At 65.6% G+C, this 57,671-nt stretch carries 47 protein-coding genes and 1 riboswitch (2 of these 48 only partly in view); of the genes, 23 read left to right on the forward strand and 24 right to left on the reverse strand.

Annotated features, from left to right (window positions below; genetic code table 11):
• On the reverse strand, positions 1-29 hold the beginning of the coding sequence (locus ACZ1JV_RS00050) for a YbaY family lipoprotein (protein WP_465149067.1). It extends 430 nt beyond the left edge of the window; only the first 29 of its 459 coding nucleotides appear in the window; its start codon is at positions 27-29; its stop codon lies off the left edge, out of view.
• A 328-nt stretch (positions 30-357) separates the two neighbouring features.
• Between ACZ1JV_RS00050 and ACZ1JV_RS00055 the strand changes: the two genes are divergently transcribed.
• From ACZ1JV_RS00055 to ACZ1JV_RS00070, 4 genes are all read left to right on the forward strand, one after another.
• A complete protein-coding gene (locus ACZ1JV_RS00055) occupies positions 358-3,291 on the forward strand; it encodes a TonB-dependent receptor plug domain-containing protein (protein WP_465149068.1) in 2,934 nt (977 codons plus the stop codon).
• Between the two features lie 80 nt (positions 3,292-3,371).
• Positions 3,372-4,274: a glycoside hydrolase gene (locus tag ACZ1JV_RS00060; RefSeq protein ID WP_465149069.1), complete on the forward strand. Its 903-nt coding sequence runs from the start codon at positions 3,372-3,374 to the stop codon at positions 4,272-4,274.
• A gap of 421 nt (positions 4,275-4,695) precedes the next feature.
• Positions 4,696-5,937, forward strand: a complete 1,242-nt coding sequence (locus tag ACZ1JV_RS00065) for a cell wall hydrolase (RefSeq protein ID WP_465149070.1) — start codon at positions 4,696-4,698, stop codon at positions 5,935-5,937.
• A gap of 122 nt (positions 5,938-6,059) precedes the next feature.
• Positions 6,060-7,892 carry a DUF885 domain-containing protein gene (locus tag ACZ1JV_RS00070; protein WP_465149071.1) on the forward strand — a complete coding sequence of 611 codons (1,833 nt, stop codon included), beginning with the start codon at positions 6,060-6,062 and terminating at the stop codon, positions 7,890-7,892.
• A 52-nt stretch (positions 7,893-7,944) separates the two neighbouring features.
• On the opposite strand, the gene ACZ1JV_RS00075 is transcribed toward ACZ1JV_RS00070, so the two are convergent.
• Genes ACZ1JV_RS00075 through ACZ1JV_RS00085 form a run of 3 tightly spaced genes read right to left on the reverse strand, consistent with a single transcriptional unit; the run spans position 7,945 to position 11,898 of the window.
• Positions 7,945-9,249 (reverse strand): N-succinylarginine dihydrolase, encoded by a 1,305-nt coding sequence (locus ACZ1JV_RS00075; RefSeq protein ID WP_465149072.1) that lies wholly within the window; start codon positions 9,247-9,249, stop codon positions 7,945-7,947.
• Complete coding sequence (astD, locus tag ACZ1JV_RS00080; RefSeq protein ID WP_465149742.1) at positions 9,246-10,676, reverse strand: succinylglutamate-semialdehyde dehydrogenase; 1,431 nt, start codon at positions 10,674-10,676, stop codon at positions 9,246-9,248. The genes ACZ1JV_RS00075 and astD overlap by 4 nt, the downstream gene beginning before the upstream one ends.
• Positions 10,677-10,689: 13 nt before the next feature.
• Positions 10,690-11,898 (reverse strand): acetylornithine transaminase, encoded by a 1,209-nt coding sequence (locus ACZ1JV_RS00085; RefSeq protein WP_465149073.1) that lies wholly within the window; start codon positions 11,896-11,898, stop codon positions 10,690-10,692.
• 90 nt (positions 11,899-11,988) lie between these two features.
• Between ACZ1JV_RS00085 and ACZ1JV_RS00090 the strand changes: the two genes are divergently transcribed.
• A complete protein-coding gene (locus ACZ1JV_RS00090) occupies positions 11,989-12,891 on the forward strand; it encodes a LysR substrate-binding domain-containing protein (RefSeq protein ID WP_465149074.1) in 903 nt (300 codons plus the stop codon).
• Between the two features lie 4 nt (positions 12,892-12,895).
• Here ACZ1JV_RS00090 and ACZ1JV_RS00095 read toward each other — a convergent pair whose 3' ends face one another.
• Positions 12,896-13,756: a TIGR03620 family F420-dependent LLM class oxidoreductase gene (locus ACZ1JV_RS00095; RefSeq protein ID WP_465149075.1), complete on the reverse strand. Its 861-nt coding sequence runs from the start codon at positions 13,754-13,756 to the stop codon at positions 12,896-12,898.
• Between the two features lie 97 nt (positions 13,757-13,853).
• The gene (locus tag ACZ1JV_RS00100) at positions 13,854-14,549 is read right to left on the reverse strand and encodes a methyltransferase domain-containing protein (RefSeq protein ID WP_465149076.1); all 696 of its coding nucleotides are present in this window, start codon (positions 14,547-14,549) and stop codon (positions 13,854-13,856) included.
• A gap of 346 nt (positions 14,550-14,895) precedes the next feature.
• On the opposite strand from ACZ1JV_RS00100, the gene ACZ1JV_RS00105 reads away from it, so the two are divergent.
• From ACZ1JV_RS00105 to ACZ1JV_RS00125, 5 genes are all read left to right on the forward strand, one after another.
• Positions 14,896-15,126 carry an acyl carrier protein gene (locus ACZ1JV_RS00105; RefSeq protein WP_465149077.1) on the forward strand — a complete coding sequence of 77 codons (231 nt, stop codon included), beginning with the start codon at positions 14,896-14,898 and terminating at the stop codon, positions 15,124-15,126.
• Positions 15,123-16,355: a beta-ketoacyl-[acyl-carrier-protein] synthase family protein gene (locus ACZ1JV_RS00110; RefSeq protein WP_465149078.1), complete on the forward strand. Its 1,233-nt coding sequence runs from the start codon at positions 15,123-15,125 to the stop codon at positions 16,353-16,355. Before ACZ1JV_RS00105 ends, ACZ1JV_RS00110 begins: the two co-directional genes overlap by 4 nt.
• Positions 16,352-17,467: a type III polyketide synthase gene (locus ACZ1JV_RS00115; RefSeq protein ID WP_465149079.1), complete on the forward strand. Its 1,116-nt coding sequence runs from the start codon at positions 16,352-16,354 to the stop codon at positions 17,465-17,467. Before ACZ1JV_RS00110 ends, ACZ1JV_RS00115 begins: the two co-directional genes overlap by 4 nt.
• 1 nt (position 17,468) lies before the next feature.
• Positions 17,469-18,644 carry an NAD(P)/FAD-dependent oxidoreductase gene (locus ACZ1JV_RS00120; RefSeq protein ID WP_465149080.1) on the forward strand — a complete coding sequence of 392 codons (1,176 nt, stop codon included), beginning with the start codon at positions 17,469-17,471 and terminating at the stop codon, positions 18,642-18,644.
• A gap of 118 nt (positions 18,645-18,762) precedes the next feature.
• The gene (locus tag ACZ1JV_RS00125; protein WP_465149743.1) at positions 18,763-20,031 is read left to right on the forward strand and encodes a metal-dependent hydrolase family protein; all 1,269 of its coding nucleotides are present in this window, start codon (positions 18,763-18,765) and stop codon (positions 20,029-20,031) included.
• A 22-nt stretch (positions 20,032-20,053) separates the two neighbouring features.
• Here ACZ1JV_RS00125 and ACZ1JV_RS00130 read toward each other — a convergent pair whose 3' ends face one another.
• The gene (locus ACZ1JV_RS00130; protein WP_465139041.1) at positions 20,054-21,046 is read right to left on the reverse strand and encodes a LacI family DNA-binding transcriptional regulator; all 993 of its coding nucleotides are present in this window, start codon (positions 21,044-21,046) and stop codon (positions 20,054-20,056) included.
• Between the two features lie 419 nt (positions 21,047-21,465).
• Here ACZ1JV_RS00130 and ACZ1JV_RS00135 point away from each other — a divergent pair, with 419 nt between their 5' ends.
• The gene (locus ACZ1JV_RS00135) at positions 21,466-22,767 is read left to right on the forward strand and encodes a sugar MFS transporter (protein ID WP_465149081.1); all 1,302 of its coding nucleotides are present in this window, start codon (positions 21,466-21,468) and stop codon (positions 22,765-22,767) included.
• A gap of 74 nt (positions 22,768-22,841) precedes the next feature.
• Here ACZ1JV_RS00135 and ACZ1JV_RS00140 read toward each other — a convergent pair whose 3' ends face one another.
• Entirely contained in the window at positions 22,842-24,989 is a 2,148-nt protein-coding gene (locus ACZ1JV_RS00140) for a PKD domain-containing protein (RefSeq protein WP_465149082.1), read from the reverse strand.
• Between the two features lie 177 nt (positions 24,990-25,166).
• Between ACZ1JV_RS00140 and ACZ1JV_RS00145 the strand changes: the two genes are divergently transcribed.
• The gene (locus ACZ1JV_RS00145; protein WP_465149083.1) at positions 25,167-25,550 is read left to right on the forward strand and encodes a reverse transcriptase-like protein; all 384 of its coding nucleotides are present in this window, start codon (positions 25,167-25,169) and stop codon (positions 25,548-25,550) included.
• Between the two features lie 78 nt (positions 25,551-25,628).
• On the opposite strand, the gene ACZ1JV_RS00150 is transcribed toward ACZ1JV_RS00145, so the two are convergent.
• Positions 25,629-27,680, reverse strand: a complete 2,052-nt coding sequence (locus ACZ1JV_RS00150; protein WP_465149084.1) for a molybdopterin-containing oxidoreductase family protein — start codon at positions 27,678-27,680, stop codon at positions 25,629-25,631.
• 168 nt (positions 27,681-27,848) lie between these two features.
• On the opposite strand from ACZ1JV_RS00150, the gene ACZ1JV_RS00155 reads away from it, so the two are divergent.
• Positions 27,849-28,379, forward strand: coding sequence for a TetR/AcrR family transcriptional regulator (locus ACZ1JV_RS00155; protein WP_465149085.1), 531 nt, complete (start codon positions 27,849-27,851; stop codon positions 28,377-28,379).
• A gap of 84 nt (positions 28,380-28,463) precedes the next feature.
• On the opposite strand, the gene ACZ1JV_RS00160 is transcribed toward ACZ1JV_RS00155, so the two are convergent.
• The 13 genes from ACZ1JV_RS00160 to ACZ1JV_RS00220 form a co-directional block, all read right to left on the reverse strand.
• A complete protein-coding gene (locus ACZ1JV_RS00160; RefSeq protein WP_465139035.1) occupies positions 28,464-28,802 on the reverse strand; it encodes a UrcA family protein in 339 nt (112 codons plus the stop codon).
• 119 nt (positions 28,803-28,921) lie between these two features.
• Positions 28,922-29,266: a hypothetical protein gene (locus ACZ1JV_RS00165; protein WP_465149086.1), complete on the reverse strand. Its 345-nt coding sequence runs from the start codon at positions 29,264-29,266 to the stop codon at positions 28,922-28,924.
• A 303-nt stretch (positions 29,267-29,569) separates the two neighbouring features.
• On the reverse strand, positions 29,570-30,508 hold the full coding sequence (locus tag ACZ1JV_RS00170; RefSeq protein WP_465149087.1) for a LysR family transcriptional regulator: 939 nt from the start codon (positions 30,506-30,508) through the stop codon (positions 29,570-29,572).
• A gap of 244 nt (positions 30,509-30,752) precedes the next feature.
• Positions 30,753-31,679 (reverse strand): Vgb family protein, encoded by a 927-nt coding sequence (locus tag ACZ1JV_RS00175; RefSeq protein WP_465149088.1) that lies wholly within the window; start codon positions 31,677-31,679, stop codon positions 30,753-30,755.
• 41 nt (positions 31,680-31,720) lie between these two features.
• On the reverse strand, positions 31,721-33,514 hold the full coding sequence (atzF, locus tag ACZ1JV_RS00180; RefSeq protein ID WP_465149089.1) for an allophanate hydrolase: 1,794 nt from the start codon (positions 33,512-33,514) through the stop codon (positions 31,721-31,723).
• The gene (gene uca, locus ACZ1JV_RS00185) at positions 33,511-37,107 is read right to left on the reverse strand and encodes an urea carboxylase (RefSeq protein ID WP_465149090.1); all 3,597 of its coding nucleotides are present in this window, start codon (positions 37,105-37,107) and stop codon (positions 33,511-33,513) included. Before uca ends, atzF begins: the two co-directional genes overlap by 4 nt.
• On the reverse strand, positions 37,104-37,736 hold the full coding sequence (locus ACZ1JV_RS00190) for an urea amidolyase associated protein UAAP2 (RefSeq protein ID WP_395336054.1): 633 nt from the start codon (positions 37,734-37,736) through the stop codon (positions 37,104-37,106). Before ACZ1JV_RS00190 ends, uca begins: the two co-directional genes overlap by 4 nt.
• Positions 37,737-37,753: 17 nt before the next feature.
• Positions 37,754-38,578, reverse strand: a complete 825-nt coding sequence (locus ACZ1JV_RS00195) for an urea amidolyase associated protein UAAP1 (protein WP_465149091.1) — start codon at positions 38,576-38,578, stop codon at positions 37,754-37,756.
• The gene (locus ACZ1JV_RS00200) at positions 38,578-39,054 is read right to left on the reverse strand and encodes a CopG family ribbon-helix-helix protein (RefSeq protein ID WP_465139028.1); all 477 of its coding nucleotides are present in this window, start codon (positions 39,052-39,054) and stop codon (positions 38,578-38,580) included. Before ACZ1JV_RS00200 ends, ACZ1JV_RS00195 begins: the two co-directional genes overlap by 1 nt.
• Before the next feature lie 12 nt (positions 39,055-39,066).
• On the reverse strand, positions 39,067-39,849 hold the full coding sequence (locus ACZ1JV_RS00205; protein ID WP_465139027.1) for an ATP-binding cassette domain-containing protein: 783 nt from the start codon (positions 39,847-39,849) through the stop codon (positions 39,067-39,069).
• Positions 39,846-40,661, reverse strand: coding sequence for an ABC transporter permease (locus ACZ1JV_RS00210; protein ID WP_465139026.1), 816 nt, complete (start codon positions 40,659-40,661; stop codon positions 39,846-39,848). The genes ACZ1JV_RS00205 and ACZ1JV_RS00210 overlap by 4 nt, the downstream gene beginning before the upstream one ends.
• 39 nt (positions 40,662-40,700) lie before the next feature.
• Positions 40,701-41,747 (reverse strand): putative urea ABC transporter substrate-binding protein, encoded by a 1,047-nt coding sequence (locus tag ACZ1JV_RS00215; protein ID WP_465140293.1) that lies wholly within the window; start codon positions 41,745-41,747, stop codon positions 40,701-40,703.
• A 150-nt stretch (positions 41,748-41,897) separates the two neighbouring features.
• Positions 41,898-42,380, reverse strand: a complete 483-nt coding sequence (locus ACZ1JV_RS00220) for a CopG family ribbon-helix-helix protein (RefSeq protein WP_465140292.1) — start codon at positions 42,378-42,380, stop codon at positions 41,898-41,900.
• A 437-nt stretch (positions 42,381-42,817) separates the two neighbouring features.
• On the opposite strand from ACZ1JV_RS00220, the gene ACZ1JV_RS00225 reads away from it, so the two are divergent.
• Together ACZ1JV_RS00225 and ACZ1JV_RS00230 are read left to right on the forward strand one after the other, a co-directional pair.
• Positions 42,818-43,831: a sterol desaturase family protein gene (locus ACZ1JV_RS00225; protein ID WP_465149092.1), complete on the forward strand. Its 1,014-nt coding sequence runs from the start codon at positions 42,818-42,820 to the stop codon at positions 43,829-43,831.
• Between the two features lie 265 nt (positions 43,832-44,096).
• Entirely contained in the window at positions 44,097-46,478 is a 2,382-nt protein-coding gene (locus tag ACZ1JV_RS00230; protein WP_465149093.1) for a TonB-dependent receptor, read from the forward strand.
• Between the two features lie 95 nt (positions 46,479-46,573).
• Here the strand turns inward: ACZ1JV_RS00230 and ACZ1JV_RS00235 are convergent, their stop codons facing one another.
• Positions 46,574-48,169, reverse strand: coding sequence for a sulfotransferase family protein (locus ACZ1JV_RS00235; protein WP_465149094.1), 1,596 nt, complete (start codon positions 48,167-48,169; stop codon positions 46,574-46,576).
• Between the two features lie 305 nt (positions 48,170-48,474).
• Positions 48,475-48,750, reverse strand: coding sequence for a hypothetical protein (locus ACZ1JV_RS00240; RefSeq protein ID WP_465139022.1), 276 nt, complete (start codon positions 48,748-48,750; stop codon positions 48,475-48,477).
• Positions 48,751-49,256: 506 nt separating this feature from the next.
• On the opposite strand from ACZ1JV_RS00240, the gene ACZ1JV_RS00245 reads away from it, so the two are divergent.
• The 8 genes from ACZ1JV_RS00245 to ACZ1JV_RS00280 all read left to right on the forward strand — a co-directional run.
• Positions 49,257-50,435, forward strand: a complete 1,179-nt coding sequence (locus ACZ1JV_RS00245; RefSeq protein WP_465149095.1) for an acyltransferase family protein — start codon at positions 49,257-49,259, stop codon at positions 50,433-50,435.
• Between the two features lie 132 nt (positions 50,436-50,567).
• A complete protein-coding gene (locus tag ACZ1JV_RS00250; protein WP_465149096.1) occupies positions 50,568-50,693 on the forward strand; it encodes a hypothetical protein in 126 nt (41 codons plus the stop codon).
• 7 nt (positions 50,694-50,700) lie between these two features.
• A complete protein-coding gene (locus tag ACZ1JV_RS00255; protein ID WP_465149097.1) occupies positions 50,701-52,293 on the forward strand; it encodes a sensor histidine kinase in 1,593 nt (530 codons plus the stop codon).
• Entirely contained in the window at positions 52,293-52,943 is a 651-nt protein-coding gene (locus ACZ1JV_RS00260) for a response regulator (RefSeq protein WP_465149098.1), read from the forward strand. The genes ACZ1JV_RS00255 and ACZ1JV_RS00260 overlap by 1 nt, the downstream gene beginning before the upstream one ends.
• Before the next feature lie 347 nt (positions 52,944-53,290).
• Positions 53,291-53,701, forward strand: coding sequence for a hypothetical protein (locus tag ACZ1JV_RS00265; protein ID WP_465149099.1), 411 nt, complete (start codon positions 53,291-53,293; stop codon positions 53,699-53,701).
• 65 nt (positions 53,702-53,766) lie between these two features.
• A complete protein-coding gene (locus ACZ1JV_RS00270) occupies positions 53,767-54,963 on the forward strand; it encodes a hypothetical protein (protein ID WP_465149100.1) in 1,197 nt (398 codons plus the stop codon).
• A complete protein-coding gene (locus ACZ1JV_RS00275; protein ID WP_465149101.1) occupies positions 54,960-56,030 on the forward strand; it encodes a nucleotidyltransferase domain-containing protein in 1,071 nt (356 codons plus the stop codon). The genes ACZ1JV_RS00270 and ACZ1JV_RS00275 overlap by 4 nt, the downstream gene beginning before the upstream one ends.
• Positions 56,031-56,110: 80 nt before the next feature.
• Positions 56,111-56,220: riboswitch (TPP riboswitch) on the forward strand.
• A 31-nt stretch (positions 56,221-56,251) separates the two neighbouring features.
• Positions 56,252-57,671: the 5' portion of a TonB-dependent receptor gene (locus ACZ1JV_RS00280; RefSeq protein WP_465149102.1), read on the forward strand. 869 nt of this gene lie beyond the right edge of the window; the window shows 1,420 of its 2,289 coding nt (coding positions 1-1,420); its start codon is at positions 56,252-56,254; its stop codon lies off the right edge, out of view.

The following is a 57,671-nucleotide window of genomic DNA, read 5'->3' on the forward strand; positions in this document are numbered from 1 at the left end:
AGGGGAAGCAGGAAATGGATGCGCGTCATTATCTTCTCCTTTCAAGCCCCTTGCGCGAAACTATGAGCCCGGAGGCAGTCGCTGGCAACCGGCGGTAATCGCGCCGGCGTGGTCGAAAGCACCGGCTGCGGCACCCCACGCCGGACCGGGAAGCGCCAGCGGAAGCGGGCTTTCCGCAAAGCAAAAGTTCCTACGCCCCCGCCAAGGCGATCCCACGCCTGCGCAACAAGATTGCAATCCTTTGCACAACATCGACACGATCGCTGCAAGCGCGAAACATGCTTGACACATTGTGATTTAAGATATCGTATACCGTGTACTACGCGGAGAGGCGCGTGGAACAGGGAGCATTATAACATGGCTTTTCAGAGGTCCTCCGCAGCGCGGCTGCGGACTCTGCTGATGCTGGGCAGTTTCGGCATCAGTTCGGCAGCATTCGCCCAGACACTTCCCGCCGATGCGGACGAAACCCCCGCCGCAGCGAAGGCCGACGACATCGTCGTCACCGGTTCGCGCATCCGCCGCGCCGCCACAGATAGCCCCGCGCCGATCGCCGTGGTCGATGCCGGTCAGATCAAGGCCGCCGGCACGCAGAACATCGCGGACGTCGTCAACCAGCTGCCCGCGCTTTCCATCACCCAGACCAACCAGACCAGCAACCTGGCGGGCAATGCCGGCGTCAACGCCCTCGACTTGCGCGGCATGGGCACGCAGCGCACGCTGGTCCTCGTCGACGGCCGCCGCCAGGTCGCGGCGATTCCGGGCACTTCGGCGGTTGACCTCAGCAACATTCCCTCCAGCCTCGTCCAGCGGGTGGAAGTGATCACCGGCGGCGCTTCGGCGCTTTACGGCGCGGATGCCGTGGCCGGCGTCGCCAACTTCATCCTCAAGAAAGACTTTTCGGGGATCGAGGCGAATACCCGCTACAGCGCATCGACGCGCGGCGACATGGATACCTACGGCTTCGACCTTCTGGCCGGCGCCAATTTCGCGGACAATCGCGGCAATGTGACCGTCTACGGTTTCTTCGAGAACACGCCCGGCACCGTCAGCGGTTCGGACCGCCCGTGGACGGCGGACGGCTATCCGATCTATGCGCGCACCAGCAGTTCGACGCCCTATTTCATTCAGGACCACGTCCGCAACATCAACTCGTCGGACTCGGCGCAGCTGGTGTTGGGCGGCAAGCTCTACTCGGTCGATCGCACCACCGGCGCGCTGCGCGATCCGATCCTGGGCCCCGGCGGCTTCGTCAACGCCGTGCCCACCAATCTCAACACCGCCACCGATCCGCTCGGCACCTTGCTGACCGACGGCGGTGAGTACAATGGCCGCTATGACGGCTGGTTCCTCTCCGTCCCCTCGCAGCGCATCAACACCCGCGCCTCGGCCAGTTTCGAGGTGAGCGACGCGCTCAAGCTCTATGCCAACGCGACGTACGCGCACAACACGTCGCAGGCGGGCTTCCTGCAGATGACCGCCTTCGGCACCGACGTCGTGCCGGCGGACAGCCCCTACATCACCGACGCGATCCGCGCGGCCAGCGGCGGCACCGTGCCCGACGGCGGCGTCCAGTTCGCCCGCCGCTTCATGGAACTGCCGGCGCCGCGCACCGATTACGACCGCACGCTGTTCCAGGCCGTGGCCGGCGCAGACGGTGATTTCACGCTGTTCAACAAGCCGTGGAACTATTCGACTTACTACTCTTACGGCAAGACCACGCAGCGCGTGCGCGACGTTAATTCCACCGCCTACGACCGCTGGTACATGGGGCTGGACAGCACGACCGACGCCAATGGCAATGCGATCTGCCGCAGCACGCTGGACGATCCGGGCAACGGCTGCGTGCCGATCAATCCGCTGGTCACGCTGACCCCGGAAATGATCGACTATGTTACCTATACCTCGCACTGGTCGAAATCGACGCTGACTCAGCAGGTCCTGTCGGGCTACGTCTCGGGCGGGCTGTTCGATCTGCCCGGCGGCGCGGTGCAGATGGTGCTGGGCGCGGAATACCGCAAGGAACGCAACGACATCGGCGCGATCCCCGAATACAATCCCGACAGCCCGCTCTACGATCCCTCGATCGGCACCACCGCCGGCACGCTGGTGGGCAAGTACTCGGTCAAGGAAGTCTACGGCGAACTCCACGTGCCGATCCTGAAGGCCGTGCCGTTCTTCGAAACGCTGTCGGTCGACGGCGCGCTGCGTCTGTCGGATTACAGCACCGCCGGATCGACCACGACCTGGAAGTTCGGCGGTGAATGGGCGCCGATCCGCGACATTCGCTTCCGCGCCACATATGGCCAGGCGGTGCGCGCACCGAACATCGGCGAGCTTTATACCGCCAACAGCATATCGGGCCTGTGGATCACCGACCCGTGCAACACCTACAATCTGGCCAACCGCGCGACGCGCACCCAGTACACGGCCGCCAACTGCGCGGCGATCAACCCGGCCGATACCGCCAGCTACTGGCTCTATCGCGACATCATTTCGAGCGGCAACCTCGACCTGAAGCCGGAAACCGCCAAGACGCTGACGGTGGGCGCGGTGCTGCAACCGCGCTTCATCCCGGGCTTCTCGTTCACGGTCGACTACTACAATATCGACCTGCGCAACGCGATCGACGCCTTCGGTGCGCAGACGCTGATCGAGAAGTGCGTGGACCAGCCGACGCTGGACAACATCTTCTGCCCGCTGATCCAGCGCGATGCCAATGGCAATCTGGAATCGGTGAACACGCAGAAGCTGAACCTGGCGCAATACCTGACGCGCGGCATCGATTTCGGCCTGGCCTATTCGCTGCCGCTGGAACGCATCGGCCTTGGCGCCAATGCGGGCACGCTGTCCATCGACGCGAACTACACGCGCCTGCTCAACCGCCGCTACACGCTGGATCCCACCGATCCGAACTCGATCACCGAATATGCCGGCGTGTTCGGCTCGCCCAAGTGGAAGGGCGTGGTCCGCACGAACTATTCGCGTGAAGGGTTCAACTTCACGTGGACGCTGCGCCACTTCTCGCCGATGAAGGCCAGCACCTCGATCACCGCCGACAAGTACAGCAAGGTCTGGACGCCGAACGTCTTCTACAACGACTTCTCGGCCTCCGTCCCGCTGACCGACTTCCTGGAGCTGTCGGGCGGCCTCAACAACGCGTTCGACCGCAAGCCGCCGCGCATTCCGGGCGCGGAAGCCGGCGGCGCGAACTTCGAGCTGAGCTATCAGTCCGGCGTTTACGACGTGATCGGGCGCACCTTCTTCCTCAGCCTGCGCTTCCACCGCTGATCGCGGCCGGACGCATCGATCGAGCCCCGGATCCGCCTTTTCGGATCCGGGGTTTCCCATTTTACCGGGAGTCCCTCCGCATGATCGCCACCCCTGCACGACGGCTTGCACTGGCGCTTTCCATCTGGACCCTGTCCGCCGCTGCCGCTCCGGCAGAACAGGACAGCGCAATTCACGCCGAAGCGGTCGGCCCGGTTCCGGCTTCGCTGGGGCTCGATCCGTTCTATCGCAAGTTTGTCGACGCCGGGGGCATTCCGGTGGTCTCCTCCGCGAAAGTGCCTGACAAGGCCTTGCTGATCGCGCGCGACATCGTGCTGGCCGAAACCAGCGAACGCCCGGACATCCGCCGCGAACTGGTGCGCAGCGGCGCGCGCGTCGGCGTGATGGCGATCGACGAAGGCACGATGGACCTGCCCGAGCAGCGGGACTGGAAGAAGCCGGCCATCGACGACGAGCGGCTTACCCCCTGCGAGCAAAAGAACTACGCCCGGATCGCCGCCATGACGGACGCCGAATACTGGAATAGCCGGGCACGCGGAATGGGCGGGCTCTATACCACCGGCGCGGCCGAGAACCTGCTGGCGGTGCCGGGAACGCGCTATTTCGGCGAGAATATTCTGGTTCACGAGTTCTCGCACAACATACTTTCCGCGATCGAGCACGTCGATCCGCCGCTCTATGCGCGGGTTGAGGCCGCCTATCGCCATGCGCTGGACCATGGCTTGTGGAAGGACGACTACGCCTCCGTCACGGTGCAGGAATACTGGGCGGAAGGAACGCAGTTCTGGTTCAATTCCAACAAGGCCTATCGCACCGACGGCAGGGTCATCGTCGCGTCGGCCGACCTGCAGGATTATGATCCGCTGCTCTATGCCGTGCTGGCGGAAGTCTATTCGCCCAGCCACCGGATCGCCGCGGACGCGTTCTACGACCATCCGGCCAGGCTGACATTGCCGCCCAAGCGGACGAAGGCGGCCTGCTGAGAGACCGTTTAAAAATTCGCGAAATGCGAATTTTGCGGCACCGGCCCTCTCCCCCACCCTACCACCCATCGGTAGTATCCTGCGGGTGGTAGGGTGGGGGAGAGGGCCGGTGCCGCCTAAAAAATGCCCCTGCGGGCATTTTTCAAACGGACTCTAAGAGTCGCTGCGAAAATGGCCTTGCGGGCATGGCGCCCATCGGGCCTTCGCGACGGCCGGCGGCTCGGGCAGGCGCGCAATCGCCACGGTTCGACCGGCATTGCGCCCGCAAGGGTCTTTCGCGCTGCACCATCGGCGCGGTATATGCCCGCCGATGGCGGAGCTTTCGGCAAACCCACAGCTCCGGGCCGGGGGGCTGATCGCGCCACTTCTGCTCGGATTGCTGCCCGGGTCCTCGGCATTGGGCGGGGCCGTTGCCGCAGACATGGCCGAAAACGCCGGCCCGGCGGCGCACGGGATTGCCGCAATGACGTCCGGCTGGGGCGTTTTCGCCCTTACCTCGCTGACGATGCATTCTCCCACGATCCCCTCTCTCCTGCCGCCGCCCGTCATGCCTGTCGCCGTGCTGCCCGGGATACCCGATGACGCCGCCCGCGACGCCGCGCGGCGGATCAATGCGTCCATCCCCTTTGCCAGCCTGCGCGATACGCCGGCAGCGCCGTTCCGCTTTGCCGGATCGCAGGACGACCGCCTGCGCGCGATCGATTGCATCGCCAGCGCCGCCTATTACGAGGCGGGCGGCGATCTCGATGGGCAACGCGCCGTCGCCCAAGTCGTGCTCAACCGGATGCGCCATCCCGCCTTCCCGGCAAGCGCCTGCGGCGTGGTGTTCCAGGGGTCCGAGCGCGCGACTGGCTGCCAGTTCACCTTCACGTGCGACGGCGCCCTGGCGCGGCGGCCGATGCCCTGGCTGTGGGACAAGGCCCGCGCCGTCGCGGCCCGGGCGCTGGACGGCGCCGTCTACGCGCCGGTCGGCCATGCCACGCATTACCATACCGATTGGGTCGCCCCGCCCTGGAGCGGCGAACTCGACAAGATCGCACGCGTGGGGCCGCACCTGTTCTTCCGCTGGCGCGGTGGTTGGGGCCGCCCCGCGATCTTTCGCCAGCGCGCCGATCCGGGTGAACCGGCGATTTCCCCTTTCGCAGCCGTCCCGGGCTCATCGCGGATTACCGGCACCCTGCAGCCGGCGCCGCTTGCGGCCGATGCCGCGCCCCAGCTCATTCCCGCGGTGGCAGTTGCCGCGGCGGCCGATCCGCCCGATGCCACTTCTCCGGATATCATCACCGTGGACCTGCACGGCGCCAGGGTGAAACTTCTGAAGCCCGGCGGAGACGGCTTCGGGCTGCTTTTACCACGCACCGCGCCCGCTTCGTTCGGAACGCTAGCGCTCGATCTGTGCCGCGGGCGCAGTTTCTGCGAAGTCGCGGGCTGGGTCGACGGCGCGGACATACCCCGCAGCTACCCCATCCCGGTCGGCGCCCGCCGCTCCATGGCGTTTTTCTATCTGCGCGATCAGAACAGTCACCGCGAAATGATCGCCTGGGACTGCAAGCTGTTTCCCCGCAACGATCCCGCGGAATGCCTGCGCAAGGTAACCGCGCCCAAGACCGGACCGGCCAGTGCGAACCCCCAGAAATCCGATCCGGCTACGACCCTGCAATAGGCCGGCCGGCCACTCCGAATCGCCGTGTAATCCCACGCCGCTTGGGAACGATTTTGCGCCCTGATTGCATTCGCTTGCGACCATGGCGTAGGCTCCGGCCATAGACAATCGTCGGAGCTTTCATGATCGACCGCCGTCATTTCCTTTCGTCCGCTTCGGCGGGCGCCGCCATCGTTGCCGGGCCCACCCTGGCGCGGGCAGCCGCCTCGCCGACCAGTGCCAACCCCGCGCTTGCCGCCTTCATGGACAAGTACTTCAATGCCCAGGTCGATGCCTCGCCCGAAACCGCGACGCAGCTTGGGCTGGATACCGGCGCCCGTGCCGGGCTGAAGTCCCACCTGACCATTCCCACGCGGGAGGAAGAGGAAAAGAACCGCAACCTCGTCCGCACCGCGCGCGCGCAGCTGAACACCGTCAACCGCGCCGGGCTGAATGCGCAGGACGCGATCTACTACGATACCATCGCCGCGAACCTCGATGCCGTTATCCGAACTTTCGCCATCCCCTATGGCCAGGGCGGCTGGCCGCAGGTCTATCGCGTCAGCCAGGGCGGCGGCGCCTATCTGAGCACGGGGGACTTCCTCGACAACCAGCACACCATCAAGACGGCGGCCGATGCCGAGGCCTATGTCTCGCGCATCAACGACTTCGCCGACGTGCTGGCTGCCGAAACCGACCGCACGCGCGAGGATTACGCCCTTGGCGTCATCCCGCCCGATTTCATCCTGAACAAGACCATCGGCCTTCAGGCAGGAATGCTGGGCACAGCTGCCGGCGAATCCACGCTCGTCAAGTCGATCGATCGCCGCACGAAGGAGAAATCCATTCCCGGCGATTGGGCCGCGCGGGTCGAAAAGCTGGTGGCGGAACGGGTCTATCCCGCGCTGCAGCGCCAGAATGACCTGCTGAAGGCCACGCTGCCGAAGGCCGGCCATGATGCCTCGGTCTCGCGCCTGCCGCAGGGCGCGCAGTACTACGCCAACAGCCTGAACTACATCACCACCACCAAGATGACCGCCGAAGAGATCCACCGCATCGGGCTGGAGCAGGTTGCGGACCTGACGGCCCGATCGGACGCCTTGCTGAAGGCGCAAGGGTACACGCAAGGGACCGTGGGCGAACGCATGGCGGCGCTGATCGCCAATCCCGCCAACGTCTATCCCAATACCGACGCCGCCAAGGTCGAACTGGTCGCGCATCTGAACAAGCAGATGGCGGCGATGCAGGCCCTGCTGCCCAAGGCTTTCGGCCGTCTTCCCAAGGCGGGCGTGGAAATCAAGCGCGTGCCGCCCGAGATTCAGGAAGGCGCATCGCAGGGGTACTACAACTCGCCCAGTCTCGACGGAACGCGCCCCGGCATCTACTGGATCAACCTGACCGACACCGCCAACTGGCCGAAGTTCGGGCTGCCGACGCTGACGTATCATGAGGCGATTCCGGGCCACCACCTGCAGATCGCGCTGCAGCAGGAAAGCCCGGCCGCGCCGAAGCTGATGAACCTGATCTTCTTCTCCGCCTATTCCGAAGGCTGGGGCCTCTATGCCGAACAGCTGGCGGACGAACTGGGCGCTTACGACAACGATCCGCTGGGCCGCGTGGGCTTCTACCAGAGCCTGCTGTTCCGCGCGGTGCGCCTCGTCGTCGATACCGGCATCCATGCCAAGGGCTGGAGCCGCGAACAGGCGATCCGCTATTTCCTGGACAATACCGGCCGGGCCGAAGGCGGCGCGACTTCGGAAGTCGATCGCTACTGCAGCTGGCCGGGTCAGGCCTGCGCCTACAAGGTCGGCCACAACGAATGGGTCCGCCTGCGCGAAAAGGCGCGGACGGCACTGGGCGATCGCTTCGACATTCGCGGCTTCCACGATACCGCGCTGGCTGGCGGCGGCATGCCGCTGACGGTGCTGGAACGCGTGGTCGACGACTGGGTGGCCACCCGCAAGTCGGCCGCCTGATCGCAAAGCTGGCGATGGGGACCGGTTCGGGTCCCCATCGCCACGTTTTGGGTTAGAGTTCGCCTGGCGCGAAGCCCAAGGTATCCAGCAGGGCAGCGCGCGCCACCCGGCAACGATGCCAGAGGTCCGGCTCGCCCAGATCGTCCGGCGCGATGCGTTCCGGCCATTCGCGTTCGATCACCGCCTCGATCCGGTCGCAGGCCCGGTCGTCCAGCAGGAAGCGCGGATCGATGGCCGCGTGCGCCTCGGCACTGACGGCAACGCGCAGCCGCAGGCAGGCGGGGCCGCCTCCGTTGCGCATCGATTCCCGCACATCCACCACTTCCAGCCGGCTGATCGGATTGTCGCCCGCGCGCACCTCCTCCAGCCATGCCCAGACTTCGGGCGCCTCGCGCGCTTCATGCGGCAAGATCAGCGCCATGCCGCCTTCCGGCAGCGTGACCAGCTGGGAGTTGAACAGGTAGGATCGGATGGCCAGGTCCAGCCCGATCCGCGCGGCCGGCGCCTCGACGATGACCGCGCCGGGCACACGCTCCATCACGATTCGATGCACGGCGTCGCGGTCCGCGAAGGCCTGTTCGTGCGTGAAGAGCACCCGCTCGTTGGCGACGGCGACCACATCGTTGTGGAAGGCGCCAGCGGCAATCGCCACCTCGTTCTGCAGCACCAGCGCCGAATCCATCAGCCCGTGCAACCTTGCGGCAGCAGCACTGGCGGCACGATGCTGGCGCGCGGGGAACCGCGATCCGGGAACGCGCTCGCCATGAACGAAGAGTTCCAGCCCGCGCTCGCCGTGGCTGGGGCCTAGCCGCATGAAGTTGGCCGCGCCTTCGTCACCCAGAGCCGCCGGAAGCGCGGCGTGAACGGCGAAATGGCGCTGATCCGCGAAGGCGAGGCGAAGCTGGCGCAAGGTCTGCTCATGCTCGATGCTGCGGTGGAGCATCGTCGACAGGTTGGCGACGGTGAAATGGCAGCGGCCGTCCGCCGTATCGGGCGCGGGCGAGACGGTGGCGGCGTTCGCCGTCCACATCGCCGATGCCGAGAACGCATTGCGCAGCAGCGCCGGTTCCTGCCGCCACGCCGCGCGCAGCACGTCGTCGTCGGTGCCCGTGAAGCCCAACCCGCGCAGCCAGCCTGCGTGCGGCCGATCGTGGGGCAGCAGCAACCCTTGCGGCAGACCCAGCGCCGTCATGCGCCGCATCTTGCCAAGCCCCTGCAGCGCGGCATTGCGCGGGGCGGAAATGGCACCGGCATTATTGGCCGACGCGATGTTGCCCAGCGAGAGGCCGGAATAGTTGTGGCTTGGCCCGACCAGCCCGTCGAAATTGATCTCGCGGAATTGCGCCTCCTGGCTCACAGCACCTGCTCCTCAGCCGGGGCGTCGATGCCTTTCATGTCGCCGGTCAGGTCCGCCAGCACGCCCGCCTCGAAACTGGCGACCGGATAGGCGCAATAGTCGGCGGCGTAGTAGGCGCTGGGGCGGTGGTTGCCGGAGGCGCCCAGCCCGCCGAACGGCATGGCGCCGCTGGCGCCCGTGGTCGGGCGGTTGCGGTTGACGATCCCGGCGCGCACCAGCGCCAGGAAGCGCCGCCACAAGTCATCGCTTTCGGAAACGAGGCCGGCGGAAAGGCCGAAAGCCGTCGCATTCGCCGCATCGATGGCGGCATCGAAATCCGCGACGCGCAGCACTTGCAGGACCGGCGCGAAAATCTCGCGGTCGGCGGCGGCGATGCCGGTCACGTCCAGCATCGTCGGCGCCACGAAGGCCGGCGACAGGCCCGCAAGATCGCGTGGCGGCAACAGGGGCCGCGCGCCCAGCGCCAGAAGCCGCGCGATCTCGGCGCGTGCCTTGTCCGCCGCGGCGACCGAGACGAGCGGGCCAATGGCGGGTTCGGGCACTGCGTTCCATACGCCAATCCGCATTCGCCCGGCCAGCGTAGCCACCGCATCGACGATACGGTCCCCCACATCGCCTTCGGGAACGATCAGCCGGCGCGCGCAGGAACAACGCTGCCCGGCGGTCGCAAAGGCCGATTGCACGACGACGGAGGCGACGGCTTCGGGATCGCCATCCCACGCGACGACAGGGTTATTGCCGCCCAGTTCCAGCGCCAGGATCACGTTCGGCCGGTCGACCATGGCCCGGCGCAGGACCATGCCGGTCTCGGCAGAACCGGTGAACAGCAGCCCGTCGATATCGCCCGAGATCAGCGCGGCGCCGGTCTCCCGCCCGCCCTGCACTAGCATGAGCACGCCATCGGGCAGGCCCGCCTCACGCAGCAGGCTTGCCATCAGCTCGCCGGTGGCCGGCGTCTCTTCGGACGGTTTGAACACCACGCTGTTGCCCGCCAGCAGGGCCGGCACGATGTGGCCGTTCGGCAAGTGGCCGGGGAAGTTGTAGGGCCCCAGAACCGCCATGACGCCGTGGGGATGGTGCCGCAGCACGGCCTGCCCGAAGCCCTGCCCTTCGCTGCGATAGCCCGCCCGTTCGGCCTGCGCGCGGATCGAGATATCCACCTTGCCGATCATCGAGGCGGCTTCCTGCCGCGCTTCCCACAGCGGCTTTCCGGTCTCCCGCGCGATCGTTGCCGCCATGTCGGCGGCCGATGCGGACAGCAGTTCGGCATAACGGCGCAGCACCGCCTTGCGCGCGTCCAGATCGGTGGCCGCCCACCGCGCGAAGCCGGCGCGCGCTTGACCGAGCGCGCGGGCAACGTCAGCCGCTTCGTCCGCGCGCCCTTCCCAGACCAGCTCTCCCGTCGCCGGGCAGGTCGATCGCAGCATGGTCGCCATGCCCTCAGGCCGGAACCGCAGCGGCCGAGGCCTCGGCGCGCAGCACGGTTTCGCAGGCGGCGGCAAAGCGGGCGATCGCCTCGTCCACTTCCTCTGCGGAGATGATCAGCGCGGGCAGCATCCGCACGCAGTTGTCGCCGCCGCCCGCCAGCAGCAGGCGATGCTCGCGCGCGGTCGCGATGAAGGCCTTGTTGGGCGTGGCCATTCGCACGCCGACCAAAAGGCCCTTGCCGCGCACTTCCTCCGCCACTTGCGGATAGCGCGTGCAGAGGCCCTGCAGCCCGTCCCGCAGGCGCTGCGACATGACGCGCACGTGCTCCAGCAGTTCCGGCTTGGCGATTTCGTCGAACGCGGCCAGCGCCACCGCCATGGCCAGCGGATTGCCGCCGAAAGTGCTGCCATGCGTGCCGAAGGTCATGCCCGCCGCCGCTTCGTGCGTGGCAAGGCAGGCGCCGACCGGGAAACCGCCGCCCAGCGCCTTGGCCAGCGCCATGATGTCCGGCTCCGCGCCGTCGACCCACTGATGCGCGAAGAGGCGGCCGGTGCGGCCCATGCCGCTCTGCACTTCGTCATGGATCAGCAGGATGCCGTTCCGCCGGGTCACTTCGCGCAGGCGCAGCAGATCGGCATCCGAAAGCGCACGTGCACCGCCCTCACCCTGCACCGGCTCCACGATCACCGCTGCGGCGGTGGAGTTGGCCGCCGCCCGTTCCAGCGCCGCGTGATCGTCCAGAGAGAGGTGAACATAACCCGGCAGACGCGGCCCGAACCCGTCGAGATGCGCCGGATTGCCGCCCGCGTTCAGGCCCGCATAAGTCCGCCCGTGGAAGCTGCCGGCAAAGCCAATGATGTCGATCCGCGCGGAATCGCCGCGATGGGCGTGATAGTGGCGCGCCATCTTGATCGCGCATTCCACCGTTTCCGCGCCGCTGTTGGTGAAGAAGGCCAGATCGGCGAAGCACGCCGACGCCAGCCGCTCCGCCAGCACCGCTTGCCCGGGGATGGCGAGCGCGTTGGACACGTGCCAGAGTTTGTCCGCCTGATCGCGCAGCGCTTCCACCAGCCGGGGATGGCAATGGCCCAGCGCATTGGTGGCGATGCCGCCGATGCAGTCCAGCCAATCCTGCCCTTCCTCGTCAAAAAGCCAAACGCCGCGTCCGCGGGTGAGATTGACCGGCGCGGGGGCATAAACGGGCAGAACGTGGCTGGACACTGGGCAACTCCTAATGCTGATTGCGCATGATTTCCGATATGAACCGGCCTATGAAGCCATCTATTGCGCATGAGCTTGTGAGTTTTTGGAATGAACTACGACGATCGCCGCCGCCTGCCGCCGATGTCGATGCTGCATTGTTTCGAGGCGGCGGCCCGGCTGGGATCGTTCTCTCGCGCGGCGGAGGCGCTGCGGCTGACGCAGAGCGCGGTCAGCCGCCATGTCTCCAATCTTGAGCAATGGCTGGGCGCGCCGCTGTTCGATCGCAACGGCCGCCGAGTGGTGCTGAACGACACCGGGCGGCAGTTCATGGAGGACATCACCCCCGCGCTGGCGGCGATCCGCCGCGCGACCGGCCGCCTGATGGATCCGGAGCCCGAACATGTGCTGGAACTGGCGGTGCTGCCCGGTTTCGGCATGCGCTGGCTGGCCCCGCGCCTGCCGCGCCTGACCCAGTTGCACCCCGATCTCGTCGTCAACATCGCCGCGCGGGTGGACGTGTTCGATTTCGCGCGCGAGCCGTTCCACGCCGCCATCCACGTTGGCGGCGCGCCCGATTGGCCGGGCGCGGAGCATGACCTGCTGTTCCACGAACATGTCGTGCCGGTGATCTCCCCGGCGTTGCAGGCGGCCCAAGGCGTCACCACGGCGGAGGATTTGCTGCGCGTGCCCCTGCTTGTGCAGTCCTCCCGCCGCGATGCTTGGTCCCGCTGGTTCGCCATGTTCGGCATGACCGGCCCCGATGCGCAGTCACTGCCCGGCGTCAGCCACTTCCTGATGCTGGCGCAGGCAGTGAAAGCGGGCGGCGGCGCGGCGCTGATCCCCTCATTCCTGATCGCGCCGGAACTGGAGGCGGGCGAACTGGTGATCCCGGTCGACCGCGCGCTGAGCGAGGATCGCAGCTATTGGCTGGCCTATCCGCCCGCCCGAAAACGCACGAAGGCGCTGGCTCTGTTCCGCGAATGGCTGGCGCAGGAATGCGCGCCAGGCTGACCGGTCAGGCCAGCGAACCCGCACCCGCCAAAGCACGCCACGTCTCCATCGGCGCGACCGGATCGAGGCCCTTTCCGGTGATCGCCTGGATACACACGTGATCCGCGCCGGCGGCCCAATGCTCTTCCAGCCGCGCGGTGATGGCGGCGGCATCGCCCCAGGCGAACAGCCGGTCCACCAGAGCGTCGCTCATCGCGTCGATCTCTTCCACATCGAAGCCCAGCCGGATCCAGCTGTTCCGGTAATTGGGATACTGGAGGTAGTGCGAAAGCGCGCCGCGCGCCTTTTCGCGGGCCGTTTCGGGATCGGTGTCCAGCACCACGCCCTGTTCCGGTGCCAGCAGCTTGCCCGGGCCCAGCGCCGCACGGGCGGACTGCGTGTGGGCGGGCGGCACGAGGTAGGGATGAATGCCGCAAGACCGTTCCCGCGCCAGCGCCTGCATCTTCGGCCCCAAAGCCGCAAGGCACCGCGCCTCTGCAGGCAACCCCTCGGCGTCGAGACGATCGAGATAGGCCTCCATGGCGGACAGCGGCTTTGCGTACGCCTCCCCCACGATATGTGCGTGGCTGACGCCCAGCCCCAGCAACACGCGCTCTTGCCGCGCATCGGGCAGCGCCTTCCACCACGATGCGATCTCGGCCGGATCGTGCATCCAGATGTTGAGAATGCCGGTGGCGATGGTGGCGTGGGTGGTGGCGTCCAGCAGCCGGTCGATATCACCGGTGATGTCGCCGCCCATTCCGCCGGGAATCCACAGCGCGCGATAGCCCATCTCATCAAGCTCGGCCGCCGAGCGGGTCGCCACCTGCGGGTCTCCGAACCGCAATTCCATGGACCATATGCCGATCCGTCCCAGCGCTGGCATCCGCGATCTCCCTATGCATGACTTTGCGCCGATCATAGGGTCGGTCCCGCCCCGCGCGGAAGCCGCTCGCCCAACGCCCCGGCGATACCCCAGCAGATCAGAACACCCGTTCCACCGCGATCCGGAACGGAAACCGGCGCACCACGCGCGCCTGTGCAGGATCGAGCCCCGCCCGCGCCAGTTCGGCAGGCCACTCGCCCGGCCGTAGCGATCGCGCGATGGACAGTTGCCCATCCTCACGCACGATCCGGTGCACGCCCATGAACCGCGCCAGCAACGGAAAGCCGTGATAGGAAAACACGTGGCGGTTCAGGTCGCAGATCAGCCAGCCGCGCCGTGCGTCATGTTCCATGAACCGCAGGAAGCGGGTCAATTGCGCATCGTCCATGTGATGCGCAACCTGACTGCTGATGATGAAATCGAACCGTTCGGGTTGATCCGCATAGTCCCCCGTGCGGTATTCGATGGGCAGGTCCGCCGGGGTGGCCGCCTGCGCCAGCGCGCGGCTGGCCGGATTGAGGTCCACACCCACCAGCCGCGCCTCGATCCCGCGCCGCGCCGCCCAGCTTGCCACTGCCCGCAACATATCGCCATAGCCGAAGCCGACGTCCATCAGGGTAAAGCGCGGCGTATCGCCCACCGCGCGCGCAAGATAGGCCAGCGCCGCATGATGGGTGAAGGTCCAGCGGTTGACCCGCCCGAGGTCGCGCAGCACCTGATCATAGATGCGCGGGTCCAGATCCGGCGCATCCATCTGCTCTTCCTGCCGCGTTCTGACCGGCAGCAGCATCATCGGCAGCCTCCCAATCCACCCCCTTTCGATGCGCGCGATTCGTGCATCGCCAGCGGGGCGCGGGGAATGACTATCGCATTTGCGCCCCTTTGATCAAAGCGCTCTCATCCCACTGGCTCACTTGCGGACAGCCCTGAAAAGGCGCACTCTTCGCCAATAAAATCAAGCCGGGACGCCGCGATGATAGGCATGTGCACGAGATCGGCTCCAGCGCTTCCGGCCCATGCCGTTGTCCTCTCCGCACGGACGTGGCCACCACGGCCCGTGGCACCCCAATTCCGCACTTCGAACGCCGAACGCCTGTGACGGGCCAGCGTCGGACCCGTAACGTCGAGGAGAAGAGCCGATGAGCTATGAAGAAGTGATCGCGCTGATCGCAAAGGAAACCGGCCTTCCCCCCGAACGTCTGCAACCCGATGCCACGCTGGCCACGCTGGATATCTCGTCCATCGACATCGTCAGCATGCTGTTCGAACTGGAAGACCGCTTCGGCGTGGAAATACAGCCGGAGGAACTCTCGCGCGAAACGACGATGCAGCAGCTGCTGGAACGCATCGGCGTGCCGGCACCGCAATGAAAAAGCGCGTCGTCATCACCGGCATGGGCTGCGTCAGCGGCCTTGGCCGCGGGGTAGAGGTGAACTGGACTCGCACGCGGGACGGCGACGGCGCCATCCGCCCGCTTCCGGATGACAGGCTGGCGGAAAGCGGAACCGGCGGGATCGGCGCATGGGTCGATCCGCCTGCCGGGGAAAGCGGCACGCTCGCCCATGTCGATCCGGAACGCCTGCGGCGGCTGGGCAAGCTGGACCCGCTCTCCTCCTTCGCGATCGAGGCCGCGCTGGAAGCGGTGGCGAGCGCCGGCCTGCTGGGCCATCCCTCGCTGGACCATCGCACCGCGATCATGCTCGGCTGCGGCAGCGGCGGCAACCAGACGCGCGAAGTGGCCTACGAACGCCTGTTCGCCAAAGGCCAGCCCAAGGCCCATCCGCAAACCATTCCCAGTTCGATGATCACCGCGCCTGCCGCGCAAATCGCGATCCTGCTTGGCGCGCATGGGCCGGTCTTCACGCTGTCCAGCGCATGCGCCTCCTCCGCCCATGCCTTGGGAGAGGCGATGCACATGATCCGGTCCGGCCGCGCCGACGTGGCGCTGGCGGGCGGGGCAGAGGCATGCCTGACGCGCGGATCGCTGGCCGGGTGGAACTCGCTAGGCGTGCTGGCGCCCGACGCCTGCCGTCCCTTCTCGCGCGACCGGCGCGGCATGGTGCTGGGCGAAGGCGCGGCCGTGCTCGTGCTGGAAAGCGAGGCCCATGCCCTGGCCCGGCGCGCGCCGATCCTGGCCGAACTGGCCGGCTATGGCCTCTCTACCGACGCCGCGCATATGACCGCGCCGGATAGCGCCGGCATCACCATGGCCATGCGCGCGGCGCTAGAGGACGCCGGCGTCGCCGCGCATGAGCCGATGCTGATCTCCTCCCACGGCACCGGCACCGCGCTCAACGACCCGACGGAGGCCGCCGCGCTGCGCGCCGTCTGCGGCCCGGCGCTGGATCATCACCGCGTGATCGCCACCAAGTCTGCCCACGGCCACATGATCGGCGCGGCCGGCGCGATGGAGTTCCTGATCGGCATCGCCGCGCTGATCGAAGGACGCGCCCCGCCCGTGCTCAATTTCCTTGGCCCCGATCCAGCCTGCGATGTGCCGCTGGTGCTGGAACCGGAAAAGTTCGCGCCGCATGTGCTGCTGTCCAACAGTTTCGCGTTCGGCGGGCTCAACGCCGTGTTGGTGGGCCGCCTGCCGTGAGCGCTGCGATCGCCCATATCAACCGGATCGGCACCGCCAATCCGCCGTTCCAGGTGCATGACGCTTTCGTGCGCTACGTCGCCGGGGAACTGGAGGATCCGCGCACGCGCCGCCTGTTCGAACGGATGGTCGGCCGCTCCGGCATCGCCCAGCGCTATTCCTATCTGGAGCCCGTGGTTCTGAGCGATGGCACGATCAGGGATACCGACGGGTTCTACGGCGGAGAGGCATGGCCCACCACCGGCGCGCGCATGGCCCGTTATGAGCGGGACGCGCCGCGGCTGGCGCTTTCCGCCATCGATGCGCTCGATATCGACGCGGAAGAGCGCGCGGAAATAACCCACCTGATCGTCGCGTCCTGCACCGGGTTCATGGCGCCGGGGCTGGATCAGGTGATCATGGCGGCGGCCGGGCTCTCGCCCGATGTGGAGCGCACCGTGGTCGGCTTCATGGGCTGCTACGCGGCGGTGAATTCGCTGCGGCTGGCGCATCACATCGTCCGCTCGGACTCTGCCGCGCGCGTGCTGGTGGTCACGCTGGAACTTTGCACGATCCATTTCCAACGCAACCTGGATGTCGCCAGCCTGCTGGCGATGCTGCTGTTCGGTGACGGCGCCGCCGCCGCGCTGGTAACCGCCGATCCGCAAGGCATCGCCCTGCGGGATTTTCGCGCCGCGACGATCCCCGGAACCGGCGATGCGATCACCTGGAACATCCGCGATCAGGGCTTCGACATGCATCTGGGCGGCGAAGTGCCCGCACGTATTGCCGAGGCGCTGGCCGTCGAGGCGCAGCGGACGGACGGCGGCGGCCTGCTGCGCGATGCGTCGGTGCAGGACTTTCAGCTCTGGGCCGTTCACGCGGGCGGGCGCACGATTCTGGACGCGGTGGAGCACGGCTTCGCGCTGGACGGCACGGCGCTGGCGCCATCGCGCGCGGTGCTGCACGATCACGGCAACATGTCATCCGCCACGCTGATGTTCATCCTCGCACGGGTTCTGGCCGATGGCGCGAGTGGCATCGATACCGGCCTCAACTCGGGCTGGGGCATGGCGCTGGCCTTCGGCCCCGGCATGGCCGCTGAAAGCTTCCGCTTCACGCTGGCCGCCTGAGATGACGCCGCGCCGGACAAGTGCGCTGGTGATCGGCGCCGGGCCGGCCGGCAGCGCCGCTGCCTGCCTTCTCGCCCGCGCCGGCCATACAGTGCACGTGGTCGAGAAGGAGACGGGGCCGCACCACAAGGTCTGCGGCGAGTTCCTCTCGGTCGAAGCGACCGCCCATCTGGCCGAACTCGGCGTCGATCCGCTGGCGCTGGGCGGCGTGCCGATTGAGCGCATCCGCCTGATCCGGGCAGGCGCGGCCACGGGTGCGGAGGCCGCCTTGCCGTTTCGCGCCGTCGGCCTCAGCCGCCTTGCCATGGACGAGGCGCTGATCGCCCGGGCGCAAGCGGCAGGCGCGCATGTGGAGCGCGGCCTGCGGGTATCGCGGCTGGAAGGCACGCGCGCCATGACCAACCGGGGCGAGATCACTGCCGAGACGGTGCTGCTGGCCACCGGAAAGCTGCCGATCCGGGACGACAGTACGGCGCCGCCGCCCCGCGCGCGCGGTGCCCCCCGTGCGCCTGGCTTCGTCGGCTTCAAGATGCACTACCGCCTTTCCCCCGCCGCCACCCGGCGGCTGCGCGGAACGATCCTGCTGGTGCTGCTCCAAGGCGGCTATGCCGGCCTGCAGATGATTGAGGACGGCCGCGCCAATCTCTGCCTCGCAATCCGCCAGTCCCGCCTTGCCGACCTTGGCGGCAAGTGGGACGGCCTGCAGGATTGGCTGCGCGACGCGCCGGAATTGGCGGCCCTGCTCGTCGATGCGGAGCCGCTGTTTCCGCGCCCGGTCTCCATCGCCAACATTGCCTATGGAACCTTCGCCGCACCGCCCACGGACGACCGCGTGTTGCGGCTGGGCGACCGCTGGGCAATGACCGCCTCGCTGACGGGGGACGGCATGGCGATAGCCTTGCGCAGCGGCTTCATCGCCGCGCGCTGCGTGGATGAGGGCCTCGGTAGCCGCGCCTATCACGCGGCGCTTCGCCGGCAGGCCGGGGGCCAGATCCGGCGCGCGATGGCGGTGCAGAACCTGCTGGCGCTGCCCATAATAGCGCCGATCGCCTGCCGCTTGGCGGCGGCCTTCCCCGCCGGCCTGCGCTTCGCAGCGCGGGTGACGCGGCTGCCTGAATGGTCCCCCCATTCCCAGCCTTTCGACAACAAACCATCCGGCGATCCGCAAAGGCGTTGACGCCGCCGCCGCCCCGCGCAAGTTTGCGGCCATACAGGGAAAAGGGGCGATCATGCACAAAGGCAAGTTTCTGAAAGACGCGGCAAAGTTGGTATGCGGCGTGCTGGTCGCAGCGGCCATGCCATGGACCGCCGCAGAGGCGAAGGACATGGTGATCCACGCCGGCACCTTCATCGACGGCACCGGCGCTGCTCCCCGGCACAATGTGTCGATCCTCATCACCGACCAGCGCGTGACCGCGATCCAGGCCGGCTTCGTAACGCCGCAGGGCGCCGAAGTGGTCGATCTGGCGGACAAGACCGTGCTGCCCGGCCTGATCGATGCGCACGATCACATCACTGCCGGCTGGCACGCCGGCGATCCGATCCGCAACAGCGTGACCCGCAGCGACTTCGAAGACGCGATCGAGGCGACCGGCTTCACCCGCAACACCCTGCTGGCCGGCTTCACCTCGGTCCGCGATTGCGGCGCAAACACGCAAGTCGTCGTCGCGCTGAAGAAGTCCATCGACGGCGGTGTCGTACCCGGCCCACGCATGTGGGTGGCCGGCACGCCGCTGGGCCCCACCGGCGGCCACGGCGATTCGACCAACGGCCTCCGCGTCGAATTCGCGGACATCCCGCATATCAGCGACAACGTGATCGACAGCCCGGAAGCGGCGCGCATCGCCGTGCGCCGGCTGAAGCGCGAAGGCGTGGATTTCATCAAGATCATGCCCTCAGGCGGCGTGATGTCCATCGGCGACGATCCCAAGCATCAGTTGATGACCGATGACGAGATCAAGGCCGTGATCGATACCGCCCACGCTCTGGGCATGAAAGTCGCGGCCCACGCCCACGGCAAGGAAGCCATCGATCACACGATCGCGCTGGGCGTCGATTCGATCGAGCATGGCTCTTACGCCGATGCCGCCAGCTACAAGCTGTTCAAGCAATACGGCGCCTATCTGGTGCCGACGATGCTGGTCGGGGAAAAGGTCTACCAGCGCGCGAAGGAGCATCCCGAGCAGCTGAACCCGTCAACCGCGGAAAAGGCGCTGGCGATTGCCCCGCTGCTGCGCCGCAACTTGCACGATGCCTATGCCGCCGGCGTAAAGATCGCCTTCGGCACCGACACTTTCGGCCTTTCCAGCCACGGCGAGAATGCGCAGGAATTCGCACTGATGGTGGCCGCAGGGATGACACCGATGGACGCGATCAAGGCCGCCACCGGCAATGCCGCCGATCTGCTGGGCAGCGCCGATATCGGCACGATCCAGCCGGGCCGCTACGCCGATGTCATTGCCGTCGATGGCGATCCGCTGAACGACGTTAAAGTCCTGGAGCACGTCGGCTTCGTCATGAAGGGTGGCACGGTCGTCAAGGCCGGGGGCAAGCCGCTGATCTGATCGCCTCGCAGCAGTGGCCCCCTCACTTTTGCGGAGCGGGGCCGCTGCTTTCCCGGCAGATCAGTTCGAACCGGAACACCGGCGCCTCGTCCGGTTCCGCCACCAGTGCATCGATGACGGCGCGGCCCATTTCCTCCAGCGGCTGACGCACCGTGGTGAGCGGCGGCCAGGCGGTGGCGCTGGCGGGCGTATCGTCGAACCCGACCACCGAAAGATCGTCCGGCACGCTCAGCCCCTGGCGATGCGCATACGTCAGCACGCCCAGCGCCATCGCATCGTTGGTGGCGAAAATCGCGGTGGGCGGCGCATCGCGCTTCAGCATCGCCTCCCCCACTTCCAGACCGGAGGCGAAATCGAAGCCGCCGCGAACGAACATGTCGTCCGCCAGGGGAAGACCGGCAGCCGCCAGCCCGTCCTTGAACCCTTCGACGCGGGCCAGCGCGGCGCGGTGGTCGGCCGGCGGGGTGATCACGCCGATGCGGCGGTGCCCCAGCCCGATCAGGTGATCGGCAATCATGCGCCCCGCCGCGCGTTCCGGCGTCGGGATATTGAAGCTTTCCGCCACGATGGAGCCGGCCAGCCGCGCGCAGGGCAGCTTGAATTCCGCCAGCTTCTGCAGCAGCGCCTTGTCGTCCGACAGCGGCGGCGCCACGAACACCCCGTCCGGTCGCAGGGCGGCCACCAACCGGTCCAGAATCTCGAAGCGCGCCTCACCCGAAAGCGGCATGGGCTCCACCACCAGATGATAGCCGAGATCGCGGCAGCGATTGGCTGCGCCGATCTGGAGCGCCGCCGTGTAGCCCGGCGTGGGGTTGTTGTAGAGAAACGCCAGCATGAAAGACCGACCGCCCGCCAGCCGCCGGGCGGACTGATTGGGGCGATAGCCAAGCTTGCTGATCGCGGCGGACACCCGCTCACGCACGGTTTCGCTGACGTTCGGCGCCTTGTTGACAACGCGGGACACCGTTTTGATGGATACGCCCGATGCGGCGGCAACGTCACGAATACTGGTCATCTGCAGCCTTTGCCACACAAGCGCGGCGCTGAGAACGGTCTTGTATACGATGTTCGGATTGTAACCGCCGCCGCGTCCTTTTTCGGGACCCTTTCATGGCGGATGCAAGATCGACTTGATCCGACTCCGAATGCGCGCTAAACGGCCGGTACAACGTTGTCATCTCCTCCTAAAGCGACAGCGCTGCGCATCCCGGGTGTGGGCGGATTGATCTCAGCTCTTTCCTTCACACCCGGGATGTCACCAAAAACAAAAAACATCGTGGGAGATTTCCGGTGCTCTTCAACGCCAGCGTCATCCATACGGATTGACCACTTTACGGATTGATTTCGTCATCCGCGCGTAAGAGCTTACGAAACCTTCATTTCATTCCGGATCGACGCGTTCCATCGCGTCAGGCAGCGCAGGTCAAGCACATCATGGCCATTACGTCCGCAATACCGAATCCCAGCATCAATGCCGATACGGCCGAGGAAGTCCCCGGCGGTTATGTCGATGCCCCCGAACTGCGCTATTTCGTCATGGCGCTGTTCTTCATCTTCGGCGGCATCACCAGCCTGAACGACGTCATCATCCCGAAGCTGAAAGAGCTGTTCACGCTCAGCTACACGCAGGCGATGCTGGTGCAGTTCTGCTTTTTCACGGCTTATGCGGTGATCGGCATTCCCGGCGCGATGCTGGTCCGCAAGGTGGGCTACATGCGCGGGGCCGCTGCCGGCCTCGCGATCATGATCGTCGGCTGTCTGGCCTTCATCCCGGCATCGCAGACCGCGACCTACTGGCTGTTCCTGGCCGCCTACTTCGTTCTGGCGGCCGGTGTGGTGATCGTGCAAGTGGTGGCCAATCCGCTGATCAGCCTGCTGGGCAAGCCGGAAACCACCAGTTCGCGACTGACTTTCGCGCAGGCCTTCAACTCGCTGGGCACCACGATCTTCCCGATTGCCGGTTCCGTGCTGATCTTGGGCAGCCTGGCCAAGGTGACCGCGCAAGATCTGGCCGGCCCCGCGCTGGACGCCTATCGCAGCGCGGAAAGCCAGGCGATCGTCCACGGCTACCTTGCCATTGCCGTCGCGCTGGCGCTGGTGGCCGCGGCGGTCTGGAAGTTCCGTGATCGCCTGCCTCCCGAACAGCACGGCGAAGACAGCGGGTTCGCCGGATTCGACCTGCTGAAGCGCATGCGCTTCGGCTATGGCGCGCTCTGCATCTTCCTTTACGTCGGCGCCGAAGTCTCGATCGGTTCGCTGATCGTCAGCTATCTGATGCAGGATCACGTCATGGCCCTGCCCGAACAGTCCGCCGGCAAGCTGATCGGGCTCTACTGGGGCGGCGCGATGGTGGGTCGCTTCATCGGATCGGCCGTGCTGCGCGTGCTGAACCCCGGCCTCGTCCTTACCTTCAATGCCTGCGCCGCGATTGCGCTGCTGGGCATTTCGATGACCAGCACCGGCGCCCTTTCGGGCTATTCGCTGCTGGCGGTGGGCCTGATGAACTCGATCATGTTCCCCACCATCTTCAGCCTTGCCTGCGAAAAGCTGGGCGCCCGTGCGGCGGACGGGTCTGGCATCATCAACGTCGCGATCTGCGGCGGTGCGCTCGTCCCGCTCGCCACCGGCGCGCTGGCGGACGTTACCGGCGGCAACCTGGGCATCGCCCTGGTCCTGCCGGCGATCTGCTACGCCGTGATCGCCGGCTTCGGCCTCTTTGCCCGCCGACCGGCATAAGCACGAAACCCCACCCCGGCGCGATCAGCACGCCGGGGTGGGGTTTCCGTCCAAAGTCTGCCTCAACTTTGCGATCAGTTCACGACGATCCGCACCCGCGCCAGATTCTGGATCCGCGCGAAAGGCGTTTTCCGGTCGCCCTCGCGCTGCGAGGCTACGCGGATAACGGCGAAGTACGTTCCCGGCCGATCATAGACGTGATTGGCCGATAGCGTGAGGGCCGCCGGGTGCCCGGCCGGGACCGTGGCGGGCGTTTCGAAAGTGCCGTCGCCATCCAGATCCCATTCGGCCGCGACCACCGAACCCGTACCGGGCGGCACATCGACATTCGCCTTGAAGCTGACCCGGGTACCCGCCGCGACTTTCGCGATCGCCCCGCCATTGGCGGTGACCGCCACCACCGGCTGCACCCCCTTGCGCGCCGCCGCGTCGGCCGGGACCACCACCTGACCCCCGTCCATGCGATAGGCGGTGGAGGCCGGCGGCGCCTTGCCTTGCTCCACCCAGGCCGCGAGGTCTCGCAGCGCCTGCTGCAGCACGCCGATGTAGGAAACCACCCGCGAAGGATCGTCCTGCTTGCTCTGGTCGCCATGCAGCGCCCGGTCGGTGTACCAGATGCGGAACCGTTCATCCGCGGCCGCCCCGGCATGGGCCTTCACGCGTGACCGATACCAGTCACCCTGCCACGGCAGAGCCTCCCGGTCCCAGAGGTTCTCCACCAGTATGACCTTGCCGTCGAACTGGCCGGTCGGCACCGAACCAGCGGCGTTCTTGGTGAACAGCGGCCCCAACAGCATACGCCGCTGCGCGTAGAGCGGCTTGCCCTGCGCGTCGGCGAACTGTTTCCAGACGGGATATTCGGCCAGGTCCGGCACCTGATGGCGGTGATAGTATTGCACCGCAAGGATGTCGCTGTTGTCCAGCCGCACCTCGTCACCCGCCTTGATCGTCGCCAGCAGTCGCGGATCGTTGATGCCCAGCATGGCCAGATCGCCGTGGACGTCCGACAGGACCACTTTCTTGCCGGAAGCAAGCACCAGATCGGACAGCAACAGCGCCTTAGAACCGGACGCATTCGCCAGTCGCACGGCAACCGGCATCTCGCCTGCCGAATGCAGTCCCATCGCCTGCCACGCAAGGTCCGCCGTACCCTTTGCGGTGCCGGGCGTATGACCGAGATCGATGCCGAGCGACTTCGCCTTGTCCGCGCTGATCACTTCGACGACGCGCGTGGGCATTTGCACGCGGTCGGCCTGAAGCAGTTCCGGGCTGTCATGCCCTTCGTATCCCGGCTGGGTCCAGAAGTCGGTGAAATAGGACGCATCGGCCATGCGGATGCCGCCGAACAGCAGCGCAAAGGCATGCGGGCCCATCGTGCGCCACGCGTACCAGGACTGCGGCTGGAACCCCATCGCGGTGACTTCCCGCAGGGCGGACTTCTGCTGATCGGTCAGGCCCGCATAGGGATCGCCGCTGCCGCCCGCGTCCAGAGCGTCGACCACGCCGTCCAGCTTGTCACCCAGCACGCGCATGGCCATCAGGCGCACGGTGAACATGTTCGGGATCGCCATCGGGGAACCCAGGACATAAGGCACCGCGCCGTCCCACACGCCCTTGGTATTCTCCAGCGCCCCCAGTGTGCGATAGGCGCCGCCGCTGCCGCCATAGGCATAGCCGTAGATGTGCGGCCGCGCCGGATAGACTTGCCCCGCCACGAAGCGCGAAAACCGGGCGACGGCCGCATTGGCGCGGAAGGCACCGATCGTCAGATCTCCGCCCCCCATCGGGTCCGCCGCCTTCGGGCCGCCGCCATTCGTTTCGATGAAATAGGCCCCGCCAGCCATGGCGGCACCGATCCGGTCTTCCTCCCCCGTCAGCCCTTGCGACAGGGTTTCGCTGTCGGGAACCGGCGTGATGTACTGGAAGAAGCGCCCCTGCCACGCCTTGGAAGCGGGGAAGTAGAACGAAAAACGCGTATCGGTGCCTTCAAACCCGCCGTGGATGTAGCGATAGGCAGTGCCGTTGTTCGTGCGCGGCTCGTCCCGGTCGATGAAAGGCCGGGCGAACAGCGCGTCCTGATCGCCGTACCCCTGCGTCGACAGCGCCGTCGAAGCCGCCTTAGCCGCGGGTTCATCGGCCATGGCGGGGACCGGAACCGAAAGCACCGTGGCCATGATCGCCAGACTTGCCGCCCATTTTCCTGCTGCCCTTTGCACGCTCACCGTTCACCATCCCCTCAAGCCGCGCCTCTGATCGGGCCGGAAGGGAGACTTGTGGCACGGCGCCGCGCCGCGTGCAGCGGGTCAGCCCATCGCCCCGCCGATCATCCAGCGCGGTGAACCGCCGCGCCCGACACAGGCGGCGCTTGCCTGCCCGTGCGCCCTGCGGCACAGGGCGGCATGGCGCGTAGCAAGGTAAAAGTGTTCTTTGACGGTGGCTGCCGCCCCAATCCCGGCCCTATCGAGGTGGCCGTGGTGGTGCGCGGTAACGTGCATCTTTTCGACGGGCTTGGCCCCGGCTCCAACCGCGATGCCGAATGGCTGGCGCTGATCCACGCGCTGGAACTGGCACAAGCGCTGGGTCTGTCCGATGTCGAACTGATCGGCGATGCCGTGGAGATCGTCGATCAGGCGAGTGCCGCGCTCAAAAGCGGACAGGCTGCGCCGGGCCATGCGGCCAGGTTCCTGGCGCTGGCAAACCCCGCGCCGCCGGCACGCATTCGCTGGATCAAGCGCGAACAGAACCTGGCCGGCATCGCGCTGGCCGCTCGGCATCCGCGCTAACGCTTTCTAATCAGGTGGAATCACCTGATTAGAAAGCGCGGTAATCCGCCCTAGGTCACGGCGCTTGTATAAGGGCGATCATTCCAGCAATTCGGCGCGGCATTCCGTATCCATCTTGCCGCAAGGCTCGATAGCAATCGGAATGCCCGAATAGCGCACCATCCCGGTCAGCGCATCGACGGATTCCACGCTGGTCAGAAGATTCACGTTGGCGATTTCGTGCCCGTGCGGGATCGAGGCTACACCCGGACGGATCGCATCGTCCACGCAGGCCGTCAGGACGATTTCCCCCCGCGTGGTGCGCACCCGAACCGGCGCGCCGTGTTCGATCCCATGGCGCTGCGCATCTTGCGGATTCAGGATCACATCGGCCGGGCTGCCCAGAAACGAAAGCGATGCATTCAGTTTGCGGCGTTGCCGGCGCGGGATGAATGAAAGCGGCGGCGCAATCGCCTGCCGGTCACGCTCGCACGTTTTCTGCCACGATTGCAGCAGCGCATCGGGGGCCAGAAACCAGCCGCCGATCCGTTGAATATGATCGTCCACCCATTGCCCGGGAAATTCCAGCGGGCGGGACACCGTGCCGGCTTCGCGCAACTCTTCGAACGTGCAGCGCGCACCCGCCATCTGCCGCGCCAGCATGGCATCGTCGGCGCCCGGATCGAGGTCACTCTGCGGAAGCCCCTCCGGGACCGGCAGGTCCATCCGCCGCATCAGCTGCGAAATGATCCACCATGCCGACCGCCGCTGCCCCATCGGTTCCACCACCGCAGGCGAATAGAGCATCGACAGGCTGCCGCTCAGCGTATCCCAGAACGAGATATCGGGCCGCTCCAACTGGTCCTTGGTGGGCAGCACGTGCGTCGACAGCGCCGTCGTCTCGTTCCGCAGGATTTCGAAGGTGACGAAAGTATCCAGCTTACGCAGCGCGGGCACCAGCCGGTTCGCGTCGGGGAAGGAGCGGACCAGACTGCCGCCCAGATTGACCAGCGCGCGGATGTTGCCTGCCTCGATCTCGCCCGGCAGCGCCGCACAGGGCCAGTCGCCGATCAGGCCGGAGGCGTGGGGCATCGTCGGCGCGCCGGGGGTGAAGGGATTGTTCATCAGCGGCAGTTCGAAACTGTCGAACTGCGTGAGGAAGCCGGGGTGGAACCACACGCCGCCCTCGCGGTTCATGCGGCCGGTCAGGATGTTCAGCAACCAGGCGAACCACTGGGTGATATTGGCGCTTTCCGCCATGGTGACGCCGGTGCCGGTTTCCACGGTGACGCCGCCATGCCGGCGGACGGCGGCGAGCAGATCGTCCAACTCGTCCTCGCCGACGCCCGACACACGCGACGCCGTGGCGCGATCATAGCCGTCCAGCGCGGCGCGCAGGCTGTCCAACCCTTGGACGGGTTGGGCCGGAACCAGCGGCCCGCCGTCGATAACCTCGCGCACCAGCCAGCCGAGGATCGCATAGTCCTTGCCGGGCCAGGGTTGCAGATGGCGGGTGGAGAACCCTGCCGTCTCGGTGCGGAGCGGGTCGATGGTCCAGACTTCTCCCCGCGCTGCAATGGCGCGGATCGGGCCGGCCGGGTTGAACATGCCGGTATTGTGCCCGTGGCTGACCATCGGATTGACGCCGACGTAGAGCAGCATCCGGGCGTTGTCGTTGTCGGTCTTGCCCGAAAGGCCGGGAAATCCACCGACCAGACTGGAAATGAGCACTTTGGCAGTGCCATCGATGGTGAGCGGGGAGAACTTGGGCGGCATGCCCAGCGCGTTGTAGAACGCCTCCCCCATGCGATAGCCGGCCGCGTCCATGCCAAGGCCGCTGCCGAAGTAGAAGGCCACTGCGTTCGGCCCGTGATCCTTCACAATCTTGCCCAGCCGCGCCGCCAGATCGTCCAGGCATTCGCCCCAACCGGCCGGCTCGAACCCGTCCCCCCGCCGCATCAACGGCGCGTCGATGGCATCGGGATGATGATGCAGGCGGCCCAGCGCGCGGCCCTTGGGGCAGGTATAGCCCTTGCTGAGCGGATGGTCGAAATCACCCTTGATCTGGCCGATGGCGTTATCCTCTACCTGCACGGTCACGCCGCACTGGTTCGTGCAAATGCGGCAGTGCGTGCGGACCGATTCCGGCATGGCTGGCTCTCCCCGGCCTTTTCCTGAAGGCCATCTTCTTGCCGACTCGTATAGTTGAACATGTGGTCAATTGTAAGTGATCCACTGTTCACTTATCTTGTCCGCAGCGCCAACTCCGCCTAAACCCCTGTCATGGCGAGCACCGTGAAAGTAAGGCGCAGGGATCCGGTGAAGACGCGGGGCGAGATCCTGCAGGCGGCCGTGGACGTGTTCGGCGCGCAAGGCTATGCGCAGGCGGGTCTGCGCGAGATTGCTGCCAAGGCGGGCACCGCGCCCTCCCTGCCCTTACGCTATTTCGGCACCAAGGCAGCGCTGTTCGAGGCCGCGCTGATCGAAACGATCCGCCAGAATTCGGTCTTCGCCTGGGAAAAGGCAAATTTCGGCGAGACAATGGCCCGGCTGATCCACGATCGCAGCAATGTGACGATCAGCGTGATGCTGATTCAGGCGCTGTCAGAGCCGGAAGCCCATGCGGTCGCCGCCAAAGTCTGGCGGACGCACATGATCGCGCCGCTGGAAGAATGGCTGGGCCCGCCCGAGGCGCAGGCGCGCGCCAACAATCTCTTCGCGGTACTGACCGGGGTAACGCTGCAGGTTCACGGTCTGGCGTCGGGCCAGGCATCGCCCGAACAGCTGCGATGGGTGGCGGAAACGCTGCAATCCATCGTCGACGCCGGACGGCACGACGCGCAACACTAGAAGGCCGGATCGGCACCCGGTGACTTCAGCACGCACGACTCCACAGCCCACCAAGGCGGGCCGTGGAATGCGCCGATTATGAAATCAGCGTGCGCTGGCGAGCTGGACTTGCGGCTTGGTGGCCGCGCTTGCCGTGCGGGCTTCGATCCGCTCGCGAATGTCCGACTTCACGGCCGCCTGGCATTCCTGCGCCTTCTGCTCCAGCGCGAGGTGCACGTTCGCCAGTTGATCGCCGCAGACGGCGCGGGCGGCGTTGTCCATGCGGATGGCCAGACGCTGCTGCCCATCGGGGGTGGCGAGGTCGAGATCGTTGATTTGCATGACCACCTTGTCGCGCGCAAACGGGCTTTCGCTGGTGGTCGCGGACGCCGCAGTGGCAAAGGCGACGGTGACAGAGGCCAGAGCCACAAGTCCAATTTTCATCATCTTCTCCTGCACACAAGTCGAGCAGCCACTCTGCGGCGGCTGCCACCGTCATAGCGCTCGGCAGAAGAACTTACAATCAGTGCTTGCGGCCCAATGCGGTGGGCCTCCTGGCGGGTTCAGGGGCTGCAAATCTCCAGCACGGCAAGATCGGTGACATGGCCCAGCAATCCGATCGGCAGATCGGCCTGCATGGCCCACTGCGCGCCCGTCTCCGGATCGTGCAGGGCAATATCCAATGATCGGGCAAGCGGTGCGGACCAGGCGCGCACGGTGTTCACCGGCAGGCGGACCTTCCAGCCCTTTGCGCCTTCCACCGGCACCACGTGCCCATTGATGCTGACCGCTGCAGCGGCATCGGCACGGTGGCCAGATATCAGCAGGCAGCTATCGTTCCCGCAGGAAACCAGCCGTGTGGCGGGCTTCGATGCCGCCATCGCATCGGGCGCGGCAGCGGCGGACAAGGCCGCAAATCCCAGTGAAAATGTAGCGATGAGGCAGCGACGCTGCATCGCCGTCAGTTGCCGTCCATTCGTGAGGATAGGCCGCCTACAGCCTGTGCGCGTGCCGCAATCCCTTCGCGGACCGCTTTCAGAGCCAATGCGCCGACTGCCGACACGCCTTTTGGCAGTCCGTTTCGGCCCATGATCTGGAAGATCGCACTCGCACCCATTGCTGTTTTCCCTCTTGTCCCGGCCTCTTGGAGAGTGCGCGGGCAGAGGTCATCAAGGCAGGCGCAAATTTGCGATGCCAGCCATAGATTGCAACTATGACCGGGGCAGAGCCCGGATACGGCGGAACACCTCATCGATGAACAGCTGCGTCGCGGTATCGCGCGCGGGCTCCAGCCGGGCGAGCAGGAAGATGTCGTAGGATGGTTCGAAGCTGGTGTGCAGCATCGGCCACAGCACGCCCTGCTCCACTTCCGTCCGCGCGGCCGATATCGGCAGGAAGCCAATGCCCACACCGCAGGAGATCAGGCGCCGGGCCTCGTTGACGTCTTCCGCCAGCCCGGTCGTGCGCGAGCCCAGCCGGTACCGGCGGCGCAAGTGGGTGATGGCCTCCACCTCGTCCTCCCCGGTCAGCACGAAGGCCTCGTCCTTCAATTCCTTCAGCTGGCTGACCCGGTAGCCGAACATCGGATGGCTGCGCGCGCAGTAGAGTTGCTGCCGTTCCACGAACAGCGGTTCGTAGACCAGACTGCCGCGCACGCTGCTGTCATAGCCGATGCCCACTTCCACTTCGCCGCGCTCCAGCGCGTCCAGCACCTGCCGCCAGGGGGAGAGGCGGATTTCGATGTGGATGTTGGGATTGCGCCGATGAAAGCTGGCAATCGCCTCGTCGAATTCGCGGCTTACGATGGCGGAAACGATCTGGATGCGGACGATGCCTTCCACGTGGCGCGTGGCCTGCGCGATCTGGTGCGGCATCATCCGGGCGGATTCCAGCATATCCTCGCACAAGGCGAGCATCGCCTTGCCGGCCGTAGTCATCTCCACGCCCGTCGCGGTCCGGCGCAGCAGGGTGGCGCCGACATGATCCTCCAACCGCTTCAGCGCGGCGCTGATGCTGGGCTGCTGCTTGTTGAGCTGCCGTGCCGCCGCACCGATTCCCCCGGCGCGAACGATGTCGACGAACGTGCGCATCAGGTTCCAGTCAACCCGATTTGCGAACTTCTGGTCGATCAACGGCGTGCGGTCGCTCATACCCAATGCGTCCCCTCGTGCCGCCTGAAATCCGCGGTCTTTCAGCTCGATACCCCATCTTCGAGCCGAAGTCATAGATGGAAATTATGCGAGCCATTAAAGGAAAAGGTCTGTCGCTATGCCCCGACACAATTACGCATATCTGCGCAGGTAATGAGGGGCACGAAGCCCTCGGGTCGCGCAATTAGGCTGTAATAGAAAAGGGGGGCATTACGCCCCCCTTTTCAAGTTCATATCCGCCGCTTCAGGGCTTGGCCATCAGCACGGCGGGCGGCCACCAGGTCAGCGTATGTTCGTCATGCGCGGTGGTCCACAGGCCGTAGTCGGTGAAGCGCAGCGCGCCGCTGCCGGCCGGCTTGCCGACGCGCTCCTCGATCTTCAGACCCTTGATCACCACGAAGACCTGATCGTCGGTGGTGCGCAGCCAAACCTTGTTGTGGCCCACATCGATGTCGCCCCACTTCAGGTTGGCCCCCACCTTGACGCGGCCGGTCACTTGGCCGCTATCCGGATCGACGCGGGCGAGCGTGCCGTCCGCCTGCTCCTGCACCCAGACGCCGCCGGCGCCGGCAGCCAGGAAGCCGGGATCCTTGCCCAGCGGCGTCTTGCCGACGACGGCATTGGTGGCGGGATCGATACGCTGGAGCGACTGCTGAGACTGGCTGACGGCCCAGACCGATCCGAACCCGAACGCCATGTACCAGGTGCCGGGATCCACAGTCACGGAGGCGATCACGCTGTTGGTGGCGGGATCGACGCGCGCGACCACACCCTTCGCATCGCTGGCGACCCAGATCGACCCGGCGCCGGCCACGACGTTCAGCTCACCCTGGAGATTGGCGATGCCGGTGGGGATCGATGCGACCAGCTTCGACGTCGCAATGTCGATCCGGTTGAGCGTGCCTTCCTTGCAGTCCGCGACCCAGAGGGAACCATGCTCCACCGCCATGGCGCCGCACGGATGCGTCATGGCCACTTCGCCCAGCTTGCCGTCCCGCCCCCAGTGCTCTACTTTGCCCTTGTTGGTGGCCCAGACGGTCATCCCGTCCACCGCCAGGAAGTCGGCAAAGCCGGGCACGGTCATGACCTTCTCCCCCTCTGCATGGGCGATCGAAGGCAGCGCGGCGGCAGTCAAAGTGGCAGCCAGAACCATCCGTTTCAACGTGCGCATGTTTCCCCCCTTGGGTCCCTCGTTAAGCGTGCTTTCGGTCGTCAGGCGCGGCTGGCGATATAGGCGCGCCATCCGCCCAGGCTGGTGATGTCTTCCGCCCCGGTCATCGCGCGCGGTTCGGCCACGAAGCCCTTGACGCTGCTGCCATCGGCCAGCGTCACCGTACCGATGGCGAGCGGCGCGGGCACTTCTACCACGAAGCTGCCGAATTCGGCGACGCCCAGTTCATAGACCTCGACCGCGATCGAACCGCCGTCTTCGCTGTGCACCAGCGCGGGCTTGGGCGGCACGCTGTCGGCCATCGCGTAGAGCCGGTAATTGGGCGCGGTTTCGAAGGCGCCGACGAAGCTCGCCTCACGCGAGGTGAGCTGCCAGTGGAGGGGCATGTCCTTCAGGTGGGCGCCGACGACGGCGAGTTTCACTGTCTGCATTTTTCCCTCAAGATCAAGTGTTGGAAGCGATGGAAGATCGGCGACGGAAAGATAGGCATCCGCCGTATCGAGCAGGGCGCGGTCGCTGTCGGCCGGGCCGATCAGGGTCACGCCGAAGCCGGTGGCGTTCGCCCGGATGCCGGCCGGCACCGCCAGCGCGGCCATGTCCAGCAGGTTCACGAAATTGGTATAGAAGCCCAGATTGCTGTTGAGCGCGACCGGCGCGGCTGCAAGTTCCGACACGCGGTAGGTCGTGCCCGTGGTCGGGAAGACCATCATGTCGATCGAGGTCCACAGCGTGTCCGCATGGCGCTTGAGATCGGCCATTCGGTAGATACCGTTGAACAGGTCCACCGCGCTGACATCCGCGCCGGGTTCGACGACGGTGCGAACGGTGGGATCGATAGCATCCGGGTTGTCCGCCAGGATTTGCGCCATCGCCGCCGTGCGCTCGGCCACCCAGGGGCCGCCGTAGAGCAGCAGCGCCGCTTCCTGGAACGGAGCGAGGTCGATCTCGACGATCTCACCCAGCGTCGCCAGCTTCTCCAGCGCGCGGTCGTAGAGGAATTCGGATTCGGCATCGCCGAACCAGTTGCGCTGATCGCGGCGCGGCACGCCGATGCGCTTCGGCTGGAGCGGCCGGTCCGCCAGCGGCTTCGAATAGGCGTCGGCCGGGTCGAAACTTGCCACCACTTCATCCACCAGCCGCGCATCGGCAGTGTCTTCGGTGAACACGGTGATGCAGTCGAGCGTGCGGCATGCCGGAACCAGCCCGCGCGTGGACCAGCGGCCCTTGCTGGGCTTGAAGCCGATCAGATGGTTGAACGCGGCCGGGACGCGGCCCGAACCGGCCGTGTCGGTGCCCAGTGCGAAGGCCACCAGCCCCGCCGCCACTGCGACCGACGATCCCGAACTCGATCCCCCGCTGACGTAGGCGAGGTTATAGGCATTGCGCGGAATGCCGTAAGGGCTGCGCGTGCCGACCAGCCCAGTGGCGAACTGATCGAGATTGGTCTTGCCGACGCAGAGCGCGCCTGCCGCCGTCAGCCGCTCTATAACCCCGGCCGAGGCTTCGGGGCGATAGGCGAAAGCCGGGCAGGCGGCCGTGGTCTCGAACCCGGCAACGTCGATATTGTCCTTCACCGCGAAGGGCACGCCGGCCAGCGGCAGGCTTTCCCCGGCGGCAATGCGCGCATCGATGGCGCGGGCGGCGGCGAGGAGATCATCCCGCGTCGCCCGGCTGATCCAGATCTGCGGCTGGATCGCATCATAGGCAGTGACGCGGGCAAGCGTCTCTTCCGCCACTTCGACGGCACTCATCCGGCCGGCGTTGACGGCGGCGGCGATCTCGGTCGCGCTGCGACGGTTCAGTTCGGCGGCACTGCGGCGATCGAGCACGGTCATGCGTGCCTCCGCAGGGCCAGCATCGGCGCGCCGGGTTCCAGCGCCTGTCCTTCCCGCATGTAGAGGGCCTCGATCGTGCCCCGGCCGGGGCTTTCCACTGGGCATTCCATTTTCATAGCCTCGATAATGGCGATCTTGTCGCCGGCCTCCACCACGTCTCCGGGGGCGACCAGCAGGGTCGAAACGCTGCCGCCGTAAGGGGCTTCGACAAGGTCGGAACCGGCGGGAAGCTCGATCGCGTCCGCCGTCGGCGTATCGCGCTCGTTAAGTTCCGCGACCTGATCGAACTCGCCCCGGCGCTGCCATTCATCGCGCTCGGCATCGAAGGCGGCCTGCCGGGTTTCCTCGAACTCGGCGATTCCTTCCGCATTCTCGGCCAGGAAAGCGCGATAGTCGGCAAGGCGGAATTCCGATTCCTCGATCCGGATCGAACGCCGCCCGGTCGGGAATTCGCGGCGCCAGTCGGCCAGTTCTTCCGCGCTGACCGGATAGAAGCGAATCTGGTCGAAGAAGCGCAGCAGCCAGGGCTTGCCTTCGGTGAAGGCGTCGGTCTGGCGATAGGTGTTCCACACCTGGATCGTCCGGCCGAAGAGCTGGTATCCGCCCGGCCCCTCCATGCCGTAGATGCACATGTAGGCCCCGCCGATGCCCACCACGTTGGGCGGCGTCCACGTGCGCGCGGGGTTGTATTTCGTGGTGACGAGCCGGTGTCGGGGATCCACCGGCGTCGCCACCGGCGCGCCCAGATAGACGTCGCCAAGCCCCATGACGAGGTAATTCGCCTCGAAGATCAGGTTCTCCACCGCCGCCTGATCGGTGAGGCCGTTGATGCGGCGGATGAACTCGATGTTGTCCGGGCACCACGGCGCATCCGCGCGCACGGTGGCCATGTACTTCTCGATCGTCTCGATCGTCGCCGGATCGCGCCAGCTGAGCGGCAGGTGGACGATGCGCGAGGGGATCGTGAAGTCCTCAAGATCGCCAAGCCGCTCTTCCGCCGCCATCAGCGCGGCCAGCGCCGCCTTCTGGTCCATCGCCGCACCGTCGAAGTGCAGTTGGAGCGAACGAATGCCGGGCACGATGTCGATCACGCCGGGCAGCGCGAGCCGCTCCAGTTCGGTCATCAGCGCATGGACGCGGATGCGCAGTTCAATGTCGAGCACGATCGGCCCGTATTCGACCAGGATGTTGCGGTCACCCTGCTGGCGATAGACGGTGCGCGGCCGCCCCGGCCCTTCGGCAATCTCGCCAAGGATGGGGGACAGCGTTTCCACTGCACGCGCGGGAGAAGCCTCCGGCGCGGTGCCGTTGCCGACAAGCGCGCGCTGCATCGCTTCCGCCTTAGCCGCATCGGCGATGGTCACCGGCGCGAAGCGCAGCTTGTCGCCCGGCGTCAGCTGGCCGATCTTCCAGCGGTCCGCCGCGATCACCACGAAGGGGCAGACGAAACCGCCCAATGATGGCCCGTCCGGGCCGAGGATGATCGGCATGTCGCCGGTGAAGTCCACCGCGCCGATGGCATAGGGATTGTCGTGGATGTTGGAGGGGTGCAGGCCCGCCTCGCCGCCGTCCGTGCGCGCCCAGCGGGGTTTGGGCCCGATCAGGCGAACGCCGGTGCGGTTGCTGTTGTAATGCACCTTCCATTCGGCAGCGAGGAACGATTGCACGTCCTCGCCCGTGAAGAAGTCCGGCGCGCCGTGCGGGCCGTAGAGCACCCGCAAGGTCCATTCGGTCGAGATTTCCGGCAGGGCAGCGGCGGCAAGCGGCGCTTCGGTCGCCTCGCCCGCCAGATGCAGCGTGTCGCCCGCCAGCAGGCGGCGCGCGGCATGGCCGCCGAACTGGCCGAGTTCGAACGTGCTGCGGCTACCCAGATAGGGCGCAATGTCCAGCCCGCCCGCGAACAGAACGTAGCCGCGCATGCCGCCCGAAGAGGCGCGCGCCATCGACAGGGTCTGGCCCGCGCCGATGTCGATCGGCACGCCGCGCGGGATCGCCACACCGTCCAGCATCGCGCCGAAATCGGCACCCATGACGCAGATCCGCGCCGGGGCGACGAAGGCCAGCGTCGGCCCGGTAACGGTCACTTCCAGACCGGCCATCCCTTCCGGGTTGCCGAGCAGGCGGTTGCCGAGCCGGAACGACTGGTCATCCATCGGGCCCGAAGGCGGCACGCCCACGGCCCAGAGATGCTGGCGGCCCGGCCAGTCCTGCACCGTGGTCGCGGTGCCGCCGCTGACGACGCGGATGCTGCGCGGCTCATAGGCGATGCTGTCCAGCACGCGGGTCGAAACTTCGCCGCTGGCGAAGGCGGGCGTGCGCACCACATCGCGCAGCCAACGCAAGTTCGTCTCGATCCCGTCCGCGCGGCTCTTGTCGAGCGCGGCCTGTGCGGCCTCTACCGCTTCGGCACGGGTCGGGGCGTGGACGATCAGCTTCGCCAGCATCGGATCGTACCAGGCGCTGACCGTGCTGCCCGATGAGCACCAGGTCTCCACGCGGATATCGTCCGGGAATTCCAGCGCGGTCAGCGTGCCCGAAGTAGGTCGATAATCGAGCGAGGGGTCCTCCGCATAGAGGCGCATCTGCACCGAATGGCCCCGCGGCGTGGGCGTCTCACGGTCGAGGAAGCTGTAATCGCCGGCCGCGCCGCGCACCATCCATTCGACCAGGTCGATACCCATGACCATCTCGGTCACGCCATGTTCGACCTGCAGGCGCGTGTTCATCTCCAGGAAGAAGAATTCCGCGCGATCGGCGTCGTAGAGGTATTCGACCGTGCCTGCCGAGCGGTACTGCGCCGCCTCACCCAGACGGATGGCCGATGCGATCAGCTCGCTGCGCACCGCTTCGGGCAGTTGCGGCGCCGGTGCTTCCTCGACGACCTTCTGGTTGCGACGCTGCAGCGAGCAATCGCGCTCGCCCAGCGCCATGACGCGGCCCTGCCCGTCACCGAACAGCTGCACCTCGATATGGCGCGCGCGGCGGATGTAGCGTTCCAGGAAGACGCCGGCATCGCCGAAGTTGCTCATGCCCTGCCGCGCCACGGCGGCGAAGCCTTCGCGCAAGTCCGCCTCGTTCTCGCAGACACGCATGCCGATGCCGCCGCCGCCGGCCGTGGCCTTCAGCATGACCGGGAAGCCGATCTCCTGCGCGGCGGCGACTGCCTCTTCCTCATCGGTCAGCAGGTTGGTGCCGGGCGCCAGCGGCACGTCGTGCGCCGCCGCCAGCGCGCGGGCGCTGTGCTTCAGGCCGAAGGTGCGGATATTGTCGGTATTCGGGCCGATGAAGACGATACCGGCGGCGGCGCAAGCCTCCGCAAATTCGACGTTTTCGGCCAGGAAGCCGTAACCGGGATGGATCGCCCCGGCCCCGGTCTTGCGCGCGGCCTCCAGGATCGCCGGGATATTCAGGTAGCTGTCCGATGCCTTGGCCGGGCCGATCAGCACGGCCTCGTCCGCCATCGATACGTGATCGGAGCCTTCGTCAGCCTCTGAATAGACCGCGACGGAGCGCAGGCCCATGCGTCGCAGCGTGCGGATGATGCGGGTGGCGATCGCGCCTCGGTTGGCGATCAGGACCGTGTCGAAGCTCATGCGGTGACAATCATCCGGACGGGAGTGGGGTTGAAACCGTTGCAGGGGTTGTTGACCTGCGGGCAGTTGGAGACGACGACGACGACGTCCATTTCCGCCCGCAGGTCCACAGTCAGGCCCGGCGCGGATATTCCGTCGACGATGCCCAGCGACCCGTCCGGCTCGACCGGTACGTTCATGAAGAAGTTGATGTTGGAAACGATATCGCGCTTGTTGCGCCCCTCGGTAAGGTTCGCCTCAAGGAAGTTCTCCACGCAGGCATGTTCGGCCTTGGTGTGATGGCCGTAGCGCAGCGTGTTGGATTCGCACGAGCAGGCACCGCCGATGGTGTCGTGATAGTCCACCGCGCTGGCGGCGATGGTCATCATCGGGCGGCCTTCGTTGGAACGCAGCACGGTGCCGGTGCGCAGGAACAGGTTGCCCTGCGCCGCCACGGTATCCTGCGCGCTGTAGCGTTCGGCATCGTCGGCGGCGGAATAGAGCAGGAAATCGACGGCCTGATTGCCTTCCAGATCGACGATGCGCAGCGTCTGGCCGGCCGCGATATGGTGCAGCCACGGGGCGCGGGCGGGCACGATTTCGTCATGGATGACGGCGCCGGCCAGGCCGGAGAGGTGAGTATCGGTCATAGTAGCCTGCCCCTCGTTCAGCGGCGGAAGTAGTCTTCGACGTTCTTGAAGGCGCGCAGGCCTTCCGGCGTGGCCGTGCGAACGGCATCGTCCTCACCGGTGACGGGGCCGCGCCAGCCGGTCGCACGTAACGGCGTCACCGACCATTCGGGCCGGGGGTCGAGCACGTGCGGGCAATTCGCGATGACCACGATCACGTCCATCTCGGCACGCAGCACCAGGCTGCGGCCCGGCGCGAAGGGGCCGACCTCAGGCGTGATCGTGCCGTCCGCCTCGATATGGGTGCCCTTGAACAGCGTGACGCAGGGATGGACGTCGCGGCGGCCCAGCCCATGCTTGGCGGCGCCCAGCAGGAAACGATCGCGCCCATTGGGATGAGGACCGCTATTGCTGCCATCCCCATACTTGGCTGCATTGGTCGCGGCATTGGATGTACCGGCAAAAGTGTCGTGCGTACCGGCATCGTCTTCCAGAATGCTCAGCAACACACGGCCCATGTCCGAAAGCAGCAGCTTGCCCGCGCCCAGATAGGCGTTCCACTGCACTTTCACGGTATCGGCCACGTTCAGCCGCTCGGTCGGCATTTCGGCGTTGAACACCAGCAGCGATGCGCAGGCATCGCCTTTCAGATCGATCAGGCGCAACCGCGTTCCGCGCGACAGGCGGCGCGTGGCGTAACCGCCGGCGGCAATCGTCTCTTCCCACAACAGATCGTCGGTGCTCACACCCGCAGGCAGGTCGTCCGCAACCGGCGGCAGCACCGGCATGGTTTCGACTACCGTACCTTCCATGCTGCGCGCATGGTCCCGCGCGGCCAGGGGATTGGCCAGAATCTCGGTCATCAGATGGCTCCGATCGGTTTGATGGTGTGGCCGTCCTGCTCGTAGAGAGGCGGCAGAAGCGATGTGGTGGTGACAAGGCCCAGCTGCTGCACACCGCGCACCCGCCGAATGGCGTCGCACAGTTCCTTCAGCCGCACGGCCGGGCCCTGCACCAGCAGAACTTCCAGCGATTGATCGTCTTCCAGCACCACGTGCTGGGAAGAGATCACTTCCTTCAGATAGTGCGCCTGGGTTTGCGAAAGCTGGTGGCGCACGCGGCCCCGTTCGCTTCGGTAGACCAGGGTAATCGTACCGGCGAGCATCTCGTCCGGACGGGTAAGCGATTCATGCTCGGCAAGAGCATGGCGGATCAGTTCGGCGATCAGCTGGGAACGGGACGGCAATCCGCGTTCCTCCACCATCGTGTCGAGCTGTCTGAAGAGGTCTGCCGGTAGGCTCATGCTGAGCCTTGCCAGGCTGGAAGATTCGGAGCCCATGAGCAGACCCTCTCAGTTATTACCTATTGCGTCAATAGTAATACTGTCGATTTTTTCGACGGTTTCCTCATTCCGCTCACGCAGCGCCAGATCGTAGACGACGGTGGCGCCGAAACGGTGCGGGGCGTGCGGATCGTGGCGGCGCTTGTCGAAAGCGAGCACGCGGGTGCCCAGCGTGAAAGCCTCGCGAATGTCGTGCGTCACCATCACGATGGTCAGCGCATATTCGCTCCAGAGGCGGCGGATCAACAGATGCATGTCCGCCCGGATACCGGGATCGAGCGCGCCGAACGGCTCGTCCAGCAGCAGGATGCGCGGGCGTTTCACCAGGGCCTGCGCGATGGCCAGACGCTGCTGCATCCCGCCCGACATCTGCGCGGGATAGAGGTGCATGCTGTCCCCCAATCCCACCGCCTTCAGCATCTCGGCAGCTTCCTCTTCCGCCGCGCGGCGTTTCGCGCCGAACAATCGGGCGGAGAATGGCGCCTGCGCGCATTCCATGCCGAGCACGACGTTGCGCAGGGCGGACAAGTGCGGAAACACCGAATAGCGCTGGAACACCACGCCGCGATCGGGCCCGCATTCGGGCACCAGCGGCTCCCCGTCGAGCGAGATTTTCCCGCGCGTGGGAGCTTCCTGCCCAAGGATCAGGCGCAGGAAACTGCTCTTCCCCGCCCCCGAAGGCCCGACCACCGACACGAAGGAGCGGGCGTGAATGTCGAGGTCCAGCTTCTCGATGACGATCTTGTCGCCATATTCGACCCAGACGTCGCGAAGGGTGAGTAGCGCGCTCAATGGCTCTCTCCATGCGCCCAGGGGAACATTCGCCGGCTCAGGAACGCCAGCGCCACGTCCATGACGATCGCCAGAAAGGCGATCCACGCGACGTAAGGCAGGATGACGTCCATCGAGAGATAGCGGCGGACAAGGAAGATGCGGTAGCCAAGGCCGACGTCCGATGCGATCGCCTCTGCAGAGATCAGGAAGACCCATGCCGGCCCCAGCGCCAGCCGCATGGCCTGCAGCAATCGCGGCATCGCCTGCGGCAGCGCCACGCGGATCATCACCTGCCAGCTGCTGGCCCCCAAAGTCTGCGCCTTGACGATCTGCTCCCTTGGCAGGGCGGTGACATGTGCCGCGATGTCGCGGATCATCACCGGCGCAATGCCGATGACGATCAGCGCGACCTTCGCGGTTTCCCCCAGCCCCAGTGCAATGAACAGGATCGGCAGCAGCGCGATCGGCGGAATGACGGCAATGCCGGTCACCAGTGGCCCGAAAGTCGCGCGCACCGGTGGCAGCACGCCGAGGGCAAGGCCCACGACGAGCGCCATCAGCGTGGAGATGCCAAGGCCGATGCCCAGACGCTCCAGACTGGCCAGCGTATCCGCCCAGAACACCAGCTGCCCGGTCAATGGATCCGGCTGGGCGATCAGCGCGGACATGGCCTGCACCATCCCGTCGGGCAGCGGCAATATCTTGTCGGCCGGATTGGCGGCATGGCGGCTGGCCGCCAGCACCAGATAGACCACGACCAGCAGCAGGATCGGCGCAGCGCCGAGCAGCAGACGATCGCTTCGCCGAACTTGACGATTCATCCAACGCATTGTCGTCATTTCACCTTGAGGAAGCGGTGCCGAAGCGGATCAGAGCTTGCCGTCGGCCGCCATCTTCATGAAGCTGTCGTCGAAGCGCAGCGTCACGTGCTGCGGATCGCCAAGAGTCTTGCCGCCGGGGAAGGACATGCCCACCGCGTCGGCCGAAGTGGCGCCCTTGAACAGCCCCTTGGAGAAGCTGAAGTCGCGCACGCGGGTCATCGTGGTGATCAGCGCGGGCGAAGCCGTTGCCGCCACGGCCGCCTTCGGATCGGAATAGAGGTAAGTGGTGGTCAGCTGGCCATCGAAAGCTTCCGGCGTGGAGCCGGCCAGCTTCGCCATGGCCGCGCGCGCTGCCTTGCCCTGCGCATCCTGACGCTTCATCAGCGCCACGGTTTCGTACCAGATGCCGGTCAGCGCCTTGCCGAGGTTGGGATTGGCCTTCAGCGTAGCGGTGTCGACCGCCAGCAGGTCGAGAATCTCGCCCGGGATATTGGCCGAACTGAACACTTCCTTCGCGCCGGCCTGTGCCTTCATCACCGAAAGCTGCGGGTTCCAGGCGACGGCGGCGGTGACATCGGGGCTGGCGAAAGCGCCGACGATATCCGCATCCGTGGTGTTCACCGTCTTCACGTCGGTAAGCGCCATGCCCGCCGAGCTGAGCCCGCGTGCAAGCAGGTAGTGCGACACCGAAAGCTCTACCAGATTGATCTGCTTACCCTTCAGCGACTTCAGATCGCCGCCGCCCTTCAGCATGATGCCGTCGTTGCCGTTCGAATAATCGCCGACGATGATGGCGCTGGTGTCCTTGCCGCCGGCGGCGGGAATAGTCAGGGCGTCCATGTTGGCGACCGTCACGCCGTCCAGCTTGCCGGCGGTGTACTGGTTCACCGATTCGACGTAGTCATTCACCTGGACGATATTGATCTTCAGACCGTACTTATCCGCCCATTTCTTCACGATGCCGGCCTGCTGCGCATAAGGCCACGGCATCCAGCCGGCGTAGATCGACCAGCCAATATTGAATTCGGTCCGCGGCTTTGCCGCGTCGCTCGAAGTCTGGGAGCAGGCGGTTGTGGCAAGCAACCCCGCAAGCATTGCGATCTTGGCTACCCTACGCATCGGTGACATCATGAATCGGACCCCTTTCGCAATGCAGCATTGCCGCGTTTGAAAGGGTTGTCCATCACAAAATATTACGAGATAGCGACTCTGTAATACTGGCGGGCAAAATTGCCGTTCGCTCCGTCAGGCTGCGGGCTCTTTCGCCGGGCTCTTGCGCGGGCGGGCGGCGCCGTCCGGCTTCTCGGCCGCGCCGGGGCCTTCCTGCTCATGCAATGGCGGCAGCAATGCGGTGGTGGTGACGAGCTGCAACTGATGCACGCCGCGAATCGCGCGCAGCGCATCGCACAGTTCCTTCAGGCGCGCAGCCGGCCCTTGCACCAGCAGCACTTCCATCGATTGGTCGTCCTCAAGGAACACGTGCTGCGAGGATATGACTTCCTTCAGGTATTCGGCCTGGCTCTCCGCCAACTGGTGCCGCACGCGCCCGCGATCGCCCCGATAGACCAGCGTGATCGTGCCGGCCAACATCTCCTCCGGCCTGGTCATCGCCTCATGCTCGGCCAGTGCGTGGCGGATCAGTTCGGCGATCAGTTGCGAGCGGGAAGGCAGGCCGCGCTCCTCCACCATCATGTCCAGCTGGCGAAAAAGGTCGGCCGGAAGGCTCATGCTGAGGCGGGCAAGGCTGGCGGGGTCGGTGCTCAAGCGGCAATCCTCTCAACAACATCACGGCAGCATCACGACAACGCGGCGGCCGCGTGGCAAATTCAGGCGGTCTATGGCCCTATATCAAGCTCCGCGCCGATACCAGTTGCCGTTTCCACACACCGCCGGGCGAATCGGCGCTTTGCGGTCGCCACGGTGTGGATCGTCACGCCCCGAACCGTGAGCATCGGTGCAGGATGCGCGCAGCCCCTTTTGGACGAGCCACTGGAATTTCCCCATTTTCAGCCTTTCACGGCACGCGGGACTCGTCCGAAAATAATACTCTTGACGGGAAAGGTAATATCCATACCGTGTATCCAGTCGCCGATGAGAGCGAAAGCAAGCGGGAGAGAGAGACTGTAGCATTGGGCCGGATTTCCGGCCCCGATGGGGGATTTTCGATGGAGCACTTGCCGACCAGCAATGCCATTCTTTCGGGCGAAGGGCGATCCGGTATCGCTTTCCCCGAAGCCAGCGCAAATCCCGTTTCCGGATACGTCTCTCCCGCAATGGACAGTGTTGGCAAAAGCGCGGATGCTCGCGCCGGCCTGAAAAACACGATCTTCAATTTCATCCCGCCGGCCATGATTGTCGCAGTCGTGCTGTTCTGGGCCTATGGCCCCCGGTCGTGGATCGAAAGTCCGTGGTCGATCGTGGTTACCTCCGCAGTAATCAGTCTGTTCGTGCAGGGCCTGGAATACGTCAACGAACGCCACCCCGGCTGGCGCCTCAATCGGCGCGAGTTCGCTACGGACTTGTTCTACGTGGTGCTGGGCTCCACCGCGATCGCCTGGTGCACCGCGAAACTGGCCGACGATCCGCTGCGCACGCTCAAGCAATCGCTGGGCATCACCACCGATTGGGCCATGCATATGCCGTTCGTGGCGCAAGTGGCGCTGGTGGTATTCCTGATCGAGTTCGGCCAGTACTGGATGCACCGGGCGATGCACAACTGGACGCCGCTGTGGCTAACCCACGCGCCCCACCACCACATTACCCAGCTCAACGCGATGAAGGGCTATGTCGGCAACCCGATCGAGCTGTTCCTGATCAGCCTGAGCGTCGTGGCGCTGTTCGATCTTCCGGACGCCGCGGTGTTCTGCGCCCTCAATGTGCTGGGCGTCATTTCCACTTTCGCCCATGCCAATGTGCGATCGGATCCGCCGAAGTTCTATTCGCTGTTCTTCACGACGATCCAAAACCACAGCCTGCACCATTCGGTGGGCTATGAAGAGACCCGCTGCAACTATGCCAACTCGCTGATCCTGATTGATCGCCTGTTCGGCACGTACCGCAACGGCGAATCCGCCGTGGTCGGCCAGGACGAACGCAAGCGACTGTCGATCCCGCAGCAATTCCTGTTTCCGTTCCAACCCATGTTCGCATGGCTAAGGGCGAAACCCGCGGTCCCTTGATCCGCCCCTTGATCCACATCGCATCCCGATAACCACAACAAGCCTACCTCGACCGTCATTAGACTTCGTCGAGACCCAAAAAGCGCGCCGACACAACATCCGCAAAGCGATGGCCGGCACGTCCATCCTACCAAAAACGCAACGGCCATAGAGTTCTGGCAGGAGCAGGCCACGGCGCAAAGACAACGACCAGATAACAGGGAAGCCTATGTCACATCGCGCAAAAATGAGGGCGGCGCTTCTGTCCGCAACCGTATTTTCGACCATGACGCTCGCCGTTCCGGCACTTGCACAATCCTCGTCGGCAGAGGCTGCAACCGCCCCGCAGGACTCGGCGGCCACCGACCAGGGTGACACCATTATCGTCACCGGCACCCGCCGCAGCACGACGCTGATGGACACGCCGATCAACATTTCGGCGATCGGTTCGGAAGAACTGGCCCGCATGCGGATCAACGATGTTCGCGATCTTGCCGATTTCACCCCCGGCATGACGATTTCGGACACCGGCCCCGGATCGACCGGCACGATCGTTCTGCGCGGCCTGAATGCATCCGACGTGGGATCTGACGGTTCCAACTATGACGATTCGCTGGGTATCTATCTGGGCGAAGTGCCGCTCTATTACGATTTCAAGCTGCTCGACATCCAGCGCGTGGAAACGCTGCTGGGCCCGCAAGGCACGCTCTACGGCCTGGGCACCCTGGCCGGCGCGATCCGCTACATCCCGAACCGTCCCGACGTGTCGAACTTCGAAGGTTCCGTCCACGGCCGGTTCTACGACAAGGCGCACGCCAGCGATCCCGGCTATCAGCTGGACGGCATGATCAACATCCCGATCGTGAAGGACCATATCGCGTTTCGGTCCTCCACCGGATACTACTATGACCCCGGCTTCATCGACTATCCGCTGATCCTGCAGCAGCCCGGCGTTTCGCTGCCCCAGCCCAGCGGCACCACCGGCGTTACGCCGGAGGACTATCGCGAAAACCTGACCAGCCGGCGCGACCTCAACTTCGAGCGGACTTTCACCACCCGCAACCAGCTGCTGCTGCAGACCAGCGAAGACCTGAAGGCGATCTTCACGTACGCGTTCCAGCGCACCCGGTCGGACGGTTCGCAGTCCAACAGCGCGGGCGTGCTCGGCACCGGCAAGTATGAGAATGCCAGCCGTTACAAGGAGCCGACCAACCGCCGCGCGCACCTGGCCAGCATGGAGATCAACGCGAACATCGCGGACATCGCCGACCTGGTTTCGACCACGGCCTACACCAATGTCCGCGCCAAGAGCCAGAGCGACAATACCGACCTGCTGCTCGACCTCGACTACGATTACGAACTGTTCCCGGCCTTCTCCAGCTGGAACGAATCCGACAACCGCCGCAAGCAGTTCAACCAGGAAATCCGCCTGGTCTCGCGCCATGGCGGCCCGTTCAACTGGGTGCTCGGCGGGTTCTATAACCAGCAGAAGATGCACAACGACTATGCCGAGCATGTGCCGGGACTCTCGGACTTCTACGGCGTAACCGGCAATCCGGACGATCTTGAATACGTCAGCTACACCAAGTCGAAGGTGACGGAGAAGGCGATCTTCGGCGAAGGCACCTTCCACATCACGCCGGAATGGCAGGTGACGGGCGGCGCGCGCTACTTCAAGTATACCTCTGACATTCAGGGTGCGCTGGTGCTGCCGCTGCTGGGCGATCCGCTCAGCCCCTATGACGTCTCCGCGGCGGGCGGCCACGCGAAGCAGGACGGTTGGGTGTGGAAGTTCAACACGTCCTACAACTTCACCCCGGACCTCATGCTCTACGGCACGTACAGCAAGGGCTATCGCATCGGCGGCCCCAACAGGGTTGCCCCCTGCCCCGATCCGGTACCGGCCAACCAGCAGAATGCCTGCGCGCTGCCGAATGAACTCCAGTACGGCCCGGACAAGACGCGCAACGCCGAAATCGGCATGCGTATGCAGCTGTTCGATCGCAAGCTGATGTTCAACTTCGACGTCTTCCACATCAAGTGGGACGGCATCCAGGTCGATTCCGCAACGCTCTACGGCGCCACCGGCATCACTGTGAACGGTGGTTCCGCCAAGTCGCAGGGCTTCGAAACCTCGTTCCAGTTCCGGCCTGTGCCGCAACTGGCGATCCAGGGCACCTATTCCTACACCGATGCCAAGCTGACCGAGGATATCCCCGGCATCATCACCATCCGCACGACGCCGAACGATTACGACGCGCGGCCGAAGTTCACGCAGCTCGACGCGCTTTCGGGCGATCGTCTGCCGGGTTCCGCGAAGAATTCGGGCAGCCTGGGCGCCACTTACACCGCGCCGATGAAGGACGGCAGCCTGATCGCGAACTGGACCGCAACCTATCGCGGCAACGTGGTTTCCCGCCTTGGCTGGGATCGCGGCTATGGCGACAAGATCCCCAGCTACGTGCTCCACCGCGCATCGCTGACGTACGAGACCGACAAGTACAGCGTCAGCCTGTTCGCCAACAACATCTTCGACAAGTATGCCGTCGTCTCGGTCGGCTCCGACCGGTCGCGCATCGGCATCAACGACGGCGTTGTCGTCCGCTACTACCGCCAATCCGTGCTCAATCCCCGCACGATCGGCATCGAGGCCAGCATCAAGTACTGATGTTAGGCTGAAACGATTGAGGCGCTTTCCCGCAAGACCGGGAAAGCGCCTCAATTGCATGCAGTACAACCGCTTATCACTACCAATGCAGCGGGTTATTCGACCGGAATCCCCAGTTCTGCCAGTCCCTGCTCTGCCAACCATGCGCGCGCCGGTTCCAGCGCCTCGGCATGGGCGCGCCACTTGCCCAGTCCATCGGAATTGATCGGGCGGCGCACTTGCGCCGCGCTGGGCGTGGCGACGGCGGCACCATTCTCGTGGAACGACAGGCACGCCTCGTTCCAGTCCAGCCCGCAATAATCGATCAGGCGCCGCGTCTGCCCTTCGAAATCGGCAACCAGCGCCTCATAGGACAATTGCAGCACGCGCCCCGGCCACAAACGCTCCCAAAGCGCCATAAGCCCATCGAAACGCGCGAAATAGCGCGCCGTATCCATCAGGTCATACGAATAGGCGTAGTAGGCGGACTGGCTGGCGAAGAGGTTCTTGTAGTTGCTCCAGATCGTGTCCATCGGGTTGCGCCGCAGGCAGACGATCCGGGTATTGGGAAAAGCCCGCGCGATATGGCCGATGTAGAGGAAATTGGCCGGCAACTTGTCGGTGAAGCGGGGCCTTTCCGTCCGCCGGTGATGCGCGGCACGCGCCAGATAGGCATCGGCGACGGCGGCCGGATCGATCTCGGCGCTTGCTGCAACCGTCTCCGGATCGATGATGCGGCGCGACACTGTTCCGGAAAGTTGCTTGACCGCCAGCGGCATGGCCTGAAGTTCGCCGGCCGCCTCCACATCGGGATGCGATGACAGGATGCGATCGACCAGTGTGGTCCCCGTGCGCGGCATCCCTACCACGAAAATGGGTGCTTCCGGCGAGGCGTTCTCGGCCAACCCATCGCAAAGGCCGCCACAAAGGCCGCCACCCCCGAACACCGCCTCGATCGCATCGAAGATCGCGCGGTCATGGCCGAATTCATACCCCAGCACCTGCTTCTGCGCGGCGTTCGCGGTTGACAGATGGCGGTAGGATCCTGCCGCATCGCCGATGTCCTCCATCTCCTTCGCCAGGGCGTAGCGAATGCGCAGGGCGTTGTTCGGATTGTTCGCCGCGGCAAGGGCGCTTTCAAGGCGGGGCACATGGTTCGCCTGTGCCGTCTGACGGGACAGGATGGCCAACGCATAATGCGCTCTCCCATTGCCGGCATCGGCGGCAAGGATCGCCTCGTAATGCCCGCGCGCTTCCTCCACGCGGCCGGTAAAACCGCTCGCAGCCGCCAGGTTGTAGCGATATTCGGCATTGCCGGGCTCCGCCGCCACCGCCGCCGAAAACGGCGCGATCGACGCTTCATGATCGCCCAGCCGCGTGAGCACGCAGCCGATGGTATCGAGTGTCAGCGCATCGCGCGGGGCCAGGGCCAATGCCGCCCGCGCCGCGTCGCCCGCCTCGCCCTCACGCCGCAACAGAACCAGCAGCCTTGCCAGTTGTGCCAGATGCTCCGGCTGCGGCCCGCGCTTCACGGCGGCTTCCATCAAGGAAATGGCGTGGGTCATCTGTCGCGCTTCGGCCGCGGCCATGCCCAACAGGAAAAACCCCTCCGGCCGATCGGGACGGGCCTGTACAAGCGCCTTTGCGGCATCGGCGACTGCGGGCAAGTCGCCCCGCCGCAAGGCGGCTCTGGCCTGGGCTTCCAAATTCATGGGGCCAGATTCATGAGGTCAGATTCAGGGGGGCAAGATTCACGGGCGCGCCCCGTACCGATTTGCGGGCCGAAACAGGACGGCAGCCGCAACCGGGCGGAAAGGCGCAAGTTTGCAATCAGGAAGATCGGTGAAGGTAAGATCATTTCGCCAGAGCGTGCCCCAAGACGCCGTCGCTTGCTTGGGAAACGAGCCTAATCACTCGGCCACGCCTTGGCAATTGCTGCATTGCCGAAAGGCGTGCCTTACCGAATGACCGGCTCGGTCGCAGCGCCCCGCCTGCGCCGCCTTGTCAGGCCGCCGATTCAGTTCACCGCATGGATCGCCGGCGTATCGCTGCGCGGTACCGGCGCGCCCTTTTCCTCCCTCCCTATGGCAGAGGCCATGATCGCATCGTGCTCGGCAAATACGCGTTCGATTTCCGCGCGCTTGTCGAAGATCATCCGCGCGACGCCGGCAGTCATCCCGCCTTCATCGCCAACGCGCCCCAACACGCCGGCCAGATCTTCCAGCGTGGCTTTCTCGGCGCTGCCATGAAGGCCGCCCTTCGAATCCCGATAGGCGATGCATTCGTTTGCCATGCGCAATCTCCTTAATTGCCTAAGGGAAAATGCGCGGGCCGGCCCAGGGTTGCAATTGCGCTATTGAGGTAGGGGAGCAGACCTATTGATTCCTTGATATTGCCCGATGACGACCCAAACGGATGTTCCAGCACACCCGGATCCGCTCACTAGCGCCGACAACGTTCTGTATACAGGCCACAATATCTTGGCGCCGTTCAAAAAATCTTGGGCCAATAATACTGGTGCCTAACAGAATCGTGCTTAACAGCCGGCGATTTCCACGCCTTTCACGATCGCTGTGCCTGCGTTATTCACAGATTTTTCACGCCTGATTGTCCACCGCGATCACGCGGGGCACGCCGCAACCGGCCCGCGCCGACAATCGCGCCTGATCGGACCAGCTGACCGCGAGAACGGGCCGGCGGGCCCGCAGTACTCCGCTCCTATTTGCCACCATTGCCGCCCTTCTCGCCGTCCGTACTATTTCGTCGATTGCGCCGATGGTCTCCGGGGAGAGACGAAGCATGACGACGACGCACCAGCACAACGCCGCCGCCGATGGACGGCAGGACATGCTAGACGGATTGCAGGCGCTGCGCGGCATCGCCGCCGTCATGGTGGTGATCGATCACGCCATGCTGGCGGTCATCCCGTATGATCCGCATTTCGGCCTGGTGGGCGACTTTGCGGGAACGATCGGGAAGATGGGCGTGAACCTGTTCTTCGTGATCAGCGGCTTCATCATGATGTACACGACGGAGCCGACCCGCAGCTATCGCCCCCGGTACAGATTCGCCGATTTCGCCTGGAAACGCCTGACCCGGCTCGTGCCGCTCTACTGGCTGGCAACGCTGCTGATGATCGCCGTGGGCGCGATGGAAGGGTTTCACTACACCACCGGCCACATCCTGACATCCTTCACGTTCCTGCCGAATTTCGAGGATGCCGTGGATCCCAGGATGACGCCCATCGTCGGCGTAGGCTGGACGATCACCTACGAAATGCTGTTCTACAGCCTCTTCGCGCTGTGCCTGCTGTTCCCCCGCCAGATCGGGCCGGCGGCCTGCATGGCGATCATCGTCGGCATGGTCGCCTGCGGGGCCTTGGCCGTCGGGCACGTGCAGGACGCGGAACTGCGCCGGATCGTCGCGTTCTATTCCTACAAGAACATGCTGTTCTTCTCCGTCGGCATCGCGATCGCCATCGGCTTTCGCCGCGTGCCGCAAGTGCCCGGCCCCGTTGCGATCGGCGGTTCGCTGACGCTGATGGTGGCGGCGCTGACGGGCTACTGGGAATTCAGGCTGCAGAACGGCAGCCTAGTCTGGCAGGCGATCTCTTTCCTGACATGCACTTGCGTGGCGCTGCTGGCCGCAGGCAACGGGCACCGCAGCGATATTCCGGCGCGGCGGCTGTTGCTCCATATCGGCAATGCCTCTTTCAGCACCTATCTTTTCCACGCGCCGATCATGCACTTCCTGGCGACCCTGTCCGCGCCATGGCTTGCCAAGGGCCATGGCAGCACATTCATGATCGCGGCGGGGCTGGTGTGTCTGGCCGCCGGATCGCTGATCCACACCGGCATCGAGCTGCCGATTACCCGCGCCGTCAGGACCATGCGCCGTCGCCATGGGGGCCGCACCCAAGCCGCATTCCCGCAGGACCTCCGCCCGCCGACCGCGACGCCGATCGAGGCGCAGGGCTGATCGGGCGGTCGATTTGGTATTACGCCCATTCCCTCCTTGCCCTGTGCGGCGCCCGGCGCGCAACCTTGCACAATCGAGGCTGATGGGGCGGGACAGGACCAGGGCATTCACGCTGCGCGGATGCGGACGGCCATGGTCCGCTTCCAGCCGGCATTCTGGACCCGCGATCTCGATGTCGAAGGCACGATCAATCCCACGGACAGCCAATTGGCCGAATTCGCGGCCTGCTTCCCGTTCCGGCGTAAAATTCACCGGTAGCCCCGGCTTGCCGAGCCGGATCAATCAGGCCGATCCGGAGATGCTGATTGCCGCCGCGCGGCTGCTCGCCTCCAGCCTGTCGCTCGTCGCGGTCTATCTCGATCCCACCACCCCGCGCGCCAACGTGACGGAGACGTACACGGTCCTGTGCGGCTATGTCGTCGTCAGCGTGGTTTTCCTGCTCGTGCCCGCACCGCCGCGCTGGCGCGAAACCTCACGCATCGTGCAGACCGGCATCGATATCGTGACGCTGGGCGTGCTGGCCCATTATTCGGACGACCTGCAAAGCCCGTTTTTCGTGTTCTTCACGTTCGCGCTGATCAGCGCGACGATGCGTTGGGGCTGGACCGGGGTTCTGGCCACCGCGCTGCTGCTGCAATTCCTGCTTGTCGCCGTTACCATTTCGGACATCCGCGAAGGCAGCGACTGGTCGATGAACGTACTGCTGATGCGGTTTGTCTATGCCTGGGTGGCGGCCCTTATGCTCGGCTTCTTCGGCAGCTATCGCGCCCGCAATGAACGGCGCCTGCAGGAACTGGCGGCATGGCCGATCCATGTCATGCCCGACGACGATCGGCCCTGGCTTGCGGAATCGCTGCAACATGCCGCCAGAGTGCTGGGCACCGATCGCATCGCCGTGGTCTGGCAGGATCAGGAAGACGGCCGGCCGACGATCGCGTTCTGGACCGGCAGCCGCTGCGAATTCATCGACGGGGTGACGTTCTCGATCGCGCTGGCGGACATGAAGGCCATGGCTGGGGCGGATCCTCACGGCATGCTGGAATGGCTGGGTTCGCAAGTCGACAACGCCGCCTGGACCGATCTGCTGGGCGCCGCGCGGCAATCGCTGCACCTGGCCGAGTTTCAGGGCATCCGCTATCACGGACTGGTCATCGTGATCGACCCGGCCTTCCGGGACGAGAATGTGGAGGCATTCACCCGGATCATCGGTGCGCGGATCGCGCTGGCGCTGGAACAGTTCTCGATAGCTGCCAGTCTGGTTGCCGCCGCCAGCCTGAAGGAACGCGTGCGGGTGATGCGCGATGTTCACGACAGCCTGTTGCAGGATCTGACGGCCGCAGTGTGGCAGATCGATTCCACTGCGGCGGCGCTGCCGCCCGACGCACAGGCGCCAATGAACCAGGTGCGCAATCTGCTGCGCCATCAGCACGCCCGCCTGCGCACCCTGGTCAACGGCACCCGCGCAAGCCCCGTAACGCCCGGTTCGCTGAAGCGCCAATTGCTGACCCTGGCCGAACCGCTTGCCTCGCAATGGGCCTGCCGGCTGGACGTTTCGGTGGAACCGGAAAGCCTTCAGGTGAGCGACGAGACCGCCGCCGAACTGTGCCTCGCCCTGTCGGAAGCCACCGCAAATGCCGTGCGGCACGGATCGGCGGGCGCGCTCAGGATCGACGTCAGCGCCCGCCATGGCGATCTTCATGTGGAGATCGAGGATGACGGTTGCGGCCTGGAAGGGCGCGCCGCCCTGCCCCAATCGCTGTGCGAGCGGATGGCCGATCTCGGCGGTGCGCTCGATGCGACGGACAGCCCGCGCGGTTATCGCCTGCTGCTGACTTTGCCGGTGGAGGCGGGCACCTGATGGTCGACATTGTCGTATGCGATGACCATCACCTGATCCTCAGCGGAATACAGACCCTGCTTGGCGACGATGCGGATCTGAACGTGGTCGCCACCGCGCGCGATGGCGAAACGGCGCTGCGCCACATCCAGCACTATCGCCCGGATATCGCGCTGGTGGATGTGAGCATGCCCGGCCTGGACGGGCTGGGGGTGCTGGCGCGGATCAACCAGAACGGCTGGCCGGTTCGCGTGGTCCTGCTCAGCGCCACGATTTCCGACAGTCAGGTCGTGGAAGCGATTGCCGGCGGGGTGGCCGGCATCATTCTGAAGGACATGGCTTCCACCACGCTGATCGAATGCCTTAGAAAAGTGGCCCGCGGCGGACGCTGGCTGCCACCGCATCTGGTGGCTTCGGCCGTAAGCCGGCACCGGGTGGAAGAGCGGGAAGTCTCTCCCTTCGACAGCCTGACGCGGCGCGAATGGGAAGTCACCCGCCTGCTGGCCGAAGGCAAGGCGAACCGCGACATCGCCGCCGACCTGGCGATCAGTCTGGGCACGGTGAAGATCCACTTGCACAGCATCTATTCGAAACTGGGTGCGGACAACCGCACCGCCGTTGCCCTGATGGTTGCGCGGCATGGCAGCGCGGGGCCTTCTTCCGACGGTTGAAATCGCGCTGCCGCTGCTCAAACGATGCCGGGCTACCCTAGGGTCAGGATCTATTAATCACACCTGCGAGGCGCTGGAATGAAGGGATTTACCTTCGGTGAACTTCGTTTGATCAAAATGGCCCAGCGCAGCGTCAGGAAGTCTTGAAATATGGACATATTCCGGCGCCTTCCTTCCTCGCGATGAGCCATTTTGATGCAAACCTCGCAGGCGTGATTAATAGGTCCTGACCCTAGAGAGTTATATCCCCCGATAGATGCCCGTGCGGGCGTAGAGGTGTATCACCAAGTCACGTTCCGGCGTGGATGCGGCGGGACAGTCTCGATCAGCAGCAGAGGGATCCTGCGATGGACGATCAGAGCCCCGACCTGTTCGGTGAATCGCACCGGCGGAACTTCCTCAAGACGGCCGGCCGCTTTGCGCTCACCGTGCCGCCAACCTTGACGGTACTTCTTTCGACTTCGCTATCGTCCCCGGCGATTGCCGCTTCAGGCGGCGGTGGCGGTGGTGGGGGCGGCGGCGGCAGTTCCGGCGGAGGGGGCGGTGACGGCGGCGGTACCGGAGGTGGCGGTATTGGCGGCGGCGATTCAGGCGGCGGCGGCTTCGGCGATGGCGGCGGCAGCGTTGGCGGCGGCGGCGACACGGGTGGCGGCGGTGGCGGCGACACCGGCGGCGGAGGTCACGGCGACACTGGCGGCGGAAGTCGCGAGAGCGCGGGCGGCAGCCGCGACAGCGGCGTAAGGCACGAAAAAGGCTGATCGAGCTGGCGGTGCGGGACGATCGATCGACAGATATCGCTCCGGCACCGCTCCTCGCGCATGGCATGGCATCGGCGCAGAGCGACGATGGCGCGCCTCGTCGCGGGACCATCGATGCAACACCCTCCAACCCGGCAAATCGAAAATCGGATCGATCATGGCAATTGGCGCCCGGCGTCAGCCTGATCGCCCTGCCGGGGCGAGAGGCGCTGTTTTACGAAGCGACGCAAGAGCTTTACGAGATTGATCCGCTGGGCGCCTTGGTCGTCCATGAACTGACGGCGCGCGCCATACCGTTGGAAAACCTTGTGCAACTTTGCGTCCGGCACGGCATGGATGCCGATCTGGCATCCGAAGCGATCCGGGCACGGCTGCGGCTATGGTCCGGCGCCGGTCTGCTCGCCACCACCGTTCCCGAAGCCGATGATCCGGCAACCCGCCGCTTTCGCTTCGATCTGGCCGGCCGGCAAACGGAAGTGGCCATCGATCGCCAATGCGGCTCTGTCGTTCTTCCGGTTCCCAGCCTGACGCGCGTAACGACCTCTTCCGAACCCTGCTGGCATCTGCTGGCCGAGGGCCCGGCAGGACCGGAGGCGGAAATCACGATTGCGCGGACCGGACGCGCTGCCCGCATCGTCACGGCGGAACAGACCGTGCCGACGCTGAAGGCACGGCTGGTGGAAGAGGCATTGGCGGACTGCGGACGCATCGCCCTTCACGCGGCGGCGCTGGTCCGGCAAGGCCGCGCGCTGCTGCTCTGCGGCGATCCCGGCGCGGGCAAGAGCACGCTCTGCGTGGCGCTGACGGAAGCGGGATACGGTTATGCCGCCGATGACGTGACCCTGATCGATGCCGATGGCGCAGCACAGGGCCTGCCTTTCTTCCCGACGCTGAAGGCCGGCTCCTGGGACCTTGTATCGCATTGTCGCGCCGCCATCGCACAGGCGCCGGTGCATCGCCGGCTCGACGGCGCGCTCCTGCGTTATGTGCCGATGCTCAATCCGCAGACCGGCCGTTATCCGGTCGGCTGGATCGTGGTGCTGGACAGGCACGCCAAGGCGCGCGCCGAACTCACCCCCGTCGATCCGCTCACCGCACTGCAGGCCCTGTTTCGCGGCGCCTATGCCCGCAAAGGGCGATCGAGCGCCGCCGACGTTCGGATGATGAGCGAACTGGTCGCGGGCGCGCGATGCCTGCGGTTGACCTATTCCAGCTTGGCCGAAGCGGTCGAACTGCTTGATCGCGGCGGATCGGCGGGATGATGGCACAGATCGGCGTGCGCGCGCTCGCCGCCGCGCTGGATGGCAGGATCGGCGGTCTGGACGGGGACGACTGGGAACGGCTGATCGGCCAGGCCAACCGGACGATGACGATTGCCAGCCTCGGCGCCCGCCTGACGCCGATGGACCGCAGCGTTCCCGAGGATGCCCGGGCCTATCTGACCTGCGTGGTGGAGGCGAACCGGGAACGCAACCGGCGGCTCATGGCGATGCTGGAAGAAGTGCTGGACCTGCTCGCACAGATCGGCGTCACACCGATCCTGCTGAAAGGCGCGGCGCTGCTGGTCTCGCTGGGCGAACCTGCCATGCAGGGCCGCATCATGGGCGATCTGGACCTGATGCTTCCCTCCGGCGTCAGCCGCAAGGCGCGCAACCGGTTGATGGATCACGGCTTCCACGTCTACGCCGATAGCGGGCAGGAAGATGCGCCCATCGTCCTGTTTCGCGACAGCGACGTCGGCATGATCGACCTTCACGGCCGCATGAAGGGCAGCAATCCCCGCTTCGACCATGCACTGCTGGCGCCGCATTGCCGGCCCGTGCGGATCGGCGGCAAGCAGGCGCTGCTGCCTTCGCCGGCGGCGCAGGCGGCCTTGCTCACATCGCACGATCAGCTTCAGGAGCTGGATTACTGGCGCGGCCTGATCGACATGCGCCACCTCCACGATCTGGCGCGGCTGGCCCGATCGGAGCACGGGATAGACTGGCAGATCCTCGATAGCCTGTTCATCACGCGGCAGGCGCAGCGGGCGCTTCGCACCCAGTTGCTGGCGTTGAAGACCCTGTTCGGCGTGCCCGTCCCCCGCCGATTCTGCAGCGGGGTGTGGCCGCGCCTCCAGCATCGCCGCCAATTGCTGCAGGCCGATCGGCCGCGACTGCGCTGGCCGCTGACGCTGGCCACGCTGGCGCTGGAATGGCCGCGCGGGGTTCGCGAAGACTTCCCCTCCGCCCGCCAGGAACGCCGGCATTTCATGCCCGCGCCGCTGCTGCGCGGCGGCAGCATGGCGCGCAAGGCCGTCCGCTCCCCCGGTCCCGGCAAGTTCTGCTGAACGCCGCTTTCACAAAACGGCCATAAATCGGCAGGGCGCTCGCGATGGGGCTTTTCACAAGGCATCCGACCGCCTAAACGGCCGCTACCCCGGGGGGCCGCTGACGCGCGGCTGAGAGGTGGTCAGCAGACCACGACCCGCTGAACCTGATCCGGTTGACACCGGCGTAGGGAGGGCCGGCGGCAGATCCGTTGTCCCTCCAGTGGAGTGGACGCGTTAGAATGCCTTTCAAGTACAGATATCTGAGCGGCGCCATGCTGGTGCCGGCACTGCTCGCCGGCGCGACGACGACAGCCTTTGCCGATGACGACGCGCCTGCCGACATCAAGGTGATTGGCCATCCCGATCCCGAAGGCCTGCTGCCGGACCAGACCGCGCCCAAGGCGGTCAGCGCCATTTCCAGCGACTTCATCGTCAAGCAGGCGCCGACGTTGAACGCCTTCCAGCTGGTGAACCTGCTGCCCGGCGCGAACGTTTCGACCAGCGATCCCTATGGCCTGTCGACCAGTTCCAGCCTGACCCTGCGCGGGCTGGGGCAGGACCAGATCGGCGTACTGATGGAAGGCGCGCCGCAGAACGACATCGGTTACTACTACGCCTACCCCTCGCAATTCGCCGATGCCGAGAATGTCCGGCAGGTCACACTGGCGCAAGGCGCGGCGGATATCGACGCGCCGGTGGTGGCGGCCGCAGGCGGCCTGCTCTCGCTCTCGCTGGACGATCCCAAGGCCGCGATGGGCGGCCTCGTCAATCTCTCGCTGGGCTCCTACAACGAACGGCGCGCCTTCGTGCGGTTCGATACCGGCACCATCGGGAAGACCGGGCTGAAGGCCTTCGTCTCCTATTCCAACAACCGCGCGGACAACTGGCGCGGCGCGGGCTTCGATACGCGCCAGCACGTCGATGCGAAGCTGCTGAACGAATGGGGCGACGGCAACCGCGCCAGCATCGCGGTCTCGTTCAACCAGGCCAAGACCTCCACCTACCCCAGCCCCACGCTGGCGGACTGGCAGGCCTATGGCCGCGGCTTCAATTACGACAAGCACTATACCGAGGGTGACCTCAATTACTGGCGGCTCTATCGCGCGCCGTTCCGCAACGTCTACATGGCCGCGCCGCTGCACCTGAAGCTGAACGACCGGCTCTCCTTCGACAGCACCGGCTACCTGCAGTTCGGATACGGCAATGCCCCCTATGCCACGCAGCTGACCGAAACCGGCAACTTCCTGGGCACCGAGGAACTGACCCAGCCGATCGCGCTGCCCGGCGCGGTGGACGGGGTGGCGACCGTTCTGGGCAACTGGACCGGCAAGCAGATGCGCGTGGGTGACGTCAGCAAGCTGACCCTGCAGGCCGGCGCGCACCGGATCATGGCCGGGCTCTGGTTCGATTACGGCACCGACCGCGTCACCCAGTCCTACACCTCGATCGACGCGGACGGGCACCCGGTCGACCAGTGGGGCCACCAGAGCGAGGCGATCAAAACCGCCGACGGCCGCCTGCTCGCCTACGAAAATGCGCGCACCGAAACGGTGACCAAGGGTTTCTTCCTGGCCGACAGCATTCAGGTGACGCCGCGCCTTGGCGTCGATCTGGGCTTCAAGGGCGTGGACGTCCTGCGCAATGGCCGCAATTACCTGC

Source organism: Novosphingobium sp. BL-S-19, assembly GCF_055521675.1.

What these genes read in the sequence shown, in the direction of transcription:
- ACZ1JV_RS00055 (WP_465149068.1), top strand. Translation starts at nt 358, where the DNA reads ATGGCTTTTCAGAGGTCCTCCGCAGCGCGGCTGCGGACTCTGCTGATG.
- ACZ1JV_RS00060 (WP_465149069.1), top strand. Translation starts at nt 3,372, where the DNA reads ATGATCGCCACCCCTGCACGACGGCTTGCACTGGCGCTTTCCATCTGG.
- ACZ1JV_RS00065 (WP_465149070.1), top strand. Translation starts at nt 4,696, where the DNA reads ATGGCCGAAAACGCCGGCCCGGCGGCGCACGGGATTGCCGCAATGACG.
- ACZ1JV_RS00070 (WP_465149071.1), top strand. Translation starts at nt 6,060, where the DNA reads ATGATCGACCGCCGTCATTTCCTTTCGTCCGCTTCGGCGGGCGCCGCC.
- astD (WP_465149742.1), bottom strand. Translation starts at nt 10,676, where the DNA reads ATGCTGCGATCGACCTGCCCGGCGACGGGAGAGCTGGTCTGGGAAGGG.
- ACZ1JV_RS00090 (WP_465149074.1), top strand. Translation starts at nt 11,989, where the DNA reads ATGAACTACGACGATCGCCGCCGCCTGCCGCCGATGTCGATGCTGCAT.
- ACZ1JV_RS00095 (WP_465149075.1), bottom strand. Translation starts at nt 13,756, where the DNA reads ATGCCAGCGCTGGGACGGATCGGCATATGGTCCATGGAATTGCGGTTC.
- ACZ1JV_RS00100 (WP_465149076.1), bottom strand. Translation starts at nt 14,549, where the DNA reads ATGATGCTGCTGCCGGTCAGAACGCGGCAGGAAGAGCAGATGGATGCG.
- ACZ1JV_RS00105 (WP_465149077.1), top strand. Translation starts at nt 14,896, where the DNA reads ATGAGCTATGAAGAAGTGATCGCGCTGATCGCAAAGGAAACCGGCCTT.
- ACZ1JV_RS00110 (WP_465149078.1), top strand. Translation starts at nt 15,123, where the DNA reads ATGAAAAAGCGCGTCGTCATCACCGGCATGGGCTGCGTCAGCGGCCTT.
- ACZ1JV_RS00120 (WP_465149080.1), top strand. Translation starts at nt 17,469, where the DNA reads ATGACGCCGCGCCGGACAAGTGCGCTGGTGATCGGCGCCGGGCCGGCC.
- ACZ1JV_RS00125 (WP_465149743.1), top strand. Translation starts at nt 18,763, where the DNA reads ATGCCATGGACCGCCGCAGAGGCGAAGGACATGGTGATCCACGCCGGC.
- ACZ1JV_RS00130 (WP_465139041.1), bottom strand. Translation starts at nt 21,046, where the DNA reads ATGACCAGTATTCGTGACGTTGCCGCCGCATCGGGCGTATCCATCAAA.
- ACZ1JV_RS00135 (WP_465149081.1), top strand. Translation starts at nt 21,466, where the DNA reads ATGGCCATTACGTCCGCAATACCGAATCCCAGCATCAATGCCGATACG.
- ACZ1JV_RS00145 (WP_465149083.1), top strand. Translation starts at nt 25,167, where the DNA reads ATGGCGCGTAGCAAGGTAAAAGTGTTCTTTGACGGTGGCTGCCGCCCC.
- ACZ1JV_RS00150 (WP_465149084.1), bottom strand. Translation starts at nt 27,680, where the DNA reads ATGCCGGAATCGGTCCGCACGCACTGCCGCATTTGCACGAACCAGTGC.
- ACZ1JV_RS00160 (WP_465139035.1), bottom strand. Translation starts at nt 28,802, where the DNA reads ATGAAAATTGGACTTGTGGCTCTGGCCTCTGTCACCGTCGCCTTTGCC.
- ACZ1JV_RS00170 (WP_465149087.1), bottom strand. Translation starts at nt 30,508, where the DNA reads ATGAGCGACCGCACGCCGTTGATCGACCAGAAGTTCGCAAATCGGGTT.
- ACZ1JV_RS00175 (WP_465149088.1), bottom strand. Translation starts at nt 31,679, where the DNA reads ATGCGCACGTTGAAACGGATGGTTCTGGCTGCCACTTTGACTGCCGCC.
- atzF (WP_465149089.1), bottom strand. Translation starts at nt 33,514, where the DNA reads ATGACCGTGCTCGATCGCCGCAGTGCCGCCGAACTGAACCGTCGCAGC.
- uca (WP_465149090.1), bottom strand. Translation starts at nt 37,107, where the DNA reads ATGAGCTTCGACACGGTCCTGATCGCCAACCGAGGCGCGATCGCCACC.
- ACZ1JV_RS00190 (WP_395336054.1), bottom strand. Translation starts at nt 37,736, where the DNA reads ATGACCGATACTCACCTCTCCGGCCTGGCCGGCGCCGTCATCCATGAC.
- ACZ1JV_RS00195 (WP_465149091.1), bottom strand. Translation starts at nt 38,578, where the DNA reads ATGACCGAGATTCTGGCCAATCCCCTGGCCGCGCGGGACCATGCGCGC.
- ACZ1JV_RS00200 (WP_465139028.1), bottom strand. Translation starts at nt 39,054, where the DNA reads ATGGGCTCCGAATCTTCCAGCCTGGCAAGGCTCAGCATGAGCCTACCG.
- ACZ1JV_RS00210 (WP_465139026.1), bottom strand. Translation starts at nt 40,661, where the DNA reads ATGCGTTGGATGAATCGTCAAGTTCGGCGAAGCGATCGTCTGCTGCTC.
- ACZ1JV_RS00215 (WP_465140293.1), bottom strand. Translation starts at nt 41,747, where the DNA reads ATGCTTGCGGGGTTGCTTGCCACAACCGCCTGCTCCCAGACTTCGAGC.
- ACZ1JV_RS00220 (WP_465140292.1), bottom strand. Translation starts at nt 42,380, where the DNA reads ATGAGCCTTCCGGCCGACCTTTTTCGCCAGCTGGACATGATGGTGGAG.
- ACZ1JV_RS00225 (WP_465149092.1), top strand. Translation starts at nt 42,818, where the DNA reads ATGGAGCACTTGCCGACCAGCAATGCCATTCTTTCGGGCGAAGGGCGA.
- ACZ1JV_RS00230 (WP_465149093.1), top strand. Translation starts at nt 44,097, where the DNA reads ATGACGCTCGCCGTTCCGGCACTTGCACAATCCTCGTCGGCAGAGGCT.
- ACZ1JV_RS00235 (WP_465149094.1), bottom strand. Translation starts at nt 48,169, where the DNA reads ATGAATTTGGAAGCCCAGGCCAGAGCCGCCTTGCGGCGGGGCGACTTG.
- ACZ1JV_RS00240 (WP_465139022.1), bottom strand. Translation starts at nt 48,750, where the DNA reads ATGGCAAACGAATGCATCGCCTATCGGGATTCGAAGGGCGGCCTTCAT.
- ACZ1JV_RS00245 (WP_465149095.1), top strand. Translation starts at nt 49,257, where the DNA reads ATGACGACGACGCACCAGCACAACGCCGCCGCCGATGGACGGCAGGAC.
- ACZ1JV_RS00250 (WP_465149096.1), top strand. Translation starts at nt 50,568, where the DNA reads ATGGTCCGCTTCCAGCCGGCATTCTGGACCCGCGATCTCGATGTCGAA.
- ACZ1JV_RS00260 (WP_465149098.1), top strand. Translation starts at nt 52,293, where the DNA reads ATGGTCGACATTGTCGTATGCGATGACCATCACCTGATCCTCAGCGGA.
- ACZ1JV_RS00265 (WP_465149099.1), top strand. Translation starts at nt 53,291, where the DNA reads ATGGACGATCAGAGCCCCGACCTGTTCGGTGAATCGCACCGGCGGAAC.
- ACZ1JV_RS00270 (WP_465149100.1), top strand. Translation starts at nt 53,767, where the DNA reads ATGGCATCGGCGCAGAGCGACGATGGCGCGCCTCGTCGCGGGACCATC.
- ACZ1JV_RS00275 (WP_465149101.1), top strand. Translation starts at nt 54,960, where the DNA reads ATGATGGCACAGATCGGCGTGCGCGCGCTCGCCGCCGCGCTGGATGGC.